Genomic DNA, 56,929 nt, shown 5'->3' with positions numbered 1-56,929 from the left:
CCTTACAAAACGCGGCGCGGCTTCTATTTGCTCGTTGGGCCAAACTGGAAGGGATCGAAGCCTGTCGGCATCACCGATATCGTTCGCTGTCCCACTGCCCTCGCCAATGCCATTCCGCGCGTCTTCCAGAACGACACACCGCAGGACAAGAAAGCCATCCAGACGGTGCTGAATCAGATCGTCTTTTATCCGCTCAAACAATTCGATGGCCGCATGAAGACGATCGACTGGATGAACGCGCCGATCATCCACCCGCCAACGGAAGGCGCAGGCAGCGATGAGAGCGGCGGTGAAACGAAGTGGGTGATCCCCGAAAAGTTCTTTGATCAGCTTCCTCAGGTGCTCGATACGGTTCCACCACTGCCGGGCGAGGAGGCGCTCTATGCGCAGTTCAGATCGTTGATGGAGGTAGCGAACCGCGACCCCGAAATCAAAAAGACGCTGGTCTCGACGGCCGTCGACACAGAGCGTCAGGTGATTGCGCCATTCTTTGAGTGGCGGTACAACGGGGTGCCAGCCGGCAACAACTGGAATCGCTCGGCCAACAATGCGCAGACGGGGTTCGACTATTTCGACCGGACGGGAACGGCCAAATCGAACATGTTCGATAACAGGCCGATTGAAACGCAGTATTTCTACACCGATCTCGATGCGTCCGGTCAGGCGCTCAATGGCGCGCACATCTATGAAATCACGTTTGCCAAAGGAGAGGAGCCGCCCGTCAACGGTTTCTGGTCACTGACGCTCTACAACGACAAGCATCTCTTTCATGCTAACGAGTTGAAGCGCTATTCTCTTGGCACCAAGAATACGAGTCTGAAGCGTAACGCTGATGGTTCGATGACGCTCTACGCCGGAGCGAAATCCCCCGGATCAGATCGCGAGTCGAACTGGCTACCTGCGCCAGATGGTGCGTTCTCGCTGTACATACGGGCCTACTGGGGAAAGCAGCCGATCCTCGATGGTTCCTGGAAGCCGCCTCAGATTCGAACAATGGCCTGACGATCGCATTGGATGGCCGTTTTGCTTCCATACCTGTCGTTGCGCTGCTCATGACTCGACTGTCGCAAACGGATCGAGACGCGACACGCGCCTTGCGGTCTGAGCAAAACTCGCGTTACGCTCCCTTGCCGTCATCCCTTTGATCGAGGTGAGAAGTGAAGCGTGACCGGATCGCTCGCAACACACGAATGTCCGCGCGTCTGAGCCGTTTCACGACACTTATCATATCGATTGGCTTCATGGCTGGATGCGCATCGACCGTCAATGAGGTCGAGCCCCTTGCCCTCGATCTCCGTGAAACCATCGTCAAGGTTCCCCTGAACGCGCACGGACCACTTGGCGACCATGTCCGCGACATCGTGGCCACCACCTACATGCCCGAGGGCACTGGCCCCTTTCCGTTGATCGTCCTGAGTCATGGTAGTCCGCCTGATTCCAGAGATCGGCCGAAGATCGGCCGCTTTCGCAAATTGCCGCAGATACGGACGTTCGTCAGTCTTGGCTTTGCTGTCATCGTGCCGATCCGACGTGGCTATGGAGCGACGGGAGGCACCGACGAGGAGGAGATCCGCTCTTGCCGGAATCCCGACTACACACATGCAGGCAAAGAGGCAGCGCGGGATGTGCTTGCAGCCGTCACGTACGCGCGGAACTTGCCCCAAGTGGATCGAAACCGGGTTGTTCTGGTGGGGCAATCAGCGGGCGGATTCGCTTCTCTGGCAGCCGCAAGCTATGCACCGCAAGGATTGGTTGCGGTGGTCAACTTCTCGGGCGGTCGAGGAGGCGACCCGCTAAAACATCCGGGCACGCCGTGCGATCCGCAACAGATGGCCGAGACCATCGCGCGTTTTGCATCGACGACCCGTGTTCCCGTTCTCTGGCATTACGTTCAGAACGACGAGTACTTTTCACCTGAAGTCGTCAGGACATGGTTTGCGGCCTTTCAGGCGGCAGGCGGCCAGGGGCAGTTGATCATCGAACCGCCCTTCGGCAGCAACGGTCACGGCATGTTTAATGTCGACCGATCAATCCCGATCTGGTCGCCACGCTTCCAGGAATTCGTCGCGCCACTGGTATCGATGAAGCAGTGAGATTTTGCTAAAGGTCCAGGTTGGCAGGTTGCTATGTCTCATAACTTCACCGCCCGAGATGCGACGACTGATCCGTTCGCGACTCGCGTGGGAGATGAAAGACGCGCGCGCTACACTGGAAATGAGGTATCGAACCGTGATGACGAACAAGCGAAAACGTTGAGAAAGATACTTGCAGTGCTAATTGTAAGTGGACTGTTTGGAATGACCGCTGAGGCGAATGCCGAAGTTTCCCTCGAAGGCGTCGTCGTGGATGGAGTCGTGGGCATTGAACGGGGGCACTGAACTGCTTTCGGTCGCTGTGACCGCGTTCGTCGCGACCAACGTCGACGACTTTGTGTTATTGGCCGCGCTCTTTGGTAGCGGTAAGCATGAAACGAAGCATGTCGTCATCGGACAGTTGCTTGGTATCGGCTTGCTGGTCTTCGTAAGCAGTGTTGCAGCGATCGCTGCGCTGTCGATTCCGCAGGGCTGGACGAATCTGCTGGGAATCTTCCCGCTGGCGATCGGCGTTCGAGGCGCTATCACATGGTTTCGATACAGCGATGACGAGGTCGGCGCCCCGACCTTCTCGAAGGCCTCTCTGAGCGCCGTGGGATTTTGAATGTCGCCAGCCTTACGATCGCCAACGGCGGCGACAATCTGGCGGTCTACATTCCGCTCTTTGCCAGCTCGGCAGCGGGGATTCCGATGTACGCGTCGGTGTTCGCCGTAATGACTTTACTTTGGTGTGTGCTTGGCAGGTTGCTCGTAAGTCATCGAATCACCGCTTCGCTAGTCGAGCGATACGGCCATGTGTTTGTGCCCGTCATTCTCTTCGGACTTGGGCTGCGTATCTTGTCGGGTGCTTTCGTTTTGTTGCGATGAGGAGGAAAGGCCGTGAGAAACCTATTCGTGGCGACCTTGCTTTCCATGATTGCGTCGAGCGGATACGCCGCCGGCATCAGGTTCTTCGTCATTCCGGCGGACGCCGGCGGCCCGGCGCTTCAGGCCGTCGTGTGGACGCCGTGCGCCGTCGCTCCGGAACCGATCAAGGTGGGCCCCTATCGTCTGCAGGCAACGAAGGACTGTCCCACTGTCGGCGACGCGCGCCCGCTTGTCGTCCTTTCCCACGGGCATGGCGGGGCACGTCTCGATCAGCATGATCTCGCTGAGACGCTCGCCGATGCAGGATTCATCGTCGCGGCGATCAGCCATCCCGGCGATACCGCTACCGATATGAGCCGGACAAACGAGGCGTCGGTGTTCGTCGAGCGTCCGAACGACATCAAGCGGCTCATCGATTACATGCTGGGCTCATCGGCCGATGTCGCAAGGATTGATGCGCGAGCCATCGGCTTCTTCGGTTTTTCGCGAGGTGGTTTTACCGGCCTGGTTCTGGCGGACGGCGTTCCAGACTTTCAGCATGCCGACATCCCATGCCCCGATGAGCTTCCCATCTGCAAGCTTGTTCGAGAGGGAAAACTGCCGCCGCAACAGTGGACGCACGACGCGCGAATCAAGGCGTTCGTGCTCGCCGATCCGCTCGATGCATTTCCGACGGCCCCTACAGTTGCGCACATCCGCGCTCCGATCCAGTTGTGGGCATCCGAGTACGGAGGCGACGGTGTGCTGCCTGAAACAACGCCCGCGCTAGCGAAGCTGTTGCCTGTGCAGCCTGAATATCATCTCGTAGAGGGGGCTGCTCATTTCGCCTTTCTGCCGCCTTGCTCGGACGAACTGGCTGCCATTGTTCCGCGCATATGCGTCGATGGTCAGGGATACGACCGCGCGGCGTTTCATAACGAATTCAACCGGGACGTGCTGGCGTTCTTCCGGGCGGAGCTTCTCCAGGCGTCGAATTCGAATGCTGCGCGGTGATTGAAAAAGTGGAGCAGCGACGGTGAAATTCGAGTGGGGGCGACGCTCACGGTAGTCGACATTCAACCGATGTTCGACCATTGCCGACGTGGCCTTTCCGCGGCTTCGCGGTCTCGGTCAGCTACTCCGAGGCGGGCGAGGAACTCAACGGCGAGCCGGAAACGCTTCCAGCGTGCCCGGCGCGTTCAAGCGCCGAACAGACGCGATTTGCCCCGCCTTATCGCCACATTGGACGGGTGCCCCAACACGCATACTCGAAGCCATCAGATCTTCCGACAAATGCACGTTTCGTCTGCACGAGGTCAACATGGCTTTGCTTCAAATCATCGGCACGATGGTCTTTCTCGCAGTTGTCGCGGTCTCGTTGATGGCGGTCGTCGATATCCTGCGGCCGCGCCGCGCGACGGTCGCATCAGCCGAACGCGCCCCTGACTACGCGCGGGCGCGCTCCTCCGAAGGCTCCTGAAATGTTTGGCGATTGCCGACATCGAACGATCGGACTGTTGTTCGCGTCCATCGCGCGCTGGCAAACAAACGCCCGGATTCGACGTCGAGCAGCGTGTATCCGCCCATAAATTCGACGCGAACCGGAAATCGGCGTCTTTCGCGCTCATTGGCACGCCCCATGCAAAAGACCGGGTGGCGACTTTCACGCCATTCACTTTATTTTTGCCAGGAGACCAGCCATGAAAACGCTGACCATTAAAGACCTGCCGCGCACCGACACCCTGCATCGTGACGCGATGTCCACCATTCGCGGCGGCATCGCCACGATCACCCTGCCGCCGAACGGCAATCCCGGTCCATTGCCGCCGTCCATTCCGGCGTCGTGGCCCGGCGTCGCCGCGATCCTGAAGGATCTGCACATTCCGGTGACGTGGCCTGGGCAACCGGTTCCTCAGTCGCAGGACCCGCGTCTGCTCTGAACGCGAAACGACGAGTCACGACGAGCCGGCAACCGCTCTCACGAACGACGTTCGTCGCGCCGCGCCCGCCGCCCTGCGCGGCGGATGCGGCGCGTTCTGCTTGATGTGATCAAGCTCGCACGCGTTGCGGCTGCTCCTTCATGCCGCTTCAGTGGACTTCGCGCTCAAACCCCGTCGTTCGAGCCAGCCTGTTCTCCTTCATTGAGTTGAGAAAGAATGGGTCCGATTGGTCGTCCTTCTTCCGTCCGAGCGTATTCGACCTTCGGTGGCATCTTGCTCGCGTCTGGGGCGCTCAGGCCGCGCGAAGATCGTGACGAGCCGTCTCGGGGCCGACCGGTTTCGCGTCGCCGGGACAGCGGAGATCAACGGTTTCAATCGCGATATCAGGGGCGATCGCATCGCGCCGCTCGTCGCGTGGACGCGTGAATTGTTCCCCGAGACATCGACGGCGCGAGTGATTCCCTGGGCGGGCCTGCGCCCGATGATGCCGAGCATGCTGCCCTGCGTCGGGCAGGGCAAGCGGGCCGGCGTCTACTACAACACCGGACATGGGCATCTCGGATGGACCTTGTCCGCGGCGACCGCGGAGTCTGTCGCGGATGCAATCTTGCTGGACTCGTCACCGTGCGCTGCGGAGTTGCGTCGCGCTGCATGAGGTGAATCGCGCGCGGTCTCGTAAATGTTTCCGCGCGCAGCCTCCGAACGCGCCGGTGTTCTGCTGCATCCAGCGCAGCGCCATCAACAGATCGAGCAGCGCGCGGACGCACGAAGAGCCGTGCGCTCGCAGGCTGCGGCGGCGTCCAGCGCAGGGAGTCAACCGGAGACTGCGCGAATGACCGAGGGTGCCGCGTTGCGGCCTGCGCCCATCCATCCCATTTGCTCCAGTTGCTGAAGCTTGGCGACAACCTGCGTGCGGTCGATGGTGTTGTTGCCGGCAGCGACGGCAACGATTGGCAGGCTGACGGAAATTAGGCGTCTAAAACCGTCGAAACGAGAGCGCTCATGACACGAAAGGCACAGCTAGCGCACGTTCGCCCGCACTTGCTGGGCGTCGATGTTGCCGTGAGGGCGCGCGCGCAGTACCGCTGCGAGAAGCAGCGCGCCCAACACAAGTCCGCCTGCCACAACGAACAGGGCAGTATCGGTGCGCCCGGTGAGGTCTTTCAGATAGCCGATCATGTAAGGTGAAACGAAGCCCGCAAGATTGCCGATGGAGTTGATCATTGCAATGCCGGCTGCCGCCGTCACGCCGGTGAGGAACGCGGTCGGCAAGCTCCAGAAGAGCGCTGGAATGGACAGCACGCCCATGTTCGCGATGCACAATGCGATCACGCCGAGGATCGGTTGATTCTGCCACAGCACACAAAGCGAAAACCCGATCGCCGCCATCGAGAACGCCACGATCAAATGCCATTTGCGTTCGTTATGACGGTCCGCGCTGAAGCCGAACACGAGCATGCTGATGATCGCGCATGCACCCGGAACCGCGGTCATCACGCCGATGGTGAACGCGTCCGTCACGCCCATTTTCTGGACGAGCGTGGGCATCCAGAAGCTGATCGCGTAGAGGCCCATGTTGTAGACGAAGTAGATCACGACGAGCGCCCAGATACGCGCATTCATCAGGAGTCCGGCGAAACCGTGCGAGAGCTTGTCGCGGTTCTCGGCGGCGAGCACGCTCGTCAGGTGTTCTTTCTCCGGCTCCGACAACCACTTGACGCGACGAATGTCCTCGCTCATACGGAAGAAGATGTAGATGCCGAGCAGCACCGTCGGAATGCCTTCGACGAGAATCAGCCATTGCCAGCCGCGCAGGCCACCCAGGCCTGTCATGAAGCGCAGAACCGACCCCGAGACGAGCCCGCCGATCACGCCCGACGACGCCAGCGCGATGTAGAACACGCCCCATGCGCGGCCGCGGCGCGCGGCAGGATACCACTGGCTCATGTAGTAGATGGCGCCCGGAATGAAGCCTGCTTCGGCGAGCCCGAGCAAGAAGCGCATGACGTAGAACTGCGTGGGCGTGCGGATGAAGATGGTCGCGCAGGAGAGAAGTCCCCACGTCACCATGATGCGTGAGATCCAGCGCCGCGCGCCCACTTTATGCAGGATCACGTTGCTCGGCACTTCGAGCAGGAAGTAACCGAGAAAGAAGATGCCCGCGCCGAATCCGTACACCGCATCGCTGAATTGCAGGTCGCTGGCCATTTGCAGCTTGGCGAAGCCCACGTTCACGCGGTTGAGATAAGAAAAGAAAAAGCCCAGCATCAGGACCGGCAGGATTCGCACGGAGATCTTCCTGAAGAGTGTGTTTTCGTCGATGGTCTGCATGCCTGTCTCCTAATGATTTTGTCCGTTCGATGCAGTGTCAATCGATACGGTAGAAGCGCCGCGCCGTGTCGGCGAAGAGCTTGCGCAGATCGGTTTCGCTCGCCTGTGGAAGGGCCGCGAGCACGTCGGCGACGATCTCCGTCATGCTCGCCGAGAGGTTGCCCACCGGCAGGTTGCTAGCAAACATCGACCGGTCGTAGCCGAACAGATCCACGGCTTCGCGAATCACGCGGCGATTGCTCGCGCTGTCCCACTTGCCGTTCGGCAGGCCGAGTTCAGACACCTTCAGGTACACGTTCGGACAGGCCGCCAGCGCTTCCATTCCGGAGCGCCAGATCGCGATGCCCTCGTCCGAGCGGTCGAGCGGCAAGCCGAGGTGATTCGTGACGATCGGCGTGTGCGGGAAGGCCCGGGCAACAGCAGCCGCTTCTTCCAGATGCCAGTAAGGCACGCGGAGGTCCCACGAGAAATCGAATTTGTCGAGCAGAGCAAGGCCGCGCAGCCAGGCGTCGTCCTGCATCGTGCCGGGACGGCCCCGCACCGATTCGCCGGGGCCCGCCGAGATTTCCGGCTTTGAGCGCACGCCTCGCGCAAGCGGGCTTTTTGCGTGGCCCGCGAGAATCGCTTCGCAGTCCGGCTGCACGAAAAATACATGTCCGACGATCGCGCTCGGCAGCCCGGTCTTCGCGTTCAGTTTTGTGAGCCATTCGGTCTCGCGCACCTGCTCCTTGCGCGAGCGTTCCGCCTCGACGTGAACGGTGCCGATCACGTCGAATCCCGCTGTCGCGCGGCGGTATTGATCCGGCAGGAAGTCACTGCACATGCGGCGATAGTCACCGAGAAAGAACGTGTCGTCGTATTCGTCGGTGAGCCAGGGGAACGTACCGTCCGACAGGTCCCAGAAGTGATGATGCGCATCGAGGATTGGCAACGTGAACCCGAGGTCGTTGTGCGCGCTGGTGGTCATCGGGATGTCCTTCCGTTGGTCGGGAGCGAGCCGTTACCGGTCGAGCGCTCCCCGAGTCCGAGCGGGCGATACACGCGCTCGGCGGTGTCATGAAAAAACGCCCGCTGCTGCGCGTGCGGCCAGGCGTGCACGAGCTGCGCGAAGCCGCTCAGCAGGCCGGCGAGTGAGACGAACATGCCGTCGACGGGAAAGTTGCTGCCGAACATAAGCCGCTCCGCGCCGAAGAGCGCATGGAGCGTATCGATGACGGGCTGGTTCGCCGCCACGCTCCACGGCTTTCCCCGCACGCATAGTCCCGATACCTTGACGACGACGTTGGGCAGCGTCGCAAGCGTGTCCATCGCGTCACGCCAGCCGCGTAAAGTGTCGGGCAAGCGGTCGCCCGGCACGCCCGCGTGGTTCACGATCAGGAGCGTTTCCGGAAAGTCTCGGGCGAGGCGGGCGGCTTCGTGCAACTGGCTCCACGGCGCCTGCAGCTCGAAGTGCAGCCCGTGTCGCGCGAGTTGCGCGTAACCGCGCCGCCAGCGTTCGTCGGACATCAGCGTGCGGCCGGCCCGGTCCGGATTGCCCGGCTTGTGGCGCACACTGCGCACACGGGCGAATCCGGCTTGCGCGGCGAGCACCTCGTCCGCATCGTCGTGATCGAGCCACGCTTGCGCGGCGATCGCATTCGGCCGCCCGCACGACGCCGCCAGTTGCGACACGTAGCGTGTCTCGCCAAGCGGGTCGGACGGGTCCCATTCCGCCTCGACATACACGCTGCCGACCACGTTGTGACCGGCAGCATCGCGCAGATAATCCGCCGGCAGATAAGTACGCTTGATCGCGGAATAGTCGCCGTAGCGGTGCGGGACCAGCGTATTGTCCGCAAGCCACGGATAGTGATTCGCTTCGAGATCCCAGAAATGCTGATGAGCGTCGATCACTGGGCCGTCGTAGAGCGGCGTCATGCGCGGTCTCCGGCGGCGGCGTGGCTGCCGAAGTCGATCAGGAGCGAGCCAACGAGATACGCGAACGCAGCCGCCGCAAAGAACATGATGACGGCGGTGAAGCCGCCGGTCGCATCGACGAGCACACCGACGACGATCGGCACGACGATGGCGCCGCCCGTGCCTGCGAAGTTCATCACGCCGCCGACGAGGCCGACCTGTTCCCGTGGCGCTAGCATCGCAGGGATCAGCCAATAGAGGCCGCCCCAAAGATGGAAGAACACGCCGAGCGACAGCAAGGCGACCGCATAGCGGATGTCCGACACGAAGGGCAAGGCAAGCAGGCAGGCGAGCGACATGCCGCCGGACACGCCGAACAGAATCTTGAAAGCCGTCTTGCGTGAGAAGCGCTTTTGCAGCCAGTCGGCGGTCACGCCCGACAGCACTTCGCCGATTGCTCCCGCCAGGAAGATCAGAAAGGTGGCGAAGCCCATGCTGCGAATGTCGAGGCCGCGCCCGACCGACAGGTAATTCGGCCCCCACGTCACGAGCCCGAAGAACACCATCGCCCAACCGATCCGGCCAACGACCATCGCCGCGATCGTACCGCGCGAGAGCGGCGCCATTTTCACGCGCGGCGCTTCGCCGGCGGCGAGTTTCTGCGCGCGGATATAGTCGGTTTCGGCTTCGTCGATGCGGGGATGCTGCTCGGGCGTTTCGCGCAGCAGCCGGTACACGATCAGGCCGAACACGATAGTAACCGCGCCGACAATCAGAAACGCCGTGCGCCACGAGCCCGAAAGTGCGATCAGCGCGCTGATCGCGAGGCCGCCGAGCGCCGATCCGAGCGGCGCGCCGCTATCGATCAGCGTCACGCCGCGCGCGCGTTCCGCGGGCGGCAGCCATGTTGCAGTGAGCTTGGTTGCGGCCGGCATGTATGGCGCTTCGAACACGCCGAGCCCGATGCGGGACAACAAGAGCGTCACACCATTGACCGCGAAGGCCGCGAGACATTGGAAGCCACCCCACAGCACCGCCGAGATGCCGATCATGCGACGCGCGCCGAATCGATCCGCGGCCCACCCGGCGGGAATCTGGAAAGTACTGTAGGTCCAGAAGAATGCCGACAGAATCAGTCCCTGCATCGTCGCGGCGAGATGGAATTCGTGGACGATCGTCGGCATCGCGATGGACAACGACATCCGGTCAACGCAGTTGATCGTGTAAAGCACGAATAGCAGCAGCACCATGCGCCAGCGCGTGGTGGAAACGAGCGAGCGGAACGAACTGGGCGATTCCACTGCGGGAATATCGGTTTGCATGTCTCCTCCTTATTGGAATGCGGCGCTTTCGGCGTCGCTCTTGGCGCGCTCAGAGCGTCGGATTGCGCTGCCATGCTCCGTACAGTGCCGAGCCATCGAGATCGAGCGCGGCGAGCGGGACCAGATCGCCTTTCGCCACATCCGCGAGCAGTCGCTTGTTTGCGGCCAGATAGAACGGCGCGGCGCGGCCGGCCTTCGCGCTATCGACGAGCAGTGGCGTCGCGCCTTCGATCGTGTGGTGATGGCCACCCATCGCAAGCGTTTCACCCGCCTTGAAATCACGGTCCGCGAGCGCGACCATCTGCGCGTGCGGCAGTTGCGCGGTGCTTCCCGTCGGTTGGCCGAGCAGCACGGCTGAGAACAGGCTCATCGGCGTTTCGAGGCCCATCAGGTGATAGGGCAGGTAGATGCACGCATAACGCCCGTTCTTGCCGACCAGATGGCCTTTATGTTTAAGCAACTGCCAGGTCTCTTCGTCCTTGCAGCGCACGACGACGAACACACCGCCGCCGAAGCTGACGTCGTCCGGACGGCGCAGGCAGTTGAACACGTCGACCACCCCGGTCCGGTCCAGGATGCCGCCGTCTTCCCTGGGCACGAAGATGTCCGCCAGTTCGTTGATGCGCGCGAGCGGGTAGTTGAGCGCGTCGGTTGCCGGCAGGAGGCCAGTGGAATTCGCGACCACGTTCAACTCGCAATAGTCCGGCGTCGCGCTTTGCGGCAGCATTGACAGCGCCTGACTGCGCGCGGCGAGCGTCGTGGCGATATCGTCGCCGAGCGTCCAGCACCCATCGAGCGAAACGGCGTGACGCTGCTCCAGATAGTCGACCGTGTGGGCCGCCGGATCGTAGATGAAGTCGTATTCACTCGACTTGCCGGCCGCCACTACTTCGAAGCCGAGCACGCGCGCCCACGTGACGAGGCCGATCAGGTTGCTCGGCTGGTCGCCGTCCGGCGTTGTATAGACCACCTTGTTCTCGATCGCGAGCCGGTTCAGATAAGGGCCGACGACCGAATCGGTTTCCTTGGTCGCCATTGCGACATGCACGCCGCGCTGCAACGCGTTCTCCGCGATCCGGACGCTTGTTTCGGGCTGGCCAGTCGCTTCGACGACGATGTCGAGTTCCACTGCGTCGAGCAATCTGTAGTCGCCGATCAGCGCGATCCGGCCCGCCCTGCGCGCCGCTTCGACGTCATCCGCGTTGTTGCAGACGGTGACGGCGCCGGTGTCGAACCCGAGCGAGGCGAGGGTTGCGAGCGTGCCGTCGACGTCGATGTCGCAGAGCGCGGCGATCTCGATGCTCGGCAGGGCTCGGCACTGCACGAGCAGCGACCGGCCGAAGCCGCCTTTTGGACCGACGAGCGCCATGCGAATCGAGCGGCTTCCGAGCGTATTGAAGAGATGTTCGTAATTCATGTGTCCGTCCTTTGGTGGGGCGAGAGATCACGGTCAGCGCGGCGATCGGCTGGAAGAAGACGAAACGGTGCGAAGCCCGACGCGATCGAAAGCATCATTTGGTATACCGTTTCGAAGCGCGTTCAGGTCGGAGAGCAGCGGCCCACGTGGTCGCGCTTGGAAGCGATCGAACATTTCCATGCCCCGCTTGGTCGGCTCGAAGCCTTCCCCTACATGCCTTGCCGCGTTTTTGTGGGTGATTTCGCAAATGTCTCAACTCAAAGTTCTTCTTCGCGGCAGCGAGCATTTTTCAGTCCGTTGGGGTGTCTCGAAATCTGGTATACCGAATGTAGTTGTGCAGCATCATCCGGTCAAGTACGGGATTACACCGTTACTGTTAAAGGGCCGAGGCGACTGTCATCGTCGTATGCACGCTGGTAAAGTGGCATACCGGATCTGCGCACGTCGCTTTCCGGCATTGGACGGATCGGAAAAATGACGGACTTCGAAGACGAAACTGACGCATTCGAAAACAACGAGGCGCCCGACGTGCTGCTGTCGATGCAGATCGCGCAGCGCTTGCGTACGCTCATCGCAACGGATGAACTCAAGCCCGGCGAGCGGCTTCGCGAGCGCACGCTCGCCGAGCGGCTCGAAGTGTCGCGCACGCCCCTACGGGAGGCGCTAAAAGAACTGGCCAGCGACGGTCTTGTCGTCGTGTTGCCCAAACGCGGCGCCGTGGTGGCGGACCTCGGTGCGGCGGAGATCGCGGAGAAGCTGGATGTGCTCGGGGTGATCGAGGCGTTCGGCGGCGAAGCGGCGTGCCGCATGGCGACCGACGCGGAAATTGCAGAGATCCGCGCGCTTCATTACGAGATGCACGCGGCGTATGAGCGGCGCGATCGAATGAATTACTTCCGACTCAATCAGGCGATCCATACAAACGTCATCGCCGCCGCAAAGAATGCGACGCTCAGGGAAGTTCACGAGCGCCTGAATCGACAGCTTTATCGCTATCGATTTCAGGGGAGCGTCACCTCGGAGACCTGGCATACCGCCATCGATGAGCATGAGGTCATCATTCAGCTGCTATCCGCACGCGACGGCGCGAAGCTCGGCGAATTTTTACGGCGTCATGTGCACAGCACGTGGGAACAATTGGCGTCCAACGACGCGGAAGCACTTTCTGCAGCAGAAGACGCTGAGTGATGACGCGGGTATTTGTCTGCTAGTCCATCGCGTCATTGAAATGGCACCGGTCGAATCCGCCGCGATGAATCGTCGTACTTCCATTTGATCGGCTTCGGATTCTTGTTGTGCTCGCGGATATAGCGCATCAGCTTGCGATTCAAATCCTTAACGGTGGTCAAGATGCCTCGCGCGATTACGTCGCGCTGGATACGCGCGAACCAGTTTTCCACTTGATTTAGCCGAGAGGATAGGTCGGTGTGTAATGCAATCGCACGTTGCGACGTTGCTGTAGAAACTTCTGCACACGTGCGGTTTTGTGCCTGCTGACGTTGTCGCAAATCACATGAATTGCTTGCTTGGGCCGCTGGCTGGCGATCACATCGGTGAGAAAGGCGACGAACTGCTCGCTGGTATGGCATGGCGTGGTTTTGCCGATGACTCCACCGCGAAATGAAGCGCGAGTCACATCGCAGCCGCTGCATGATCGCCTCGCGTGATTCGCCGTCGTCAAGCATCAGAATCAGCCGGGCGCGCCGTGCGTCAGCCGCGCGCACCGTATGGCTGCGAGTTGCTGACAGCAATTGTTCGCGCTCGAGCGCGGTCAAGTTCATCTTTTCCACGCGGTTCATTGAATATCACATCAAGTGCGTTTCAATGACGCAATGCACTAGCGGCGACGTGCAGCCGCCGGGAGGCTCGAGCGCAGAAATCGTCCGGTTCCCAAACATGTCCAATTTATCCTACGATACGCCTGGCAGCGATTGCAAACATATGGTGGACCGTCGAGCCGGCGAGGGAGGGGCGAGCGCGTGGAAGATTTTCAAATACTCGATCACATCACGGACGGCGTGATGGCGCTCGACCAAGAGTGGAAGTTTCGGAACATCAACCGGACTGCTGCCCGGCTGCTGAAGCGTCGGTCCGAGGATCTGTTAAGTCGCGAGATTTGGGCCGAATACCCGGACCTCATCGGATCGAGCTACGAAGCGGCCTACCGGCAGGCGGCTGAGACCGGTGTGCCCAGCACCGCGACGGACTTCTACGCGCCGCTCGGTGCCTGGTTTGAAGTGCGGGCGTTCCCATGCGACGACGGTGTCATCGTGTTGGTTCGTGATGTCACCGAAGCGCGCGCGATCTCCGAACGCTTGTTGCGCCAAGCCACGCACGATGAACTGACCGGCCTCATCAACCGGCGCGAACTGCTGCTGCGCCTGAACTGTCTCGTCGATGAACGCTCGGCTGATTCCGTCGATCTGCTCTTCGTCGACCTCGACCGGTTCAAGGACATCAACGATTCATTCGGCCACGCGGCGGGCGATGAAGTGCTGCGTTTCATCGGCCGGCGTCTTTCTGACCTGGTCGGCGAACGCGCCCATGTATCGCGCATCGGCGGTGACGAATTTGTGATTTTCCTCGTCGACGCCCCCGCGGGTGAGGCCGTACGCTTTGCGCACGACGTCATAGTACGCATGCGCGATCCGATTCAGACTTCGTGCGTGCGGGCCTCAGTAGGAGCGAGCATCGGCGTGGCGCGCTACCCGACGTCGGCATCGAATGCGGGCGAGCTGCTGCGTAACGCGGACACCGCGATGTATCGCGCGAAACGCGCGGGCGGTTCGCGTGTATGGTCGTTTGACAAGGAAGATGCGCAGCGCCTCTCACATCGCCTTCGCCTACGCGCGGATCTGGAGAGCGCGAGCGCCGCGCGTCAGTTCGAGTTGCATTACCAGCCACAACTGGACCTGCACACGGGCCGCATCTACGGGGCGGAGGCGCTCCTGCGATGGAACCATCCGCAGCTCGGGCTGCTCACGCCGGCCGACTTCCTCGACGTGCTGCTTGAATCGCCGGCCTACGAGGCGACGGGCGAATGGCTAATTCGCAGCGCATTCCGCCAGGCGGCGCAATGGCAGGCGACGGGATGCATGCCGTTCAAGGTCGCCGTCAATCTGTCGCCCACGACGATCCAGAACTGCGATCTCGCCGCACTGGTTTCGGCGGGAGCCTTGGCGTCCGGCGTATGCGCTTCCGTACTCGACATCGAGGTGACGGAGACTGCCGTCATGAGCGACTTCACCGCCGCGTCGCGCGCGCTTTCGGCCGTACGAAGGCTCGGCGTGACGGTCTCGCTCGACGATTTCGGCACGGGTTACTCCAGCCTCGCATACCTCATGCGGCTGCCCGTTGATCGCGTCAAGATCGACAAGTCATTCGTACAGGAACTCACTGCTAAGGAGACCTGTCGCCAGGCACGCGCGATGGTCGAAGCGATGGTGGCGCTAGCGCGCGCGTTGGGCATGCGAACGGTCGCGGAAGGCATCGAGACGGAAACGCAACTTGGTCTCGTCAAGGAGCTCGGGTGCGATGCCGCGCAAGGCTACTTCATTGGCAAGCCGGTGTCGGCAGCGCGCATTGAGCCTTACGCAGAGACGCGGTTCTGACCGGCGTCGGCTGCGGTTTCGCCATCTCAGAACGCAAGAAGCAGGTCGCGTTAGCGGTCAACGCGTAGTCGGCCGTTCGCATTGTTTCAGGCTGCGCCCCGGTGAACCGGCATTGGCTGGCCCGCGCGGGCCTACACGGGTACGAAAGGGAGCGACCGATGTTTAATGGCCACGCGCTGAGAAGCATTTCGGAATCCGGAAAGAATTCCGCGATCTCGTCACGGACGAGCAAATCCGCAGCCTTGCTTAACGGTTGCGGGAAGGAAGCGGGCAGCCCTGAAGGCCGCTCAGACGAATTTTTGGATCCTGGCGCAAAACCGGCTGACGAGTGACACCGGCGATGGACGGCAGGAGCATGCCACTCGTTGACGGATATGGCGATTCCCTTTTGCCCGTTATCGCCGCACCGAATTTCGGCGCCAGCCATTCGGGTGCCCCTACGTTAAGAAGCAGGCGGAGTGGACTGCCCGCCAGCGTACTCAGCGTAGCGGTGTCACGCCATCGGCGACGCCTGCCGGCATGCAGATGTGCTTGATTTCCGTGAAGTCGGCGAGGGCATCGTAGCCGTGCAGGCGGCCGAGACCGCTTTGCCGGTAGCCGCCCGTTTCCGCTTCGGCAAAGAGCTTGTTGTGGTCGTTGATCCACACCGTGCCATTGCGCAGCGCGCGCGCGATGCGAAAGGCGCGCGCGCCGTCGTTGGTCCACACGCTCGCGGAGAGGCCAAATACGGTGTCGTTGGCTTTGTCGATTGCCTGCGCTTCAGTGTCGAACGTCTCCAGCGTGACGAACGGTCCGAAGATTTCCTCCTGGCAGAAGAACGCTTTCGGGTCGCTGTGTTCGACGAGCGTCGGCGAGAGGAACGCGTGTCCTGAGCGCGTGCCGCGCAGCAGTACGCGATCCGCTTCGTCGCAGGCACGGGCAATGGTTCGATCGACCGCGTCGCGGGTGGCCGAGTCGATTAGCGGACCGATGTCCATTGCCTCGTTGATGCCTTCGCCCACTTTCAGCGCTTCGAGCGCACGCGTCAGATGCTCACGCATCTCCGCCGCTCGCCGGGCATGCACGAGCACCCGGCGCGCAGCAGTGCATTGCTGACCTGAGATGATCGTCGCGGCGCGTGCGATACGCGGCGCGATCGCGGCGACGTCGGCATCCTCGAAGACGACACAGCACGACTTGCCGCCGAGTTCCAGCGAGAGCTTCTTCATGCTATCGGCGGCGGCGGCCATGATCTTCTTGCCCGTCGCGGTCGATCCGGTGAAACTCACCACGTCGACGTCATGCGACTCGACCAGCCGTTCGCCCGCCGCATAGCCGATCTCGTTGACGAGGTTCACTGCGCCCTTCGGCAGCGCGGTCTGCTCGAAGCAACGCAGCATGGCTGCGATCACTAGCGGGGTCTGTGCAGCGGATTTGACGATTGCCGTGCAGCCAGCGGCGAGCGCGGGCGCGAGCGAGCGCACGAGCAGCACTGCGGGCGCGTTCCAGGGCACAAAGATGGCCGCGACGCCAGCGGCCTCACGCAGCATCGTCGAGATTGTTCCCGGTTCCGATTCCAGCACGTGCCCCGCGATGTGCCGAGCGAGTCCCGCGTAATATCGGACTTCGGAAATCGCGGCTGCGATCTCGCCGCGTGATTGCGCGATTGCCTTGCCGTTTTCGCGCGTAAGAAGGGTTGCAAGCGGCTCGCGTTGCGCATCGAGTGCGCCGGCCCATGCGAGCAGCACGTCCTGACGCAGGCGCGCGTCCTGTGCCCATGTCGTGCGGTCGAACACGTTCCGTGCCGCGGCGATGGCCGCATCGGCTTCCGCCGCCCCGCCGTCGGCGAACTGGCCGATGCTTTCGCCCGTAGCGGGGTCGATGCTGTCGACCGACGGCATGCCGACCCATGCGCCGGCTATCCAGTGTGGTGCGTTCATGTAGTTTCCTTGGAGATAAGAGGGGCGTTTGTGCCGGATGCGTTCGACACGCGATGCAATTCGTCGGCGATGATCTCGATCAGCGCCTCGGCCGCAGCGGACAATGGCCTGCGCGGATGGCTCACGCGCACGATATGCCGCACGATGCGTGGCGCGAGAATGGGATAGGCCCGCAGCGTCCCACGCTGCACGGCCCGCCCAACGGCGATGCGCGGCAGGATCGTCGCGAAGCGAGTGCTCTCTACGAGCTTCACGATCGTGCTGAGCACGTCGATTTCGAAACGCGGCGCAAGCAGCACGTCTTCGTGCTGCGCGGCGGTATCGAGCACGCCGCGCAGGCCGTGGCGCTTGGTCGGCAACACGAGTTCGAGTTCGGGTAACTGCGCAAGCTCGATCGTGTGCGGCAGATCTGGGCCGTGCTGCACGCTCGTCGCGAGAACCATTTCTTCATCGAGCAGCGTCTGCGAATCCAGCGACAGGCGCGCGCGGGGCTTGTTGATGAGGGCCGCATCGAGTTGGCCACCCGCGACCCAGTCGATGAAGGTCGCGCTGAAGCCGTCCGCCACCGTCACTTCGACATGCGGATAACGCGCATGAAAGCGCGAGAGCGAATCGGCAAGCACGCTCTCCGTCACCGATGCGATGAGCCCGATGCTCACATGCCCCGTCACCACTTCGTCGCGCTGCTGAAGCTGCTGCCGCGCGTGCGCGAGGTCGCGCATGATCGGCAGAAAGAGGCGATACATCAGGCGTCCGGCGGCGGTCGGCGCCATGCCGTGCGCGCCGCGCTCGAACAATTGCTGATGTAACTCTTCCTCCAGCTTCGCGATTTGCATGCTGAGCGCGGGCTGCACGATGTTCAGCCGTTTCGCCGCGCGCGTGACCGATCCGTCCTCGAAGAGCGCGATGAAGTACTGGATTTGTTTGAGGTCCATTTCTCGTTCGGATTGACATCAATAAGACTAATGACATTCGGTCGCGTTATCAGTCGGCGTGCGCCGCATGGCTTGCCGGCCATTTCCCGTAATGCTCTGCCGTGCGTACAGGCGTCACCAGTGTATTGATATCGATCTGAAAGTCCGGTGTCATTGGGGCTAACGCTGATATCAACATTAATGATTAAAAACATCAAAAAACACTATTAGAACTTATATCGCGATCTCGCTAACCTTCATTTCACCCCTTGCCGCGCGGCGCTCCGGCCGCAAAAACGCAGGGGACAGATGGAGACGCAGATGAATATTCGCGATGCCGCGACGCACGGCACCTCTTCCACCTTTGCTCTTCCGTGGGCTTCGAATCGTTCAGCGACGTCAGCGCTCACGCTGCGCGACTGGCTCGCGCATCTCGCGAAGACCGGCCGCCTGGCGACCATCGATCGGCCGGTTGCGCTCGAACACGAGCTCGCTGCGATCGCCAAACGGCTCGACGGTACGCAGGCCGCTTTCTTCACGCAGCCCGGCGGCAAGGACGTGCCGGTCGTCTCCGGCTTCATGTCGAAGCGCGGCTGGATCGCGGAGGCGATGGGCGTCGAGGAAGCGGGACTGCTCGCGCGCTTTTCGGCGGCGGTCGCGCAGCCGGTCGCATCGAGGGTGGTCGATCGAGCGGACGCGCCCTGTCAGGAGATCGTTCATACGAACGGCATCGACCTGCACGCATTGCTGCCGATTCCCACCCACAGCGAACACGACAACGGTCCGTACATCACGGCCGGTCTAGTCATTGCGCGCAATCCGCGCACCGGCGTGCAGAACGTGTCGATCAACCGCATTCAGGTGCACGGCCCGGACCGCATGGCGATCCTGCTGCTGCCGCGCCATCTGTACGCCTTCCAGAAAGCCGCGGAGGAAGCGGGCGATGCGCTCGACGTGGCCGTCGCGATCGGCGTCGATCCGCTGACGATGCTCGCTTCGCAGGCGATCACGCCGATCGATCACGACGAACTGGAGATCGCCGGGGCGCTGCATGGCGCGCCGCTGCCGGTCGTGAAATGCGTGACGAGCGGCGTGCATGTGCCGGCGTTCGCCGAGATCGTCATCGAAGGGCGTATTCTGCCGAACGTTCGCGAGCCGGAAGGTCCGTTCGGCGAGTTCCCGAAGTACTACAGCGCGAAGGAAGCACGCGAGGTGATCGAGGTGACGGCACTCACGCATCGCCGCGATCCGATCTTTCATACGATCGTGCCCGCCGAAATGGAACATCTGTTACTCGGCGCGATTCCCCGTGAAGCGACGTTGCTCGCGCATCTGCGACGCAGCCATCCGGGTGTCACGGATGTGCATCTGTCGGTCGGCGGCGTGTGTCGTTATCACCTCTGGGTGCAGTTCGAAAAGAAGCGGGAAGGCGAAGCGAAGAACGTGATTCTGTGCGCGTTCGGCGCGCATTACGACATCAAGCAGGTCGTCGTCGTCGATACCGATGTGGACGTGCACGATCCCGCAGAAATCGAATGGGCGATCGCGACGCGCTTTCAGGCCGATCGCGATCTCGTCGTGATCGAGGGGGCGCAGGGTTCGCCGCTCGATCCTTCCACGACGGTGGGCCAGCCGGCGGACGCGCCGCCGCATCTGCAAGGCGTGAGCGCGAAGATGGGTCTCGACGCGACGCGCCCCGTGGTCTATCCGGAACATGTGTTCACGCGCGTTCGCATTCCTGGGCAGGACACGGTCGACCTCGACGCGCTCTTGGCCGGCGACAACGCCGCTTTCGAAGCCTACCTGGGCCGCGATCATGACTGAGCGAAACAAGTCGCGCATCGTAGTCGGCATCTCGGGCGCGAGCGGCGCCGCAATCGGCGTGCGCCTGCTCGCCGCGCTGCGCCGGCTCGGCACGCACGAGACGCATCTGATCGTGTCGGCGTCGGGCGCGGTCACGGCGGCGCAGGAGCTTGGCCTCGGACGCGGCGACCTCGATGCGCTCGCCGACGTCGTCCATAATGTGCGCGACATCGGCGCGGCGGTGGCAAGCGGCTCGTTCCTGACCGACGGCATGGTGATCGCGCCGTGTTCGATGAAGACGCTCGCAGGCGTCGCCAACGGTTTCGCGGACAATCTGCTCACGCGCTCCGCCGACGTGATGCTCAAGGAGCGCCGCCGCCTCGTGCTGGTCGCGCGCGAAACGCCGCTGAACCTCGCGCATCTGCGCAACATGACGCTCGCCACCGAGATGGGCGCGATCGTTATGCCTCCGGTACCGGCGTTCTACGCGCATCCGAAGACGATCGAAGACGTGGTCGATCACACGGTCGGCCGCATTCTGGATTTGTTCGGCATCGAGCACGGCGAGATCGCGCGGCGCTGGAGCGGTCTCGCCGACGAGTTCGCGAGCTGCGACGAAGGAGCCGCGCGATGAACCAGCGCGAGACCTCTTTCGCAATCACCGACGCACGCGCCGAGCAGGAGCCACCTGCGAAGCGCCACGTCGGCCGCTCGATGCAGCGCCTCGAAGATCCCGCGATCCTGACCGGCCGCGGCCGCTACGGCGACGACATCGCGATCAAGCCCGGCACATTGCACGCGGCCGTGCTGCGCTCGCCGCACGCGCACGCGGAGCTCGTATCGATCGATGCGCAAGCGGCGTCGAAGCTGCCGGGCGTTCGCGCTGTCCTTACGCGCGACGATCTGCACGCATGGTCGCGGCCGTTTGTCGTCGGCGTGAAGTCCCCCATGGAGCAATGGTCGCTCGCGATGGATCGCGTGCGTTATGTCGGCGAGCCGGTGGCCGTGGTGATGGCCGAATCGCGGGCGCTTGCGGAAGATGCGCTCGATCTCATCAAGGTCGAATACGCGATGCTCGATCCGGTGACATCGATCGAAGAGTCGATCAGGGACGATGCGCCGGTGCTGCACGACCGTGTCGGCACGAACGTGATCAGCGACCGGCATTTTCGCTACGGCGATCCGCAAGCAGCGTTTGAAAAGGCGCCGCATCGCGTGAAGTTCGTCGCGCACTACCCGCGCAATACGTGTGCGCCGATCGAATGCGGCGTGGTGATCGCGGAGTATCTGTCGGGCGACGAAGGCTACGACGTCACCTCGAATTTCATGGGTCCGTTTTCGCTGCACGCCGTGATGGCGATGGCGCTCAATGTGCCGGCGAATCGTCTGCGTCACAAGGCGCCGCGCGATTCGGGCGGCAGCTTCGGCGTGAAGCAGGCGGTGTTTCCCTATGTCGTGCTGATGTGCCTCGCATCGCGTAAGGCGGGCGCGCCGGTGAAGTGGGTCGAGGACCGGCTGGAGCATCTGAGCGCGGCAACTTCGGCGACCGCGCGCTTTTCCACGATCGAAGCCGCCGTCGAAAGCGACGGACGCATTACTGCGCTCTCATACGATCAGCTCGAAGATGTCGGCGGCTACGTGCGCGCGCCGGAACCCGCGACGTTCTACCGGATGCACGGCTGCCTGACGGGCGCGTATGCCATCGACCATCTCGTCGTGCGCAATCGCGTCGTGCTGACCAACAAGACGCCGACCGGACTCGTGCGAGGCTTCGGCGGTCCGCAGGTCTACTTCGCGCTCGAACGGCTGGTGCAGCGTATCGCGATCGAACTGAAGCTCGACGTGCTCGACGTGTACCGCCGCAACTTCGTTCCTGCCGATGCGTTTCCATATCGCGCGGCGGCGGGCGCGCTCCTCGACTCAGGCAACTATCAGGAAGCCTTGCGCCGCTCGCTCGCGGAAGGCGGCTACGACGAACTCGTCGCGCGGCGCGAGGCGGCGCGCAACGAAGGGCGGTTGTACGGCATCGGCTTTGCGGCAATCGTCGAGCCTTCCATGTCGAACATGGGCTACATCACGACCGTGATGCCCGCCGACGCGCGCAGGAAAGCCGGTCCGAAGAGCGGCGCGATCGCAAGCGCGACGGTGAGCGTCGATCTGCTCGGCGGCGTGGTTGTGACGGTGGCGTCGACGCCGGCGGGGCAGGGACACATGACCGTGTGCGCGCAAGTCGTCGCGGATGTGCTCGGGCTCGATCCGAAAGACATCGTCGTGAACGTCGAGTTCGACACGCACAAGGACGCGTGGTCGGTTGCGTCGGGCAACTATTCGAGCCGCTTTGCGGGAGCAGTGGCGGGCACCGTACATCTCGCCGCGATACGGGTGCGCGACAAGCTTTCGCGCATCGTCGCGAAACAGTTCGGCTGCGCGCCCGAGGAAGTCTGCTTCGATGGCGCGCGCATCTATACGAAGGGCGCCGAGGATCGCGCGCTGCCGTTTGCGCGCGCCGCAAGCAACGCGCCGCACTGGGCGCCCGCGCTCCTGCCCGAAGGCGAGGAACCGGGCTTGCGCGAGACCGTCTTCTGGACGCCCCCGAACATGGAAGCGCCCGACGAGGACGATCGCATCAACACGTCGGCGGCTTATGGGTTCGCGTTCGATATGTGCGGCGTCGAAGTGGATCGCGCGACCGGCCGCGTGCGAATCGACCGCTACGTGACCGCGCACGATGCCGGCACGCTCTTGAACCCCGCACTCGCCGACGGCCAGATTCGCGGCGCGTTCGCACAAGGCCTCGGCGCGGCGTTGATGGAAGAGTTCCGCTATGGCGCGGACGGCAGTTTCCAGTCCGGCACGCTCGCCGATTACCTGATGCCGACCACCTGCGAAGTGCCCGATCCGCTGATCGTGCATCTGGAGACGCCGTCGCCGTTCACGCCGCTCGGCGCGAAGGGTCTTGGCGAGGGCAACAACATGAGCACGCCGCCGTGCATCGCGAATGCAGTCGCCGATGCGCTCGGGGTCGACGATATCCGCCTGCCGCTCACGCCGTCGAAGGTGATGGCGCTAATCGGCATCGACGATCCGGAGCCGTCGCGGCCCGAACTGCGCGACGCGCCCGCGAAGAAGCCGGCGACGCCGGGCGGCAAGGCGCTGACGGCGCAAGGCACGGTCGATTTGCCCGCGACGCCCGAAGCGGTCTTCGCCGTCTTGCTCAACCCGCAAGCGCTCGCGAAGGTCATCCCCGGCTGCCATGCGCTCGACGAAACGGCGCCGAACCAGTATCGCGCGGATGTGACCGTCGGCGTCGGCATGATCAAGGCGCGCTTTGAAGCGCGTATCGGTTTGTCGGAGATCGACGCGCCGCATCGGCTGCGGCTTTCGGGCGCGGGCATCTCGCCGCTTGGCAGCGCGCGCGGCAATGGACTCGTCGAACTCACGCCGACTGACCACGGTACGCGTCTGTCGTACGACTACGAAGCGCAGGTGTCGGGCAAGGTCGCGGCGGTCGGCGGCCGCATGCTCGAAGGCGCGGCGAAAGTGGTGCTCAAGCAGCTCTTCGAATCGCTCGGAAGACAGGCCGCCGGCCGGCCGGTGCAAGCGGGCGGTTCATGGCTATCGCGCTTCATCGCGCGTTTCAGGAGCCGCACATGAAGCCCGCCCCGTTCGATTATTTGCGCGCTATGTCGACGCACGATGCACTCGATGCGCTCGCTCAATTCGGCGAGGACGCGCGCGTGCTCGCGGGCGGACAGTCGCTGATGGCGGTGCTCAACATGCGGCTCGCGCAACCGCGCGTGCTCGTCGACATCTCGCGTACGGAAGAGCTGAACGCGGTTCATGCCGACGACAAGACGGGGCAATTGCGCGTGAGTGCGGCGGCGACGCAAGGGTGCGTCGAATGGCGCAAGAGCTTGTTCGACGAAGTGCCGATGCTCGCGATGGCGTTCCCACATATCTCGCACTTTCAGATCCGCAATCGCGGGACCGTGTGCGGTTCGATCGCGCATGCGGACCCGAGCGCCGAACTGCCGCTCGTGCTTGCCGTGCTCGGCGGCGACGTGACGTTGCGCTCGAAGAAGAAAAAGCGCGTGCTCGCGGCGCAGGACTTCTTTCAAGGAATGTTGATGACGGCGCGCGAACCGGACGAACTCGTGGAGTCCGTGCGCTTTCCGCTAAAGAAGCCGGGCGAGCGGTACGCGTTCACCGAATTTTCCGCGCGTCACGGCGACTTCGCGATGGTCGCGTGCGCGGCGGTCGTGACGGACGACGCGATCCGCATCGGGGTGGGCGGCGTCGCGGACCGGCCGACGGTCGAACGCTGGCCGCGCCTCTCAGGCGACGACCTGCGGGGGGCATTGAACGATTTGAGCTGGAAGCTGGGCGCGCAGGACGACGCCCACATCAGCGCGAAATATCGCCGGCATCTGGTCCGGCAACTGGGATGGCGCGTGATTGAGGAGGCGAAGTGAGCAAGACATCGACGAACATCCTGCGGCAAGGCGAAGCGCAGCGCATCACGCTGACGCTCAACGGCCGCGAACGCAGCGGCCATTGCGAGCCGCGCGAACTGCTGTCGGACTTCATTCGGCACGAACTCGGCGCGACCGGGACGCATGTCGGCTGCGAACACGGCGTGTGCGGCGCGTGCACGGTGCACATCGACGGCGTTGCGGCGCGTTCGTGCCTGATGCTCGCGGTGCAAGTGCAGGGAAGGCGTGTCGAAACGGTCGAGGGTCTCGCACCCGACCAGACGCTCGGCGACTTGCAGCAGGCATTCCAGCGGCATCACGCGCTGCAGTGCGGCTTCTGCACCGCGGGCATTTTGATGTCGTGTGCGGACTATCTGCAACGCGTGCCCGATCCGAGTGAAGAGCAGGTGCGCGAGATGCTCTCGGGCCATATCTGCCGGTGTACGGGCTACACGCCGATCGTCAAGGCGGTGCTCGACGTTGCGGCATGTCGCAATGGTCGCGTCCACGGCGAACAAGGCCAGGAGGTCGAGCATGCTTGATCTCGGCCGCACGTTCCTGCAAAGCGTCGAGCGCAGCCCGCATGCGCTCGCGCTCGTCGATGGCGATATGCAATTCACGTACGCGCAGTGGCACCGCGTCATCCTCGATGTCGCCGAAGGCTTGCGCAAACTCGGTCTCTCACGCGGCGACCGGCTGCTCGTCGTGCTGCAAAACCGCTGGGAGATGGCGACGCTGCACTGGGCCTGCCAGTTCGCGGGCATCGTGATCGTGCCGCTCAACTGGCGCGCCAAACCCGACGAACTCGACTACTGTGTGACTGACGCGGGCGTGAAGGCGATCGTCTACGAACCCGTGTGCGCGGATGCCGTCATGCAAAGCAGCGCGGCGCAAAACGTGCCGCGCATCGGACTTGATGATGCCCAAGGCCGCACGACCTCCTATGACGCGCTGCTCGCCGAACGCGCGCATACAGGCGAAACCACCGACGCGAATGCAGACGACGTCTCGCTGATTCTCTACACATCGGGCACGACCGGCAAGGCGAAGGGTGTGCCGCGCCGTCACCGGCACGAACGCGCGGGCGCGCTCGCGCATGTCGCGCAGAACCTGTACCGGCACGGCGAACGCACGCTCGGGGTGATGCCGCTCTATCACACGATGGGCGTGCGCTCGCTGCTCTCGATGGCGCTCGTCGATGGTCTCTTCGTCTGTGTGCGGCGCTGGAACGCGCGGCTCGCGCTCGAGTCCATCGCGAAGCACGGGCTCACGTGCCTGTATCTCGTGCCGACGCTCTATCACGACCTGCTCGCCGATGGCGCTTTCGCGAACATCGATACCTCGTCGGTGAAGAAGCTCGGCTTCGCGGGCGCGCCGATGAGCGATGGCCTGCTCAAGCGCCTCTCGGCCGCGTTCGAGCCGGAACTGTTCGTCAACCACTACGGCTCGTCCGAGGTCTACACGTTCAGCATCGACCAGGACGCGACGAAAAAGCCGGGCAGCGCGGGACGCGCGGGCATCAACACGCGACTTCGCGTCGTGAAGCTCGACGCTAAGTCGCCCGACGATCTCGCGCCGGTGAACGGGGAAGGTCAGATCATCGCGGACCTGCTCGGCGACGAAGCGTTCGAAGGCTACTGGAACCGCCCCGATGCCAACGCGAAGTCGCTGCGCGAAGGCTGGTACTTCACCGGCGACACCGGCTACTTCGACGAAGACGGCGACCTGTACGTCTCCGGACGAGTCGACGACATGATCATCAGCGGCGGCGAGAACATCTCGCCGGTCGATATCGAATCGGTACTTTCGCTGCATCCGTCGGTCGATGAAGTGGCCGTCGCGGGCGTGAAGGACGAGCGCTGGGGCCAGCGCGTGGTCGCGTTCATCAAGCGCCGCGAGTACGTCGATTCAGCCGCGCTCGACGCATGGTGCCGCGAGTCGGACCTCGTCAACTTCAAGCGTCCGCGCGACTACGTGTTCGTTGACGACATCCCGAAGTCGCCGGTCGGCAAGATCCTGCGCCGCAAGCTTTCCGCAGGCGAATATCAATGCGATGACGGTCCGTCCGCATCCGCTGCACACCACACTGAAATCACGAAGGAGTAGACCAACATGACCGATTTGATCCATCGCGGCCAGGCACTGCTGCAGGACCTCGACGGCTTCTCGATCGAGATAGACGCCGGGCGCGAGCGCGCCGACATCGTCCTGCATCGCCCGCCGTTCAACGTGATCTCGATGCACGCGCGCGACCAGTTGCGCGCCGCGTTCGAGGCGCTCGACGAAGACGATCGCGTGCGCGTAATCGTCGTGCGCGCGAAGGGCGAGCACTTTTCGAGCGGCGGCGACATCAAGGGCTTTCTCGAAGCTTCGCCCGAGCATGTCTCGAAGCTCGCCTGGAATATCGCCGCGCCCGCGCGCTGCTCGAAGCCGGTGATCGCGGCCAATCGCGGTTTCTGCTTCGGCGTGGGCTTCGAGTTGTCACTTGCGTGCGACTTCCGCATAGCGAGCGAGACCACGTTCTATGCGCTGCCCGAACAGAAGCTCGGGCAGATTCCGGGCTCGGGCGGATCGGCGCGCTTGCAGCAGATGGTCGGCATCGGCAGGACCAAGGACATCGTGATGCGCTCGCGCCGCATACCGGGCAAGCAGGCGTACGAGTGGGGCATCGCGGTCGAGTGCGTGCCGGATGCGGAACTGGAAGCCGCTACCGATGCACTCGTCAACGAGTTGCGCACGTTCTCGCCGCTCGCGCAACGCACGGCGAAGAAGCTGCTCAACGATTCCGAAGATACGCCGCTCTCGATCGCGATCGAACTCGAAGGGCATTGCTATAGCCGTCTGCGAACCTCGGACGATTTCCGTGAAGGCGTCGAAGCGTTCCATGGCAAGCGCAAGCCGGTGTTCCGCGGTTCCTGAGAAGCCCGCAAAAGACGAGGAGACAGGCAAATGGATCGTTTCGACTACGTGATCATCGGTGGCGGATCGGCGGGATGCGTGCTCGCGCATCGGCTGTCGGCGGTGCCGTCGCTGCGCGTCGCGTTGATCGAGGCGGGCGCGGATACACCGCCGGGCGCGGTGCCCGCGCATATCCTCGATAGCTATCCAATGCCCGTCTTTTGCGGCGATACCTACATCTGGCCGGATCTGAAAGCGAAGGCGACGAAGACATCGGCGCCGCGCGTGTATGAGCAGGGCCGTGTGATGGGCGGGGGGTCGAGTATCAACGTGCAGTCGGCGAATCGCGGCCTGCCGCGCGACTACGACGAGTGGGCCGCGAACGGCGCGCCGGGCTGGGCATGGGACGACGTGCTGCCCTATTTTCGCAAGCTCGAGCGCGATGTGAATTTTCCCTCTGGCGAGTTGCATGGCAGCGATGGTCCAGTGCCGATCCGCCGCATCATGCCGGAAGACTGGCCCCCATTCTGTCACGCGTTCGCCGATGGTCTGCGCGCGAACGGCTTCGCCACCTTGCAGGACCAAAATGCCGAGTTCGGCGACGGCTTGTTTCCAGGGGCGTTCTCAAATATCGACGACAAGCGCGTGTCTACCGCTGTCGCGTACCTCGACGAAGCGACGCGTAAGCGGCCCAATCTCACTGTGTATCCGAACCTGCGCGTCGAGCGGATCGTGATGAAAGGGACCGCCGCTCAGGGCGTGGTCGCGGTGGCTTCGAACGGCGAGCGGTTGCATCTGGACGCCGATGAGGTCGTGATCTGTGCGGGCGCGCTCCAGTCGCCCGCGTTGCTGATGCGCGCGGGCATCGGCTCGAAGCATGAGCTCGGCGAGCTCGGCATTGGATGCCTCGTCGACCTGCCAGGCGTCGGGCGCAATCTGCAGGATCATCCGTCGCTCACCTTCTGCCATTTTCTCGAACCGCGCTTTCGTATGCCACTTTCCCGGCGCCGCGCAAGCATGACAGCAGCTCGTTTCACGTCGGGCGTCGATGGCGGCGAATCGTCGGATTTGTATCTGTCGAGCGCGACGCGTGCCGCGTGGCATTCGCTCGGCAACCGGCTTGGTCTTTTCTTTCTCTGGTGCAACCGGCCGTATTCGCGTGGCCGCGTGCAACTCGTTTCATCCGATGCGGCGGTCGCACCGCGTGTCGAGCTCAATTTGCTCGACGATCAACGCGATCTCGATCGGCTCGCGGTTGGCGTACGGGTGCTCGCGAAGGTCGTCGCGGCATCGGGTCTCGGTCACGATCAGCGCGATTTCTTTCCCGCGGCTTTTTCGCCGCGCGTGAAGGCGCTAAGCCGTGTTGGCGAGGGCAACGCGCTGCTGACTTCGATGCTCGGCACGCTGCTCGATACACCCGCGCCGATCCGCCGCCTGCTGATCGAGCGCTTCTTCACGCGGGGGCTCAGGATTTCCGAGCTGCTCGCCGATGAACGCGCGCTCGCGGATTTCATCCGCGCGAACGTCTTCGGCGTGTGGCATGCGAGCGGAACGTGCCGCATGGGCGACGCGCACGAGCGCAGCGCCGTCACCGACACCGAGGGCCGAGTGCACGGAACGCGAGGCTTGCGAGTGGTTGATGCATCGCTGATGCCGCGACTGCCTTCGGCGAATACCAATATCCCGACCATCATGATTGCCGAGAAGATCGCCGACGCAATGGTCACGGGACGACGCGCAGGCAGCGCATCGACGACGCCGCCGCTCGCCGCCGCGCACTGACAAGTTTCTTTAACGGCAATAAGAGCACGCCACAACTACGTGCCTTCAACACGGGGTCGATCGAGAGATGGCCCGGTGACATTCAAGGAGATGGAAATGTCCGTAGCAGCGCAAAATGGCGCCGCCGCACCCGCTGTCGATCAGCGGCAGGTGATGGGCGCAGTGGTAGCTTCGTGTCTCGGCTGGGCACTGGATTTGTTCGATCTGTTCGTGCTGTTATATGTCGCGCCAGTGGTGGGGCGTCTGTTCTTCCCCTCCGAGCACGCGATGCTTTCTCTCGCCGCCGTCTATGCATCGTTCGCCGTGACACTGCTGATGCGCCCGCTCGGCTCCGCGCTCTTCGGTTCTTACGCCGATCGCCGTGGCCGTAAAGGCGCGATGATCGTGGCGGTGGTCGGCGTCGGCCTGTCGACGGCCGCGTTCGGCCTGCTGCCGACCGTCGCTCAAGTCGGCCTGCTCGCGCCGATTCTCTTCCTCTTGCTGCGCCTCATCCAGGGCGTGTTTGTCGGAGGCGTGGTTGCTTCCACGCACACCATCGGAACCGAATCCGTCGCGCCGAAGTATCGCGGCGCGGTGTCGGGACTGATCGGCGGCGGCGGGGCTGGGCTCGGCGCGCTGCTCGCGTCCGTAACGTTCCTCGCGATGTCGGCGCTTTTCCCCGGCGACGCCTTTGACGTATGGGGCTGGCGCTGCATGTTCTTCACCGGCATCATCAGCTCGGTGCTCGGTCTCTTCGTGTTCAACAGCCTTGAAGAGTCGCCGCTGTGGAAGAAGCTCGCCGCCGAAAAGGCTGCGAAGGCCGCCGCGCAGCTCAAGGGCGCGCCCGTCGAAGTCGTGCGCTCGCCGCTAAAGACGCTGTTCTCGCGCGACTATCGCAAGATTCTTTTCGTCAACCTGCTCCTGACGATTGGCGGCGGCAGCGGCTATTACCTGACATCGGGCTACCTGCCGACGTTCCTGAAGGTAGTTAGCCACGCACCCAACGGTGCGGCCGCGGCGATCCTGATGATCTGCAGCATTGCGGTAGTGATCGCGTCGATCGCGGCAGGGCACCTCAGCACGTTCATCGGCCGCAAAGGTGCGTTCGTGTGGATCGGGCTGATCCGGCTCGTCGCGTTGCCCGCGCTGTTTTTGCTGCTGCCTACCGCCGACAGCATCATGATGGTCGGCGTCTATGCAGTCCTTCTCAGCGCGCTCGGCAGCGCCGGCTATGCGCCGATCCTGATCTTCCTGAACGAACGCTTCCCGACCTCGATCCGCGCGACCGGCACGGGCCTCTCCTGGAATATCGGCTTCGCGATCGGCGGGATGATGCCGACGGCCGTTTCGCTGGTGGCGAAGGACGCGAGCCAGTTGCCGATGACGCTAGCGATCTTCATCGGCGCGATCAGCGTGATCTTCCTCGTGGGCGCATTCGTCGTCCCCGAGACGCTCGGCAAGCTCGAAAGCGGTTCCGCGCGCAATCCCACCTGAGTCATTGGGCATAACGGCGGACGCCAACGGGCGCACGCCTTCATAACAGCCGGAGACATCGATGAAATACGAAGAAGACGTTCGCGCGCGTTCCTACAAGTTTCGTGACGAGTATGTGAATGCCACGCCATGGTGGTATCGCGGCGAAATGCACCTCGGCTTCACATTGCTCTTCACCGGCGGCGTGATCGTGTATTGCCTGATGCAGCTTCATGCGCCGACGCTCGCCGAATGGTTGGCGGTCATTCCGCTCTTTCTGTTCGGCAATTGGGCGGAATGGGCGGCGCACCGCTACGTGCTGCATCGTCCGACGAAGTATTTCAGCATGATCTACAAGCGCCATTGCGCGGTTCATCACCGATTCTTCACGCATGTGACGCTTGAATACAAGGGCCACCGTCACTGGCGCGCGCTGCTGTTTCCGCCTTTCGCGCCGGTCGCGTTCGTGCTGGCGGCCGTGCCGTTCGCGCTCGTGATCGGGTTCGTATTCTCCCGCAACGCAGGCTACATCGCGCTGTTCACGATGGCGGCGTACTTTCTGATGTACGAGGGCCTGCATACGCTCTCACACTTCACCGACAGCCCGTTCCTCGACCGCGTTCCGCTCGTCAACACAGTGCGGCGCCTGCACGCTACACACCACGATCCCGAAGTGATGGCGACACAGAACTTCAACCTCACGTTCCCGATCTGCGACACGCTGTTTGGCACGCGCAGCGACGTTCCGAGTAATGCGCGCGAACCGTTGGAACGCGGCCGCTAAGGCGCTTGTTTGCCCAATACACCCGTCGTCACGCGCTTTATCTCGTCAGTGATGATTGCGATGAGCGCCTGTGCGGCGGGACCGATCGGCCGCTTTGGATGCGTAACCTGGATGATGTGCCGCACGATCGGCGGCGATGTGATCGTGTGTGCGCGCAGCACGCCTTCATCCACCTTGCGCTGCACGACCACGCGCGGCAGGATCGTCGCGATATTTCCCTGCTCGACGAACTGCACGATCGAGCTGAGCAGATCGATTTCGAACTTCGGCTTGATGACGATATCGGCGGCCATTAGCGCGGCGTCGAGCGCGCCGCGCAGGCCGTTGCGGCGCGTCGGCAGCACGAGTTCTACCCCGGACATATTCGCGAGATCGATCTCCGGCGGCAACGCGACGCCGTGTGCGGCACTCGTCACGAGCACCATTTCCTCGACCAGCAACGGCTCGACATCGAGGGCGAGGCGACCGCGCGGCTTGTTGATGATCGCGGCATCGAGCCGGCCTGCCTCGACCGCATCGATGAGCTGTGCGCTGAAGCCGTCGGCCACCGAAACCTCGACTTGCGGAAAGAGCGTGTCAAACCTCTCAAGCGACTCCGGCAAGACGCTTTCTGCTTCCGACGCCACCATTCCGAGCGAGACGCGACCCGTGATGATCACGTCGCGCCGGCTCAACTGCGCGCGCGCGTGCTCGATGTCGCGCATGATCGGCGTGTATAGGCGATACATGAGGCGCGCCGCTTCGGTCGGCGCCATGCCGTGCGGGCCGCGTTCGAAGAGCGTCTGTCGCAGTTCGGCTTCGAGCTTCGAAATCTGCATGCTGAGCGCGGGCTGCACGATATTGAGGCGCTTGGCCGCGCGCGTGGCAGAGCCATCCTCGAAGAGGGCGATGAAATACTGGATTTGCTTGAGGTCCATGATGCCCGATCGAGGTGGGAAAGCCGAAGACTGCGAGTGTAGCCACAGGTCGAAGCGTGCTATCAACGCAGCAGCGAGCCGCCGAAAATGCTCAAGACGCGCCTGCGCGACACGAAAAAGCGACGAGCGGATGCACGCATTATCGCCACTGAAGGATGGTTTAGGCGATTCGGTTCGCCACCGACGTCGAACGTACTCTTTAGACGCCCCTGGCAAAGCAGAACAGAGTGCTCGGTTAATGCAACAGGACCGGCTTCATTGTGCATGCCATTGATTGCGGCTTCGAAGGAATCGTCAATGTTTGAGCTGCTCGGCAATGTCCGAAAGGGTTCTCTGATGCGAAGCGCGTCGTACCGAGACGCGCTTCGCTTGCGACCGCACGCCTTCATTTGCTTCAATCTCCAATTCGCGCCTCGCTCTTTCGGATTCTTTTGTGTCGAAGGCCAGCTATCGCGACACGTTCGATGTGGCAAGGCAAACCGCCGCTCTTGGCATGCGCATTGCTCATTAACGAGTTCAAAGGAAGGAGACTGGTCATGAGCAACGATCGTTTGGAAGGACCGGGCAGCACCGATAAGCCGCTCGGCGATGCGGGCAGCGGAGCAAGCGGTGGTGGCTCACTGGGCAACCAGCCAGGACCGGGCGCCGCCACCGGCGGCGATCCCGCCCAAGGAGTGCGTCAACCAACTTCCGGCGAGGCGAAACAGTCTCCCGCGCAACACCCGTCGAAACAGGAAGTCCCACCTGAGTCGGGCAGCACCACCGAGTCACCCGGCAAAGACGACGCGCTCAAAAGCGAGTGACAATGATCGATCGCTTCTCTCGGGTTGGCATCGAAAAGGCGCGCGATCGGCCGCTTCCTTGATGCTGCCGGCGGCATCATCGTACAGCGCACTGATGCGTAATGCAGAGGCGCTCGCCGTTCGGCAATCACGTCAACGCGTAACAGCACCCCTCCGGCCACCGCGACACGCGCTCCGCTGCCTGACTGCTTCCAATCAGAACGCTTGAAATGAACACCCTCAATCAGCGAAAAAACATGGTGTAACGCAAGCGATGCACCGGACAAGCGTGATACGCACCAAAGGTTTCTTACCGCTCTGGACGGCGGGCGCGGTCTCAAACGCGATGATGTGGCTGGAAATGCTCGCAGCCGCGTTGTTTACCTTCAAGGCTACGAATTCGGCAGTAGCGGTCGCGGTGGTCTCCGCGTGCCGGAGTCTTCCGCTTTTGTTAAGCGGCGCGGTCATGGGCGTCGTCGCGGACGCAATGGATCGCAAGAGAATAGTGCTGCTCGGATTGTTGCTCGCGAGTGCTTCGTCGGCGACAGTGGGAGTCTTGTCTTTCCTCGGGGTTCTATCGACATGGCACCTTTGCGCTGCCGCGCTCGTGAGCGGTGTCGTCTATGCCACCGAGATGCCTGCGCGTAGGCGCATGATTGCGGAGACAGCGGGCACGGCGATGGCCGCTCGCGCGGTCGCTATCGACAGCATGACCAACTTCGCGACGCGATGTCTCGGGCCTCTGCTTGGAGGCTTGATCTACGGAGCACTCGGCGTCTCGACATCCTATTTCCTCTCCGCGACGGCGTCGCTTTGCGCCGCGGTGTGCATCTTTCGACTTTCGACCGTGCAGGCGCCGTCCGGACGCCTCTCCCTGACGCGGATCCGCGAGGACCTCCAGGAAGCGTGGCAATACGCGCTCGACAGTAAAACGATCATGGCGCTCTTGATCGTGACGACAATCACGAACTTATGCGGCTATAGCTATAACGTTCTACTGACACCTCTCGGAAGCGAGACGTTCGACTTGTCGGCCACGATGATCGGCGTGCTTTCGTCGGCGGAGCCTGCGGGATCTTTTGTTGCCGGCGCGATCATCGGAGGCGCTCGCCTACGAGGGCGGTCCTTTGTCTGGTTGATAGCCGGATCGAGTGTGTTTTTCCTGGCTATTGCGATCGCTGGGTTCGCGAGTTCTTTCCGATGCTCGCTGGCTTCGTTGCTCGTCATTCTCTTCATGGGCGGCTTTGGTAGCGCCGCCTACAACATACACCAGACGACTATCGTGATCGAGTCCGTGCCCGGCGTCATGCGCAGTCGTGTGTTCGGTCTGGTCACTGTCGGTATCGGATGTTGGCCGCTCGGAACGCTGTTAGCGGGCCTGCTTGCAACAGTACTCGGGCCGACGGGAGCCTTGATCGCGTTGGGCGTCGCAGGCATCGCGGGCAACAGTGTCCTGACACTTCGCGCGGTGAAGGAGAGGTCGCATCGGTAGAAAGGCCGACGGGTCGCGAGTGCCGCCGTCAGCCGTCGGCGTGCCAGAGAGCGGAACATGCATTCGATCGTTTCCGATCCTTCAATGGCAAGTGAACAAGCAGTGGTGAGTGACTGGTCGTGGGCGGAGCGGCGGCGATGCCGTCGTTCCGCCGTTCGTCGTGGCTTCGTCGTGACGCTCAGGCGAGTGGCATGCGCGTGTGGTCCAGCGGGCGTAGCTTGCCGGGATGCACGGCGCGGCATAGCGCCTCGACGAAGTAGAAGTCGCCGAACATGGTCGCGCCGTCCACGCCGATATTGTGCGGCTTCGAGTAGCACGAGTTATGCAACAGCCCGTGCTGGCCGTCCCGGGTGAATTCGTCGCGGCATAGCGCTTCGAGCATCGCGAGGCCGTGGCCTCGCCATTTCGCGGCGGCGTGCGCCTCGGGATGCACGCGTGCCATCTCCAGCAAGGCCGACGCCACCACGGCGGCAGCAGCCGTGTCCTTGATCTCGGCGTCGCGGCCGGTCGCATCGAAGTCCCACGGAGGCACCTGACGCCCGTCGAGGCGGCGCAGGTAGTAATCGGCGAGACGCTCGGCCAGATCCAGATACGCGCGCTTGCCGGTTTCCCGCGCGGAGTTGACGTAGCCGTAAATCGCCCAAGCCTGGCCGCGGCTCCACGCGGATTCGTCGAACGCGCCTTGAAACGTGTAGCCGCGTTTCCGGGCGCCGCTGTGCACGTCGTATTCGACGGCGTGATAGGTCGAGTCGTCGGCGCGGACGAAGGCGCGCGCGGTCATCTCGGCGTGCGCGTCCGCGGCTTGCCGGTAGCTGCCGTCGTCGGCGTAACCGGCGGCCCAGTAGAGCAGCGACAGATTGGCCATCGTGTCGATCGCCGAGGCGCTGCGGCCGCGCGGATCGGAGATCGGTCCCCAGGACGCGAGATACGCGCCGTTGCGCGTCGTCACGAGCCGCGCGCGCAGCTTGTCGGCGGCTTCGAGCGCAATGTCGGCGAACCACGCGTCGCCGGTGATGTGATGTCCCGGCACCGCGCTGCTATCGAAGATGAAGCCGATGTCATGCGTGTTCGGATCCTGCGCGCGCTGGCGGACGAGCAGCATTCGGGCGCGCGCCCATTCCAGAAAGCGCGCCTCGCCGGTGTGCACATACGAGCTCAGCAGCAAGCCGACCCAGAAGCCGCAGAACCAGTTGCCGTGGCTCCATGCGTCGCCGTCGTAGCCCGCCGAAAGCGAGGCGGGCAGACGCACCCATTGACCATCGGGGCCGGTGACTTGCGGGAATTCGACGCCGAAGGTCAGCTCGTCGGAAGCGACCTTTTGCGCGGTTTTATCGAGGGTTTCGCGAAACAGCTCTGCCCGGGTCTCGCTGACTGACAGCGAGTTCATTGCGTTCGACACGGCGTCTCCTTGAGTTCGTCATTCGCAGGACGATTCTAAGAAGCGCCTGCGCGACCGCGTTAGGATGAAACGCATGAACTGTTGGACATTTCCGCATCGAAGCGCCGCATGAAGACGCTCAGATGTGCAGCTTGTCGAGGCTGCGCCGATAGTCGATCGGCGAGCGGCCCGTATGCTTGCGAAAGCAGCGGCTGAAGTAGGCGGGATCGTCGAACGAGAGCATCGCGGCGATCTCCGCGACATTCACTTCGGAGTGCAGCAGCAGACGCTTGGCCTCCAGCATCACGCGCTCGCGGATCAGCTTGGGTGCCGTGCTGCCGAGCGCCTGACGCGTCGCTTCGTTGAGCGCACGTTCGGTGACGTTGAGCAGGCGCGCGTAATCGGCCGCTTCGTTGACGGAGCGAAAATGCTTCTCCAGCAGGCTCTTGAAGCGGCGCGACAGCAGCACGCTGCGCGTCGCGGCGGCATCGCGTATGGCGGCGGCATCGCACATGCGCGCGACCTTGATCAGAAACACGTGCAGATAGGCCCAGATCGCGTCGGTGTAGCCGACCTGCTCCTCCTGATACTCATGGCGGATGCCGTCCATCACGCGCGCCAGTTCGCGCACCTGCGCGTCGCTCAAGTTGACGCACGGGGCGAGCTGCTCGAAGTTATAGACGGGTACGTCCGTCTCCGTATGGCGGTTCTGTACGCGGAACGCGAAAAAATCCGACGAGAAACTGAGCGAATAACCGAGCGTATCGGCGGACAGATCGAGATCGTGAATCTGTCCCGGCGCCATGATGTAGAGCGTATTGGGGCGCACGTCGTAGCGCACCGAGTCGATCACATGCGAGCCGCTGCCCGCGAGCACCCACATCATGTGATAGAAGTCGTGCCGGTGCGGATAGACCAGCGTCGATTTGAGCGCCTCGATCGGCGCGAGATGGAAGTCCGGCGTCTTGACGTGCGCGCCGTATTCGTAGTCCTCGATCCGGATCACCGGAACGTGACAGCAACATGCGGTATCCAACTGTCTCCTCCGTCGGCGGCGGAGCGTCTTTGCACCCGCCTGCATGCCCGCGCTGCGCGGGCGACTGCACGAGTGTAGCCGTGCCCGCGCCCGCCGGTTAGTTGGCATTTACACCATGCGGCCTGCGCGACGGTGTCACGCCGCCGCGCTGCGCGCCATCAGCGCATGATCGAAGCGGAGTTCCTTCAGCGCGGAAAGCCCGCTCAGCACCACGCGTCCTTGCTGATTGCGCACGGTCGTATCCATCACGAGGATGTGCTTTGCGGGCTTCTTTTCGACGACACAAACGTTGATCGTCACCGTATCGCCGATATACACCGGCCCCAGAAAGCGCAGCTCCTGCCCGACATACGCGAAGCCCGGACCGGTCAATTCGGTGTGCGCCGCCGAGACCAGCGCGGCCGTCAACAGGCCATGCACGACGCGCCGTCCGAAAGGGGAGCATTCGGCGAAGGCATCTTCCATATGCAGCGGATTCAGGTCGCCGGACAGATGTCCGAACGCGTTCACTTCGGCCTCTGTGACCGTGTGAACGTTGACCTGCGTGCGGCCGATCTCGACGTCGTCGAAGCGCAAGAGCGCCGGCCAGTTGTTCGGTTGCGCGCTCATGCTTCTCTCCTCGAAGTCAATGCGATGCCGCGTTCGACATAGCCGTCGATCTCCTGCGGCGTATAACCCAGTTCCGCGAGCACTTCGCGGGTATGTTGTCCCTGTTTCGGCGGATGCCGCCGCAGCGCAGGCGTCGCGCCGTCGTAGCGCACCGGATGCGCGAGCACGCGCACCGGTCCCGCTTCCTCGTGATCGAACGACATGATCATTTCGTTGTGCGCGACCTGCGGATCCTGCTCGACCTGCTCATAATCGTTGACGGGCGCGAACCAGATATCGTGTTCCTCGAAGGTGTGCATCCACTCTTCGGTCGTGCGCGTTTTCAGCGTGTCATAGACAAGACGGTTGATCTCGTCGCGCCTCAGCACGTTGTCCTTCGGATGGGTGAACGCGGCGAGCGCGGGACACGACAGCGCGTTTGCAAGCTTCTGCGTCGGCGTGAGCGACATCGCGATATAGCCGTCACGCGTTCGGTACACGCCATACGGCGCGGGATGAAAGCGGCTGCCGGTCGGCGGATGCGTGCGTGCCCACAACGGCCCCTTGTTCATGTAGTACGTGAACGGCTCGATTTGCAGGTCGAGCGCGGCGTTGAGGAGGTTGCTCTCGATGCGCGTGCCCACGCCCGTGCGCTCGCGCGCCTGCAACGCGGCGACCACGCCGAATGCGGCGAGCACGGCGGCATGCTGATCGACGATGGCGGAACCGACCGGCGTGGGCGGCGACTCCGCGTCGCCGGAAAGCATGGTCAGTCCGCTCATCGCCTGCAGCAGCAGATCCTGGCCTGGACGCTTCAGATAAGGCCCGGACGAACCGTAGCCGGTGCACGAGCAATACACGAGACGCGGATTGACTTCATGCACCTGCGCATAGCCGAAGCCCATCTTGTCGAGCACCCCGGGACGATAGTTCTCGACGAGCACGTCGGCTTCGCGGATCATACGCCACACGATCTCGCGCGCGGCTTCGTCGCGCAGATCGAGCGAGATGCTGCGCTGATTGCGGTTGCCGAGCAGAAAGAACACGCTCACGCCTTCGAGGAACGCATCCGCGCCGGTCCAGCTACGTTCGAACGCGCCGCCCGGCGGTTCGATCTTGATCACATCCGCGCCGACATCGGCGAGCATCTGCACGGCGGCGGGGCCTTGCAGAAAATGCGTGAAACTCAGCACCTTGATGCCTTCCAGCATAAACATTCTCCTCTCGGTTTCGGCGCGCGATCACGCGAGCAGCGTGCGCGCGATGATCATGCGTTGTATTTCCGAGGTGCCTTCGACGATCTCCAGCACCTTTGCATCGCCGAATGCGCGCGCGACGGCAAACTCGGCCATCACGCCGTAACCGCCGTGAATCTGCAGCGCCTGATGCGCGGCTTTCATCGCGTGCTCGGTCGCGAACAGTTTGGCTTGCGACGCTTGCGCATCGAAGGCCGCGCCGGCGTCCTTCGATGCGGCGGCGTCGTAGAGCATCAGACGTGCGGCGTGCGCATCGGTCGCCATGTCGGCGATCTTGAACTGCAGCGCCTGAAACTCGGCGATCGCGCGTCCGAACGCGCGACGCTCCTTCATGTATGCGACCGAGCGATCCAGCGAGCCCTGCAGGATGCCGAGCGCGAGCGCGCCGATGAGAATGCGCCCCGTGCTGATCTGCGCGAGCGTCTGGCGCAGGCCCGCGCCGCGTTCGCCCAGCAGTTGATCGGCGGGAACCGCGCATTGCTCGAAGAACAGTTCGTGCGTGATCGATGCGCGCCAGCCGATCTTGCGCAGCTTTCTGCCCTTGCCATAGCCTGGCGTTCCTTGCGGCACGATGAAGTTCGAGATCTCCTTGCGGCCATCGGGCCGAGTGCCGGTGACTGCCGCGATCACGGTCGGCCCGCCGATCTCCGTGCCCGAATTGCTGATGAAGGTCTTCGCACCGTCGATGACCCAGTGTTCGCCGTCGAAGACCGCGCGCGTGCCAATGTTGGCCGCATCGGAACCGGCGTCAGGCTCGGACAGTCCGATCGCGCCGATCTGCGTGCCGTCGAGAATGGGGCGCAGGAAACGCGCTTTCTGTTGCGCCGTGCCGTAGTTGTTCAGCAGGCTCGCGACGGTCGAGTTCGCCATCAGCGCATTGGCGACGGCGCAGTCCACGCGTGCGAGTTCTTCGAGCACGATCACGAACGACAGCCAGTCGCCGCCACCGCCGCCAAATTCCTCGGGATACGGCAAGCCCGTGAAGCCGAGTTCGCCTGCCTGCCGCCAGATCGCGTAGGGAAACGCTTCGTGCTCCCAGAGCGCCTCCGATTGCGGCGCGATTTCCTTCTCGGCGAAGCGGCGCACTGCTTCGCGCATCATCGTGTGCTCTTCGCCGAGCCAGTGAGGTTGATTGAAGTTTGTCGTCATGGCGTGACCGGTGCGGTGTCGGCTTGCGCGGCGCGGCGCGCACGTTTGCGTTCCACGAAGTGCCGCAGGCCCGCGCGCGCGCCTTCGCTCGAAAAATTCACGGCGTATTGCGCGGCCTCGAAGTCGAGTCCGGCGGACAAGGGCAATTCGCCCGCGCGATTCAGCGCGCGCTTGGCCATCTCGGCCGCGAACGGATCGTAGGAGGCGAGGGTGTCGGCGAACGCGCGCACGGTATCGAACAGCTTCTCGGGCGCGGCGATTTCGTGGATGAAGCCGAACGCCTCGCACTCGCGCGCGGAAAAGCGCCTGCCGCTCAGCACGAAGCGTTTCGCGCACGCGAGCCCCATCTTGGCGACGGCCAGTTGCGTGCCGCCCCAGCCGGGCATGGTGTTCAAGGTGATCTCGGGAAACGCGAAGCTCGCATCGCTCGATGCCACGATGAAGTCGCACGCGAGCGCCAGTTCGAAGCCGCCGCCGAGCGCGTAGCCGTTGACCATCGCGATGGTCGGCTTCGCGCTTTCATGCAGACGCAGCAGCGCGCGCTGGCCGGCCACCATGTCGCGATAAGCCGAGACGCCGTCGAGCGACACGAGGCGCTCGATGTCGTTGCCCGCGGCGAAAGCCTTCGCGCCGCTGCCGGTGAGCGCGATCACGCGCGTCGCGTCGTCGGCGAGCGCATCGGCGATTTCGGCTTCGAGCGCCGCGAGCATGTCGGGCGTGAACGCATTGAGCTTGTCGGCGCGATTGAGCGTCAGCAGGCGCAGCGCGCCGTGCTGCGAGGCGAGAATGGGAAGCGTGTTGTTCGTCATGGCGTTACAGCACTTTCAGATAGGTCTTGCCCGATGCCACGACCACGCCGTCCTGGCGCGTCACGTCGGCGGCAAAGACGCACACGTTGCGCTCTTCGTCCTTTTCTTCGAGCGTGAGACGCGCGCTCACCGTGTCGCCGATGAACACCGGCGCGTTGAAGGTGATGTCGTAGCGGTACGACACGGCGCCGGGGCTCGGCGCTTTCCCGGCCATGTAGCCCATCACCGTGGAGAGAAATCCGACCGACAGGCAGCCCTGCGCGATGCGTTTCTCGAAGCGCGTGCCCTTCGCATATTCCTCGTTGAGATGCACGGCGTAGAAATCGCCGACGATGCCGGCAAAGCCATAGATATCGTATTCGGAGACGGTCTTGGCGAAATCGGCGGTGTCGCCGATCGCATAGCAATCCATATGAGGGCGTTTGGCCATGTCGATGTTTCTTCGTGATGAGTTGGGGTTATCGCTAAACGATGCGTGCTGACATCGCATCGTCGGCGTGGAAGTCACTTTAAAGAGGGGCCTCATTCAACCGGTAGGACGGTTCGCGCGATCTTTTGGACTTTTTTGCATCGGACCCGGCGATGCGAAAGGGCGGCGTAAAAAAGTCCAAGAAATTCGACGACTGGTCCTAACGCACCATCGCCGCGATCACAAATACTTGCGTCAACCCGCCGGCTCCGCATTCGCACCGGGCACTCGCACCGAACGATGCGGCGCACTCGCCGGGCGGTATCCCTATCGAGCAAGGAGACAACATGAGTTCGCTTTTCAGAGCGCAGAGCATGCTGCGCGTAGCGATGAGCGCGGCGCTCGCCGCGATGTGCGTGGCGGTATCGTCTGGCGCGAGCGCGCAGGACAAGGTCGTGATGAAGCTCGGACACACGCTGGCGCCCGACAATCACTATCAGTTGACCGCGCAGGTGTTCGCGAAGGAAGTCGCCGCGCGCACGCACGGCCACGTCGAGATTCAACTGTTCCCGCAATCGCAGCTTGGCGGCGAAGTGCAGATGACGCAGGCGTTGCGCACCGGCACGCAGGAGCTGATGATTTCCGCGCAGGCGCCGATCGACAACACGATCAAGCAATGGCAGATCTTCGATATGCCGTATCTCTTCTCCAGCATGGACGAGGCGAACGGCGTGCTGCAAGGCCCGGTCGGCCGCAAGTATCTCGACATGATGAAGCCGGTGAACATGATCGGCCTCACGTGGCTCGCGGTCGGTGAACGCAACCTGTTCACGACCAAACGTCCGGTCACGTCGCTCGCGGACATGAAGGATCTCAAGGTGCGCGTGATGCAGAGTCCGGGCTATATCGCGGGCTACAAGGCGCTCGGCGCGAATCCGACGCCGCTCGCCTACAACCAGTTGTTTCTTGCGCTGTCGCAAGGTCTCGTCGATGGCGCCGATACCTCGCCCGAGCAGTTCGTGCAGGACAAGTTCTCCGACGTCGCCAAGCACTTCTACGTGACGCGCGTGAACTATCTTCCGGTCGTGCTGGCGATGAGCAAGAGCTCGTGGGACAAGCTCTCGCCCGCCGATCAGAAAGCGTTCCAGGACTCGGCGAAGATCGCCGCGGACTTCGATCTCAAGGAATACAAGCGCGAATACGACGCTGCGATCGCTTCGATGAAAGCGAAGGGCATCCAGGTCACGATGGTCGATACCGCGCCGTGGGCGCAAGCCACCAAGTCCGCGCGCGACGAACTCATCGGCAAGATTCCGGATGGCCCGGCGCTGTATCAGGAGATCAACACGGCCAAGCAGGCGCCGGCGGTCGCATCGAAATGACGGATGCGAACGACGGCCACCGCACAACCCAGGCACCACGGGAGGCGACACGCATGGAAAAGCTCGCGCGCGGCTTGATGTTCGTTGACGGCATCGTGCTGAAGATCAATCTGTTCGTCTGTAGCTGCCTCTTGCTCGGGGCGGTGATCGTCGCGGGGCTCGGGGTGATCTTCCGCTTCGTGCTGCACGATTCGCTATCGTGGTCCGACGAGGTGTCGGCGTATCTGTTCGTGTGGCTCACGTGCCTCGGCGCCGCGGCCGGCGTGAAGCTGCGCGCGCATCCGGAAGTGCGCGTGCTGGCCGATCGCGCGCCGGCCGCGTTCGCGCCGCTGCTCAAGGACTTCACGGATTGCGCGATCCTTGCGCTCGGCGCAGTGTTCGTCCTGTACGGCACCGACATGCTCGCGCTGATGGGCACCGAAACCGCCGCGTCGATTCCGATCTCGATGGTCTATCCGTATCTCTCGATTCCGGTGTGTGGCGCGCTGCTCGCGTTTCATTCGCTGGTGCGGATCGCCGTCTCGCATCTCGCGCCGCAGACGCAGACCGACGCCACGCTCGTCGAGGGCGTGTCCGAACATCTCTAGGAAGAAAATCATGTGGGCAATCGCTTTTGGAGCGGGGCTGCTCGGGCTCGGCGTGCCGGTGGCCATCTGCATCGGCATTGCGGCGACGCTCGCGCTGTCGATCAACGGCACGTCGCTGCTCGTGATTCCGCAGCAACTGTTTTCGAACCTCAACAACGTCGGCCTGCTCGCCATTCCGTTCTTCATGCTGACGGGCGCGATCATGGATTCGGGCGGCGTGTCGAAGCGCATCATCGAATTTTCGCAGGCGCTGGTGGGATTCATGCGCGGTGGCATCGGTCAGGTAACGATCGTCGCGAGCATGTTCTTCGCGGACCTTTCCGGCTCGGCGACGGCCGACACTGCCGCGATCGGCTCGGTGATGATTCCCGGCATGGTGAAGAAGGGCTATAACCGCGCGTTCGCGGTGGCGCTGCAATCGGCGGCGGGTTCGCTCGGGCTGCTCTCTCCCGTGTCGATGAGCATGCTCGTCTATGCGTATACGGCGAACGTATCGGTCGGCACGATGTTCATCGCCGGCATTGTTCCGATGCTGCTGGTGGTCGTGTCGTTCATGATCGTTAATTACGTGACCGCGGTGAAGAAGGGCTACAGCGCAGTCGAGCCGTTCGATGGGCGCAAGCTGTGGACGACTTTCCGCGAGGCGTTCTGGGCGCTGCTCACGCCGGTCATCATTCTGGGCGGCATCCTCGGCGGCATCTTCACGCCGGTCGAGGCGGGCGTGGTCGCGGCGGTCTATGTGACGCTGGTGAGCGCATTCGTCTTCCGCACGCTCAAGCTCTCGCATTTCAAGGACATTCTGGTGAGAACTTCGGTGAACACCACGCGTGTCTCGTTCCTGCTCGGGCTTGCGTTCGTGCTCGGGCGCTACCTGATCGAAGCGCAGATTCCGCTGCATGTAGCGAACAGTTTTCTCGCGATCACCACGAGCGCGATCGTGCTGCTGATCCTGATCAACCTGTTCCTCATCGCGGCGCATACCGTGCTCGAAACGATCTCAAGCATCGCGGTGGTGATTCCGGTGTTCCTGCCGCTCGTCGTGCAGATGCACATCGATCCGGTCGTGTTCGGCGTGATCGTGCTGATCAACTCGGCTATCGGTATCAATCTGCCGCCGATAGGCTTTTGTCTCTTCACGGCGGCGTCGATCGGCGGAGTGTCGGTGGAGAAGGCGACACGCGCGATTCTTCCGTTCATCTTCGCGCTGGTGATCGATCTGCTGCTGATCATCTTCTTCCCGCATATCCCGCAGTTTCTGCCGCATTTGCTGGGCGCGAAGTAAGCGGTTGTTTGCTTTACTTCGGACAAGAAGGGCGCGAAAGCGCCCTTCGTCACATCATGCGTGCGCGCGTTGCAGCCATTGCTCCAAACCGATGCTGCCGCGACGCGCTTCGCCCGACGGCACGAGCGCGACATCCGCGACGACGGCCGCGACAAGACTGAACGAAACTTGCATCGGTGCGCAATGTAGTCAGCGCAGCGGGCGCGGCGCAGAAACGCAAATCTGCTAGCTCGGATCGTTGCATCGCTCGACGGTAGTGCATGCCGCCCATCCGTGCAGCCGATTCCATCGGGATCGCAAGCGTGCGCTTTACATTGATGCAGGACCTGCGAATGCGACAGACTGGACGACAGCAACGGCCGAGGGCTCGCATGCGCGTCAGCACGCCCGACTTTCGCGCTGGCGACGCTTCGAAGAACAGGAAAGGAACTTGGAGCAGCCGCATGAAGGTCGATACCCGAACGGCGGCAAAGGCCGAGGCGACAGCATTTGCTACGAGGCAGGGCTCGGCCAGCAGACGTCGTTTGAAAAGTGCGTTTGCGCATCTATCGTCTGCCGAAGAAGCGCCGAATGCTACAGCATGGCAAGCGCGTCGATCGCAGCTCCGCACAGATCGAACGTTGCGGCCCTACGTCTCATTTCGAGGATCAAGCGCGTCTCTCAGGCCGTCGCCGACGAAGTTGAAGCTCGTCACGGCCAGCGTGATCGCGAGGCCGGGAACGATGGCGAGCCACGGCGCGCTCGTCAGATACGTCTGCGCGTTGTCCAGCATGTTTCCCCAGCTCGGCGTGGGCGGCTGGATGCCGAAGCCGAGAAACGAGATGTAGCTTTCCGCGAGCATCGCGTAGGCAACGTTCAGCGTCGCGGCGACGACGATCGGCGCGGCCGCGTTCGGCAACAGCTCGCGGAACATGATGCGCGAGTGCGACGAGCCCATCGACAGCGCGGCGAGCGCGAAGTCACGCGTTTTCAGCGAGCGGATCTGCGCTTCGACGACGCGTGCGACTTCCATCCACGTCGTGATCGCGATGAGAAAGACGATCGACGGAACGGACGGGGAGATGATCGCGGAGATCGCCAGCAGCAGGAAGATCGACGGAAAGCACAGCACGCCGTCGACCAGACGCATCAGCGCATTGCCGACGAAGCCGCCGAAGTATCCGGCGATCAGCCCCACGCCCACGCCTATCACCATGCTGATCGACATCGCGAAGAAGCCGATCGATAGCGAAATGCGGCCGGCCATCAGCAGACGCGCGAGCACGTCGCGGCCGAGCGGATCAGTGCCGAGAATGTGTGCGCCCGAGAGCGGCGGCATCAGCCGATGCCGGATGTCGATGTAGGTGTCGGTATAGGCGAGCAGCGACGGGCCGGCCACGCACGCGAGCACCATCAGCACGATGGAGAGCGCGCCGAAAATCGCCAGTTTGTGACGGCAGAAGCGGCGCAGCGCCGGGCTCATGCCCACGCCTTTACTCGGGTTTGCGACGGACGGTTCGGTGGCCACGGTGGATGTCTCTCTCATCGTCGGTCGCCGGCAATGCGGGGATCCGCGAAACCGTACAGCAGATCGGCGATCAGGTTGCCAAGCAGCACGAGCACGGCGCTGAACATCAGGATGCCCATCACGGTCGGATAGTCGCGGTAGCTAATGGAATCGAAGAAGAGGCGGCCGATGCCCGGCCATGTGAACACCGTCTCGGTCACGAGCGCGCCGGACAAGAGCGTCGGCACGTGCAGCCCGGTGATGGTGATCATCGGCAACAGCGCGTTGCGCAGCGCGTGACGCAGCACGATCTGTGATTCGGGCACGCCCTTGGCGCGCGCGGTACGGATGTAATCCTGGTTGATCACTTCGAGCATCGAAGAGCGCATGTAGCGGCTCCAGACCGCGGTCGTCACCAGCGCGAGCACCACGCACGGCCCGATCAGATGATGCACGTAATCGAAGAACGAGCCATCTCCTTCGGTCATGCGGTTGCCGGCGGGAAGCCAGTTCAGATGCACGGCGAACACATAGATGACGACGATTCCGAACCAGAACGTTGGAATGGACAGCGCGATCATCGTGCCGACCGTGGCGATCGAATCGAACAGCGAATAACGCCGCACCGCGCCGAGAATGCCGATGCAGGCGCCGATCAACATCGCCAGCAAGGTGGAGCAGAACATCAGTTCGAGGGTCGCGCCGATATGCGACGCGATGATCGACGTGACCGCTTGCTGATCGCGATAGGACACGCCCCAGTCGCCCTTGACCATGCGCAATAGCCACTCGACATACTGGATCGGCAGCGGCCGGTCCAGGCCGAGCTGTGCCGACAGACGGTCGAGATCGGCCTGACTCATGTCGCCGGAGGCCGCGAACTGCGAAAGCGGGCCGCCCGGCGCGAGATGCAGGATGACGAACCCGATGACCGAAACGATCAGCAGCAGCACCACCGAGTGGATCGCGCGGCGTGCAAGGAAGGGCAGCATAAGTGCGGTTCTCTGTGGTCTTTCAGGAATCGATGTTCAGACTTTCTTTTTCCATGACCACTCGTTCATGTTCCAGCAGTTCTGCCGCTGGTTCACATTCGGGCGATAACCGAGCAGGTTGTCTTTCATGCCTTCGATGACCGAGTACTGGAAGAGCGGCAGGATCGGCAACTCCTCGCGCACGATGATCTGCAACTGGCGGTAGATCTCCTTGCGCCTGGCTTGATCGAAGGTTGCCTCGCCTTCGGCCATCAGCTTGTCGGCGGCGGGGTTGGACCATTGCATGTAGTTGCCGCCGCTGCCGCCTTTCAGTGGGATCGCGCCGGAACTGAAGCGGTTGGCAGGATCGGGATCGGCGCCGGTGCGGAACGACGTGCCGACCAGCAGCGACTGGAACTGCGAGCGCGAGTAGAACTCGCCCCAGATGATCGCGGCCGGCATGTTCTTGATCTTCATCGACACGCCGATCTCCTGCCAGTCCTGCATGATCAGTTGCTGGCACTGCTCGCGCAGCACGTTGCCCGTAGTCGTCGACATGTTGAATTCGAGCGGCACGCCGTTCTTGCTGCGCATGCCGTTCGAGCCTTTCATCCAGCCGGCCGCATCGAGCATCTTGTTGGCTGCCGCGACGTTTTTGGTCTGCTTCGGAAGGCCGGGGAAGTAGGACCACGATTCCATCGGCATGAACGACTCGGTCGGCTTCATGACGCCGTAGTAGATCGCGTCGATAATCGCCTGCTTGTCGAGCGCCGTGTACAGCGCCTGACGCACAGCCCTGTCGGCGAACGCCTTGTTGTCGAGATTGGGCATCACGACTTCGAGATTGCCGTTGGTCGACAGCGCGATCTTGCGGCCCGGCAGCTTCGACGCTTCCTGATAGTAGTTCGCCGGAATGCCAGGCACGGGCACGAAGTCCACCTGGCCGGTGCGGAACTGCGTATAGAGCGCGGTCAGATCCGGGATGTACTTCAGCACAACCTTCTCTAGGAACGGCCCCTTGCCGTAATAGCGCTCGTTGGCGATCAGCGTGATGTTGTCGCCGGGCGTGCGCGTGCCCCATTTGAACGGACCTGTGCCGACCGGCGCGTTGTTGAAGGGCGCAGTGTTCGGATCGGCGGCTTTGCCGAGGATGTGCTTCGGCACCATTTGTGTGTTGGCGAGGAGCGCGAAATACGGCGAATAGGCGCGTTCCATGTGCCATGTAATCTCGAACGGGCCCTTGACGACGATTTCTTTGACGAGGCTGTGACCGATGCGCGCGCGCGATCGGAAGCCTGGCGCGCTGATCAGTTCGATCGAGTATTTGACGTCGTCGGCGGTGAATTTGGTGCCGTCGTGCCAGAGCACGTCGCTGCGCAGCTTGACGGTCCATGTCTTGCCGCCGTCGGCGATACCACCGTTTGCTTCGGTCGGGATCTCGATAGCGAGATCGGGCCGCAGCGAGCCGTCCGGCTCGGCCGTCCAGAGCGTGCTGAACACGTTCGTCCAGATTACCTCATCGCACTCGACGCCCGGCATCAGCGGATTGAACGCAGTCGGTTCCTGCGACATGCCGACCACCACGACGCCCGAGCGCTTGCCCTGCGCCGCTGCCGGAGCGTTCGCGTCGGTGGCGAACGCCGGCAGCGAAAGGGCGGACAGCCCGGCCAGCGCGCCCACGCTTTGGCCGAGAAATTTACGTCGATCAAGCGAGATCGCATCCGTTTCGATCGTTGCTGAAGTGTTCGGCACTCTTTCCATCAAGTCTCTCCAGTTTGACGCGGCGATCGACGCTCGGCCCCCGCGCTGATCGGGTTCAGGCGACGAAGGTCAGTTTCAATAAATTAAAAATTAGTGTCAAGAGACGTTGCGATATGGAAAACCCTGAATGGCGGACGTTTCTTGCTGAGGTACGATCAGTAAAGGCTCGTAGCACTCCAGGCGATGCGTAAGGATTATCCGGCAGGCGATTTTGTGCGGCTCCCGGATTCAATAAAATGAAACTTTAACTCGAAAATGACGACAGCAAGACTCGGCGACTCTGACACCGAAGATCAGGACGAGCGCGCGCAATCGATCGAGATTGGCCGGCGGCTCAAGCATCTGCGATCGGTGCGCGGTCTCACGATTACAGAACTGGCGGGTCGCTCCGGCGTGTCCGCTGGCCGGATCAGCCAGATCGAGCGCGGACAGTCCAATCCGTCCATCAACACTCTGCAGAAGCTGCGCACGGTGCTGGGCGTAACGCTGTGGGCATTTCTTGAAGACAATGGCGCGGCGGCTACAGGCGAATCGCCGCACGTGCGCCGGCGCGAGAACCGGCCGCGCATCGTGTCCGGCACAAACCAGTTCACCAAGGAGCTGCTGTCGCCGACCGACAACGACGAGCTGCGATTCATGATCCTCACGCTACCGTCCGGCGCGCAAAGCGACGACGTACTAACCGGTCCCGGCGACAAGGGCGGCTACGTGCTGTCGGGCAAGGTGACGCTGACGATCGGCAACGAAACGCTCGAAGTGCGCGACGGCGACAGCTTTCAGTTCAAGAGCACGATCGCGCATCAGATCAGCAATCCGTGGCAGGAAGAAGCGAAGGTACTCTGGATCATCAACATCCGCGATTCACACGTCTAAGCCCGCGGCGCACGACTCGACCCGATTCGGCACGCGCCGCGGATCTCCACGACTCAACCAAACATGAAAGGCTCTCCGATGATCAAGCGTCACGAAGTGACTGGACGTCTCAGCAAGGTACTGGTCGCGAACGGTTTTGCGTTTTTGTCGGGTCTCACCGCCCAGAATCGCGACGGTGACGTCAAGGCGCAGACCGCCGACATCCTCGCGCAGATCGACGAGTATCTGCGTGAAGTCGGCACCGACAAGACGCGCATCGCGGTCGCCAACATCTGGCTGAAAGACATCGCGCAATTCGCCGAAATGAACGAGGCGTGGGAAGCGTGGGTCGATCGCGATCAGCCGCCGGCTCGCGCCACCGTCGAATCGCGGCTCGCGCACGACAAGATCCTCGTGGAAATCCAGGTGCAGGCGGTGGTCTGAGCCGCGTCGCTTTCCGTTCCTCTCGCTCAACGTCTCCTGGCGGACAACATGCTTTCATCGAGTGCTACGCCCCGCGATCCTTCCTGGTGGTTCGACGAAGCGCTGCGCAACGAGCGCGGCCAGCCCGAGGCGCCGCCGCTTTCCGGACCGCTCACGGTCGATGTCGCGATCGTCGGCGGCGGGTTCACGGGCCTGTGGACCGCACTCGCGCTGCGTGAGCGCGCGCCGCATCTGTCGGTCGCGCTGATCGAGGCTTCGCTGTGCGGCTCGGGCGCGAGCGGCAAGAACGGCGGCAAGGTTCACGGTTACTGGGCGTCGCTCGCCGGCATGGCCGCCAACATCGGACCGGACGGCGCGTTGGCCGTCGCCCGCGCAGGCACGCGCGCGCAGGACGGCATCAGAGCATTCGCCACCGCGCCCGGGCGCGACGTGTGGTGGCGTGAGAGCGGCAATGTGCGCGTGTCCGCCGCCGCGGCGCAGGACGCGAAGCTCAGAATGTACGTCGAGACGGCGCGCCATCTCGGCGTGCCGGAAAGCGTGCAGCCGCTGACTCCCGAGGAGGTCGCCGAGCATTGCCGCTCGCCGGTGTTTCGCGGTGGCCTCTTCTTTCCCGAAGGCGCGAACGTTCAGCCCGCGCGGCTCGCGCGTGAACTGCGCCGCGCGGCGATTGCGGCGGGCGTGAAGGTGTTCGAGAAGACGCCGATGACGCGGATCGACGCGGGCACGCCGAACCGCGTAGTGTGTCCGAACGGTGAGATCGTCGCGAAGGAAGTGGTGCTCGCGACCAACATCGAACTGGTCAAGCGCAAGGAGATCGCGCCGTTGATGACGGTGTTCTCGTCGTATGCGCTGATGACGCAGCCCGCGCCCGACAAGCTTGCTGCGATGAACTGGAATCGCGACGAAGGCATCGCAGATCTGCGGATGTTCGTGCATTACTTCCGCAAGACGATCGACGGCCGCGTTCTGATGGGCTCCGGTTCCGGGCCGATCAGCTTCGGCGGCAACACGGCAAATCCGCAGTTGACCACCGACGGCGCGTCGGCCGCACGCGCCGAGCGCGGCTTGCGGCGCCTGCTGCCCGCGTTTGCCGATGTCGCGATCGATCGCGTGTGGGGCGGCGGAATCGACGTGTCGTTCGATCGTCTGCCTTTCTTCCGCACGGTGCCGGGTACGCGGGTTCACTACGGCTGTGGCTATTCGGGACACGGCGTCAATCCGACGTACATCGGCGGCCAGTGTCTGGCGTCGCTCGTGCTCGGTACGAAAGACGAGTGGAGCAGCCTGCCGCTTTGCACGCGCGAGCTGAAGTCGCTGCCGCCCGAGCCGTTTCGCTATGTCGGCGGCCGCTTCGTGCGCTGGGGCATTCTGGGTTGCGAGGAAGCCGAGGAGTTCGGCAAAAGCGCGGGCTTTTTTCCGCGCGTCGCCGCGGCGATCCCAAAGACGTTCGGGCTGCGAATCGGCACACGTTGACGTTGGCGCGGCGATGCTCATGCAACACGAAAAGCAGCGTCTGATCGCTGCACACAGGAACGAACGCTCATGACTATACCGGTTTTGTCGGTCTCGGATCTGTCAACTTCATTTCGCGTGGGCGGCGTCTGGCGCTCCGTCGTGCGAGGCATTTCGTTCGACATCGCGCCGGGCGAAACGCTCGCGATCGTCGGCGAATCCGGCTCTGGCAAGAGCGTCACGGCGCTCTCGATCATGCAGCTGACGAGCCGCACATCCAGCCGCATCCAGGGCAGCGTCAGGCTTAACGAACGCGAACTGCTCGGGTTCGAAACGATGCGCGAGATCCGGGGAAACCAGATCGGCATGATCTTCCAGGAGCCGATGACGTCGCTCAATCCGGTGCTGCCGGTCGGGTTCCAGATCGCCGAATCTCTGATGCTGCATTGCGGTCTGTCGAAGAGCGCCGCCAATGCAGAGGCCGTCCGCCTGCTCGACAAGGTGCGTATTCCGGCCGCCGCCTCGCGCGTGCGCGATTATCCGCACGCATTCTCGGGTGGCATGCGTCAGCGCGTGATGATCGCGCTGGCGCTCGCATGCACGCCGAAACTGCTGATCGCCGATGAACCGACGACCGCGCTCGACGTGACGATACAGGCGCAGGTGCTCGATCTGATCAAGAGCCTCCAGGTGGAAGACGGCATGTCGGTGCTGTTTATCACGCACGACATGGGCGTGGTTGCGGAGATCGCCGATCGGGTCGTGGTGATGTACGACGGCAGCCAGGTCGAATCGAACACGACCGAGATGATTTTTCGCGAGCCGTCCAAGCCGTACACGCGCGCGCTGCTATCCGCCGTGCCGCGGCTCGGCTCGATGGCGGGACGCAAGGCTCCGCTGCGCTTTCCGGTAGTCAATCGCGAGACGGGCTGCTCGGACGTGCCGGCCGAATCGCCCGATACGGTGCACGCGGGCACGCAGCCGGTGCTCAAGGTGAGCGGTCTGACGACGCGTTTCGATATCCGCTCCGGACTGCTCGGCAAGGTCAAGGGGCGCGTGCACGCGGTGGAGAACGTTTCGTTCGCCGTGCAGCCGGGCGAGACGCTCGCGCTGGTGGGCGAATCCGGATGCGGCAAATCCACGACGGGCCGCTCGCTGATGTGTCTGAACGAGCCGCTCGCAGGTTCCGTCGAGCTCGACGGCATCGATCTGCTCAAGCTGAAGGGCGAGCGCCGGCGCGAGAAGCGGCGCGGAGTCCAGATGATCTTTCAGGATCCGTTCGCGTCGCTCAATCCGCGCGCCACGGTCGGCGCGATCGTCGCCGAACCGTTGCGGGCGAACGGACTGGCGAACCGGCAGGACGCGCTCGCGCTCGCCCTGCAGCTGCTACGTCAGGTCGGTTTGTCGCCCGATATGGCCGACCGCTATCCGCACGAGTTTTCTGGCGGCCAGCGGCAACGCATCTGCATCGCGCGCGCACTCGCACTGGAGCCGAAGTTGATCATCGCGGACGAAGCGGTGTCGGCGCTGGACGTGTCCGTGAAGGCGCAGGTGGTCAATCTGATGCTCGATCTTCAGGCGCGCATGGGGCTCGCGTATCTGTTCATTTCGCACGACATGGCGGTGGTCGAACGCATCAGTCATCGCGTCGCCGTGATGTATCTCGGCGAGATCGTCGAGATCGGGCCTCGTGAGGCCGTGTTCGGCGATCCGCAGCATCCTTACACCAAGCGTCTGCTCGCCGCGGTGCCGGTCGCCGATCCGGGGCAGCGCAACCGGCGAAGCCAGCTGGCGGCCGACGAAATCAGAAGCCCGATACGTGCCGCCGATTATTCGCCGGCGGCGAGACAGTATCGGCAGGTCTCGACGGATCACATAGTGATGGAGGTGTGAAGTCCGTCGCAGGCCGGCGCGCAGCGTCTCCCGAAGGACAGCAAATGAGCCTGGAGCCGCCGCATAAAGGCGATAGTCGAACGTCGGCAAAGGCCGAACTGCGGCGCGTCCAGTCAGGCAGAGGTCCAGCAAGCGAATAAGTCAACAATGATAGTCGACCCGCGAAGGATAAAAGACCCACTTATACGCCGCGAGCTCGACGAGTTCAGATCCGCTTCGCGCCCGCAATACGAGCAATCAGGAATTGGTCCAGTTGCGCGAACGTCTCGGGCATCGCCTCGTCCATTCCCTCAATCGCGACGTCGAGCGCTTCCTTCGACGGGTAGAGCTCGCGCATCACCAGCAACGTCTTACCATCCTTCTCCTCGAAGGTCACTGTCGTGACGGCACCGTCATCGCTCTCCTCGTTGGTCCAGACGAGGCGAGCATTGGGTATCACTTCGAGATACCTGCCGAAGAACGCCATGGGCGCTGTGGCCTTTGGGTGAGCGAACTCCAGGCGGTAGCTGCCGCCGACACGGACATCCTGTTCGCAGGAAAGCAGGGTCGCGCCGCTCGACTTCGGCACCCACCACTGCTTGAACAGCTCGGGCGTGGTCCACGCTTCGAACACGAGTCGTGACGGGGCATCGAAGGTTCGCGTGATGACCATCTCGCGCTCGGACGTCCGTTCTGACGTCGTCCGGTTGCTCGTGGAGGCGGGCTCATTCTCTCTTTTTTCGACCATCACGTTTCTCCTTGCGTTTGAGGTCCTCGATGACCGTGTCCAGCGCGTCGAAGCGCGCTGCCCACATTCGGCGGTAGTTCTCGATCCAGGCCGACTCTTCCTCAAGACGGCGCGAGCCAAGCTTGCACGTGCGCACACGTCCCACCTTCTCCGTGGTGACGAACTCCGCTTGCTCCAGGATGCCGATGTGCTTCCTCATGCCGGTCAAGGTCATGTGGAACCGCTCGGCAAGGTCCGTAATGGACGCGTCAGCGCGCAACAACTGCTCCAGCACGCCGCGTCGGGTCGGGTCCGAAAGCGCGGCGAACGAGGCGTCGAATCGGGCATTTTTTGAATACTGAGCCATGTGGTTCAGTATTACACGGGTGTAGACGGCCGACAAGGGGAAACAGCGTTGGCTTGCACTGCTCGATCAGGGCATTGAAGGTGTTACGGGCGGGATTGCGTAGTAAGACTGAGGCGCTTTATCCACGGCCCGAGGCGCACCATGAAGGCTGGCGCGCGCAATCGGTACGCTGACAGTAACCGGGACATCGAAAGGCCTCGCGATGCCGGTCCGCCGTCCGGAGTGTCCATGTTTTCGCCCGCTGCCTCGTACCCGCTCGTGGTAGGCATGGGCTCGTTGATTATGGTTCCGGCCGCATGCCGAAAGTTCAGCAACACATAACAAAGGCGGCGCTATCAAGCGCCGCCGAGTCATAAGAGCGCCGAACGCCGGCGGAAATGTTATCGCACCTTGCCCGCTTTCCAAGCCGACAGCAGTTGCTCATACTTTACTGTTTCGCCCTTCGGTTTTTCGTTGGCGAGCCGCTTCCACGGCGCGTGCTGGTCGGACAGCCACTTGGACGGATCGCTTTGCACATTGAGTTCCGGCGCGCAAACCTTCATCCCGGCCCGCTGCAAACGGGACAACACCTGGTCCATTTCTTTTGCGAGATTGTCCATTGCAGCCTGCGGAGTTTTTTCACCTGCGACAGCGGTGCCGACGTTCTTCCACCAGAGTTGCGCCATCTTTGGATAGTCGGGCACGTTGTTGCCGGTCGGCGTCCACGCGACGCGCGCCGGGCTGCGATAAAACTCGATCAAGCCGCCGTACTTGTCCGCGTTTTTCGTGAAGTAGTCGCTATGAATGTCGGAGTCGCGAATGAACGTGAGACCGACAATCGACTTCTTGAGCGACACGCTCTTCGACGTCACGAATTGCGCATACAGCCACGCGGCGGCACGCTGATTCGGCGGTGTCGACTTGAAGAACGTCCACGAGCCGACGTCCTGATATCCGTTTTGCATGCCGTCCTTCCAGTAGGCGCCGTGCGGGGAAGGCGCCATGCGCCACTTCGGCGTGCCGTCCGCATTCGTGACGTTGCCCGGCTTGAGCATCGACGCCGTGAACGCGGTGTACCAGAACACCTGTTGCGCGATCCGGCCTTGCGCGGGCACGGGGCCAGCCTCGCTGAAGGTCATGCCCGACGCTTCTGGCGGCGCGTATTTCTTGAGCCAGTCGATGTATTTGGTCGTTGCGTAGACTGCTGCCGGGCTGTTGGTGCCGCCGCCGCGCGACACCGACGCGCCTACCGGATGACAGCCGTCAGCCGACACGCGAATGCCCCATTCGTCAACGGGCATGCCGTTCGGAATCCCTTTGTCGGCTTCGCCCGCCATGGAAAGCCACGCGTCCGTGAAGCGCCAGCCGAGCGATGGGTCTTTCTTGCCGTAATCCATATGACCGTAGACTTTCTCTCCGTCGATGTTTTTCACATCGTTCGTAAAGAATTCGGCGATGTCTTCATACGCGGACCAGTTGACCGGCACGCCGAGATCGTAGCCGTATTTCGCCTTGAACTTGTCCTGGAAATCCTTGCGTGCGAACCAGTCCGCGCGGAACCAGTAAAGGTTCGCGAACTGCTGATCGGGAAGCTGATAGAGCTTTTTGTCAGGCGCGGTCGTAAAACTCGTGCCGATAAAGTCTTTCAGGTCAAGACCGGGGTTGGTATATTCCTTACCTTCTCCCGCCATGTAATCGGATAGCGGAACGATCACGCCATAGCGGTAGTGCGTGCCGATCAGGTCCGAGTCCGAGATCCAGCCGTCGTAAATGCTTTGCCCGGATTGCATCGAGGTCTGCAATTTCTCGACGACGTCGCCTTCCTGAATGATGTCGTGCTTCACCTGAATGCCGGTGATTTCACTAAACGCGGCGGCAAGCGTTTTGGATTCGTAGGTATGCGTGTCGATAGTTTCCGACACGACATGAACCTCCTTGACGCCTTGCGATTTGAGTTTCGCCGCGGTGTCGATGAACCATTTCATCTCGTCCATCTGCTGCTGTTTCGAAAGCGTGCTTGGCTGAAACTCGCTGTCCACCCATTTCTGCGCCTCAGGCGTGCCTGCCACAGCCTGATTCGCGAAGGCACCTGACACGATGCCGGCCAATGCCAGCGCGACGATCCGTCTCCTCTGATGCATGGTCTTCTCCTGTGTCTTCCGCGCCCCTTCGATCTTGTCGGCGGCCGCTGGGGGCATCAGCGGAACCGGCAGTTGTCAGTCTTCATTGCATGCGTTTGCTTATCTAGCCCTTCCACATGATCGCGAGCACGATCAGCACCGAGGCTGCGAAGCCCGGCCAGGAACTCGAGCCCTCGGCGCTGATTGCGAGCCATGCGAGATTGACATACGCGGCAGTCAACAGGCCGATGAACAGGCGATCACCGCGAGTCGTCGCGAGTTCGCATTCATTCTGCCCATATCGGGCAAGAAGTTGAAGTCCATTATCGTTGGCATGCGCTATATGGTCGC

General features: G+C 62.8%; 52 protein-coding genes and 1 pseudogene (1 of these 53 cut by a window edge). 29 read left to right on the top strand and 24 right to left on the bottom strand.

What is annotated here, in order from left to right; all coding sequences use genetic code 11:
• The 7 genes from AWB82_RS06760 to AWB82_RS06735 all read left to right on the top strand — a co-directional run.
• Positions 1 to 1,002, top strand: the 3' portion of a protein-coding gene (locus AWB82_RS06760) for a DUF1254 domain-containing protein (RefSeq protein WP_327344237.1). Its footprint begins 543 nt before the window's first position; the window shows 1,002 of its 1,545 coding nt (coding positions 544-1,545); the start codon falls outside the window, past its left edge; the stop codon is at positions 1,000 to 1,002.
• A gap of 188 nt (positions 1,003 to 1,190) precedes the next feature.
• Entirely contained in the window at positions 1,191 to 2,093 is a 903-nt protein-coding gene (locus AWB82_RS06755) for an alpha/beta hydrolase family protein (RefSeq protein WP_086966385.1), read from the top strand.
• A 220-nt stretch (positions 2,094 to 2,313) separates the two neighbouring features.
• Positions 2,314 to 2,697, top strand: a complete 384-nt coding sequence (locus AWB82_RS06750) for a cadmium resistance transporter (protein WP_086966384.1) — start codon at positions 2,314 to 2,316, stop codon at positions 2,695 to 2,697.
• Positions 2,694 to 2,960 carry a cadmium resistance transporter gene (locus AWB82_RS39125; RefSeq protein WP_159462563.1) on the top strand — a complete coding sequence of 89 codons (267 nt, stop codon included), beginning with the start codon at positions 2,694 to 2,696 and terminating at the stop codon, positions 2,958 to 2,960. The genes AWB82_RS06750 and AWB82_RS39125 overlap by 4 nt, the downstream gene beginning before the upstream one ends.
• A gap of 12 nt (positions 2,961 to 2,972) precedes the next feature.
• Positions 2,973 to 3,953, top strand: a complete 981-nt coding sequence (locus tag AWB82_RS06740; RefSeq protein ID WP_086966382.1) for an alpha/beta hydrolase family protein — start codon at positions 2,973 to 2,975, stop codon at positions 3,951 to 3,953.
• 307 nt (positions 3,954 to 4,260) lie between these two features.
• The gene (locus tag AWB82_RS37590) at positions 4,261 to 4,419 is read left to right on the top strand and encodes a hypothetical protein (protein ID WP_159462562.1); all 159 of its coding nucleotides are present in this window, start codon (positions 4,261 to 4,263) and stop codon (positions 4,417 to 4,419) included.
• Between the two features lie 220 nt (positions 4,420 to 4,639).
• Entirely contained in the window at positions 4,640 to 4,879 is a 240-nt protein-coding gene (locus tag AWB82_RS06735) for a hypothetical protein (protein WP_086966381.1), read from the top strand.
• 164 nt (positions 4,880 to 5,043) lie between these two features.
• Here AWB82_RS06735 and AWB82_RS39120 read toward each other — a convergent pair whose 3' ends face one another.
• Positions 5,044 to 5,151, bottom strand: a complete 108-nt coding sequence (locus AWB82_RS39120) for a winged helix-turn-helix transcriptional regulator (RefSeq protein WP_143756682.1) — start codon at positions 5,149 to 5,151, stop codon at positions 5,044 to 5,046.
• Between the two features lie 26 nt (positions 5,152 to 5,177).
• On the opposite strand from AWB82_RS39120, the pseudogene AWB82_RS06730 reads away from it, so the two are divergent.
• Positions 5,178 to 5,534 (top strand): annotated as a pseudogene (locus AWB82_RS06730) (FAD-dependent oxidoreductase); the annotation flags it as partial.
• A gap of 365 nt (positions 5,535 to 5,899) precedes the next feature.
• On the opposite strand, the gene AWB82_RS06725 reads toward AWB82_RS06730, so the two are convergent.
• The 5 genes from AWB82_RS06725 to AWB82_RS06705 are packed head-to-tail and all read right to left on the bottom strand — an operon-like array spanning position 5,900 to position 11,845.
• Positions 5,900 to 7,210: an MFS transporter gene (locus AWB82_RS06725; RefSeq protein WP_086966380.1), complete on the bottom strand. Its 1,311-nt coding sequence runs from the start codon at positions 7,208 to 7,210 to the stop codon at positions 5,900 to 5,902.
• 37 nt (positions 7,211 to 7,247) lie between these two features.
• Positions 7,248 to 8,177: an amidohydrolase family protein gene (locus tag AWB82_RS06720; protein ID WP_086966379.1), complete on the bottom strand. Its 930-nt coding sequence runs from the start codon at positions 8,175 to 8,177 to the stop codon at positions 7,248 to 7,250.
• Positions 8,174 to 9,127, bottom strand: coding sequence for an amidohydrolase family protein (locus AWB82_RS06715; protein ID WP_086966378.1), 954 nt, complete (start codon positions 9,125 to 9,127; stop codon positions 8,174 to 8,176). The genes AWB82_RS06720 and AWB82_RS06715 overlap by 4 nt, the downstream gene beginning before the upstream one ends.
• Positions 9,124 to 10,428, bottom strand: coding sequence for an MFS transporter (locus tag AWB82_RS06710; RefSeq protein ID WP_086966377.1), 1,305 nt, complete (start codon positions 10,426 to 10,428; stop codon positions 9,124 to 9,126). The genes AWB82_RS06715 and AWB82_RS06710 overlap by 4 nt, the downstream gene beginning before the upstream one ends.
• Before the next feature lie 49 nt (positions 10,429 to 10,477).
• A complete protein-coding gene (locus tag AWB82_RS06705) occupies positions 10,478 to 11,845 on the bottom strand; it encodes an NAD(P)H-dependent oxidoreductase (protein WP_086966376.1) in 1,368 nt (455 codons plus the stop codon).
• A 474-nt stretch (positions 11,846 to 12,319) separates the two neighbouring features.
• On the opposite strand from AWB82_RS06705, the gene AWB82_RS06700 reads away from it, so the two are divergent.
• Entirely contained in the window at positions 12,320 to 13,033 is a 714-nt protein-coding gene (locus AWB82_RS06700; RefSeq protein ID WP_086966375.1) for a GntR family transcriptional regulator, read from the top strand.
• 32 nt (positions 13,034 to 13,065) lie between these two features.
• Here AWB82_RS06700 and AWB82_RS39335 read toward each other — a convergent pair whose 3' ends face one another.
• A complete protein-coding gene (locus AWB82_RS39335) occupies positions 13,066 to 13,626 on the bottom strand; it encodes a helix-turn-helix domain-containing protein (protein WP_456061681.1) in 561 nt (186 codons plus the stop codon).
• Positions 13,627 to 13,824: 198 nt separating this feature from the next.
• Here AWB82_RS39335 and AWB82_RS06690 point away from each other — a divergent pair, with 198 nt between their 5' ends.
• Positions 13,825 to 15,456, top strand: a complete 1,632-nt coding sequence (locus AWB82_RS06690; protein WP_086966374.1) for a putative bifunctional diguanylate cyclase/phosphodiesterase — start codon at positions 13,825 to 13,827, stop codon at positions 15,454 to 15,456.
• A 479-nt stretch (positions 15,457 to 15,935) separates the two neighbouring features.
• Here AWB82_RS06690 and AWB82_RS06685 read toward each other — a convergent pair whose 3' ends face one another.
• Both AWB82_RS06685 and AWB82_RS06680 read right to left on the bottom strand, forming a co-directional pair.
• Complete coding sequence (locus AWB82_RS06685) at positions 15,936 to 17,375, bottom strand: aldehyde dehydrogenase family protein (RefSeq protein ID WP_086966373.1); 1,440 nt, start codon at positions 17,373 to 17,375, stop codon at positions 15,936 to 15,938.
• A complete protein-coding gene (locus AWB82_RS06680; protein WP_086966372.1) occupies positions 17,372 to 18,310 on the bottom strand; it encodes a LysR family transcriptional regulator in 939 nt (312 codons plus the stop codon). The genes AWB82_RS06685 and AWB82_RS06680 overlap by 4 nt, the downstream gene beginning before the upstream one ends.
• 300 nt (positions 18,311 to 18,610) lie before the next feature.
• Between AWB82_RS06680 and AWB82_RS06675 the strand changes: the two genes are divergently transcribed.
• The 10 genes from AWB82_RS06675 to AWB82_RS06630 all read left to right on the top strand — a co-directional run bounded on the left by AWB82_RS06675 (position 18,611) and on the right by AWB82_RS06630 (position 31,480).
• Entirely contained in the window at positions 18,611 to 20,113 is a 1,503-nt protein-coding gene (locus AWB82_RS06675; RefSeq protein WP_086966371.1) for a UbiD family decarboxylase, read from the top strand.
• Complete coding sequence (locus tag AWB82_RS06670; RefSeq protein ID WP_086966370.1) at positions 20,106 to 20,726, top strand: UbiX family flavin prenyltransferase; 621 nt, start codon at positions 20,106 to 20,108, stop codon at positions 20,724 to 20,726. The genes AWB82_RS06675 and AWB82_RS06670 overlap by 8 nt, the downstream gene beginning before the upstream one ends.
• A complete protein-coding gene (locus AWB82_RS06665) occupies positions 20,723 to 23,746 on the top strand; it encodes a xanthine dehydrogenase family protein molybdopterin-binding subunit (RefSeq protein WP_086966369.1) in 3,024 nt (1,007 codons plus the stop codon). The genes AWB82_RS06670 and AWB82_RS06665 overlap by 4 nt, the downstream gene beginning before the upstream one ends.
• Complete coding sequence (locus AWB82_RS06660; protein ID WP_086966368.1) at positions 23,743 to 24,564, top strand: FAD binding domain-containing protein; 822 nt, start codon at positions 23,743 to 23,745, stop codon at positions 24,562 to 24,564. Before AWB82_RS06665 ends, AWB82_RS06660 begins: the two co-directional genes overlap by 4 nt.
• Complete coding sequence (locus AWB82_RS06655; RefSeq protein ID WP_086966367.1) at positions 24,561 to 25,106, top strand: (2Fe-2S)-binding protein; 546 nt, start codon at positions 24,561 to 24,563, stop codon at positions 25,104 to 25,106. Before AWB82_RS06660 ends, AWB82_RS06655 begins: the two co-directional genes overlap by 4 nt.
• Positions 25,099 to 26,670, top strand: a complete 1,572-nt coding sequence (locus tag AWB82_RS06650; RefSeq protein ID WP_086966366.1) for an AMP-binding protein — start codon at positions 25,099 to 25,101, stop codon at positions 26,668 to 26,670. Before AWB82_RS06655 ends, AWB82_RS06650 begins: the two co-directional genes overlap by 8 nt.
• A gap of 6 nt (positions 26,671 to 26,676) precedes the next feature.
• The gene (locus AWB82_RS06645) at positions 26,677 to 27,483 is read left to right on the top strand and encodes an enoyl-CoA hydratase/isomerase family protein (RefSeq protein ID WP_086966365.1); all 807 of its coding nucleotides are present in this window, start codon (positions 26,677 to 26,679) and stop codon (positions 27,481 to 27,483) included.
• Between the two features lie 30 nt (positions 27,484 to 27,513).
• Complete coding sequence (locus AWB82_RS06640) at positions 27,514 to 29,244, top strand: GMC family oxidoreductase (RefSeq protein ID WP_086966364.1); 1,731 nt, start codon at positions 27,514 to 27,516, stop codon at positions 29,242 to 29,244.
• Between the two features lie 96 nt (positions 29,245 to 29,340).
• Positions 29,341 to 30,717, top strand: a complete 1,377-nt coding sequence (locus tag AWB82_RS06635; protein ID WP_086966491.1) for an MFS transporter — start codon at positions 29,341 to 29,343, stop codon at positions 30,715 to 30,717.
• Positions 30,718 to 30,778: 61 nt separating this feature from the next.
• A complete protein-coding gene (locus AWB82_RS06630) occupies positions 30,779 to 31,480 on the top strand; it encodes a sterol desaturase family protein (protein ID WP_086966363.1) in 702 nt (233 codons plus the stop codon).
• On the opposite strand, the gene AWB82_RS06625 is transcribed toward AWB82_RS06630, so the two are convergent.
• Entirely contained in the window at positions 31,477 to 32,397 is a 921-nt protein-coding gene (locus AWB82_RS06625; RefSeq protein ID WP_086966362.1) for a LysR family transcriptional regulator, read from the bottom strand. The genes AWB82_RS06630 and AWB82_RS06625 overlap by 4 nt on opposite strands.
• A gap of 536 nt (positions 32,398 to 32,933) precedes the next feature.
• Here AWB82_RS06625 and AWB82_RS06620 point away from each other — a divergent pair.
• Together AWB82_RS06620 and AWB82_RS06615 are read left to right on the top strand one after the other, a co-directional pair.
• Positions 32,934 to 33,200, top strand: coding sequence for a hypothetical protein (locus AWB82_RS06620; protein WP_143756681.1), 267 nt, complete (start codon positions 32,934 to 32,936; stop codon positions 33,198 to 33,200).
• Positions 33,201 to 33,468: 268 nt separating this feature from the next.
• Positions 33,469 to 34,671, top strand: coding sequence for an MFS transporter (locus AWB82_RS06615; RefSeq protein ID WP_159462561.1), 1,203 nt, complete (start codon positions 33,469 to 33,471; stop codon positions 34,669 to 34,671).
• A 178-nt stretch (positions 34,672 to 34,849) separates the two neighbouring features.
• Here AWB82_RS06615 and AWB82_RS06610 read toward each other — a convergent pair whose 3' ends face one another.
• The 7 genes from AWB82_RS06610 to AWB82_RS06580 form a co-directional block, all read right to left on the bottom strand.
• Positions 34,850 to 36,070, bottom strand: a complete 1,221-nt coding sequence (locus tag AWB82_RS06610) for a glycoside hydrolase family 88 protein (RefSeq protein WP_235023200.1) — start codon at positions 36,068 to 36,070, stop codon at positions 34,850 to 34,852.
• 118 nt (positions 36,071 to 36,188) lie between these two features.
• Entirely contained in the window at positions 36,189 to 37,085 is an 897-nt protein-coding gene (locus AWB82_RS06605; protein WP_086966358.1) for a helix-turn-helix domain-containing protein, read from the bottom strand.
• Between the two features lie 135 nt (positions 37,086 to 37,220).
• Positions 37,221 to 37,694, bottom strand: a complete 474-nt coding sequence (locus tag AWB82_RS06600; protein ID WP_086966357.1) for a MaoC family dehydratase — start codon at positions 37,692 to 37,694, stop codon at positions 37,221 to 37,223.
• Entirely contained in the window at positions 37,691 to 38,890 is a 1,200-nt protein-coding gene (locus AWB82_RS06595) for a CaiB/BaiF CoA transferase family protein (protein ID WP_235023199.1), read from the bottom strand. The genes AWB82_RS06600 and AWB82_RS06595 overlap by 4 nt, the downstream gene beginning before the upstream one ends.
• A 24-nt stretch (positions 38,891 to 38,914) precedes the next feature.
• Positions 38,915 to 40,078 carry an acyl-CoA dehydrogenase family protein gene (locus AWB82_RS06590; RefSeq protein WP_086966355.1) on the bottom strand — a complete coding sequence of 388 codons (1,164 nt, stop codon included), beginning with the start codon at positions 40,076 to 40,078 and terminating at the stop codon, positions 38,915 to 38,917.
• Positions 40,075 to 40,887, bottom strand: a complete 813-nt coding sequence (locus AWB82_RS06585) for an enoyl-CoA hydratase/isomerase family protein (protein WP_086966354.1) — start codon at positions 40,885 to 40,887, stop codon at positions 40,075 to 40,077. The genes AWB82_RS06590 and AWB82_RS06585 overlap by 4 nt, the downstream gene beginning before the upstream one ends.
• Positions 40,888 to 40,891: 4 nt before the next feature.
• Positions 40,892 to 41,317, bottom strand: a complete 426-nt coding sequence (locus tag AWB82_RS06580) for a MaoC family dehydratase (protein ID WP_235021264.1) — start codon at positions 41,315 to 41,317, stop codon at positions 40,892 to 40,894.
• Between the two features lie 326 nt (positions 41,318 to 41,643).
• Here AWB82_RS06580 and AWB82_RS06575 point away from each other — a divergent pair, with 326 nt between their 5' ends.
• From AWB82_RS06575 to AWB82_RS06565, 3 genes are read left to right on the top strand one after another with little or no spacing between them, the layout of a single operon-like run.
• A complete protein-coding gene (locus tag AWB82_RS06575) occupies positions 41,644 to 42,678 on the top strand; it encodes a TRAP transporter substrate-binding protein (protein ID WP_086966353.1) in 1,035 nt (344 codons plus the stop codon).
• A 53-nt stretch (positions 42,679 to 42,731) separates the two neighbouring features.
• Positions 42,732 to 43,265: a TRAP transporter small permease gene (locus AWB82_RS06570; RefSeq protein WP_086966352.1), complete on the top strand. Its 534-nt coding sequence runs from the start codon at positions 42,732 to 42,734 to the stop codon at positions 43,263 to 43,265.
• Positions 43,266 to 43,275: 10 nt separating this feature from the next.
• Positions 43,276 to 44,547: a TRAP transporter large permease gene (locus tag AWB82_RS06565; RefSeq protein ID WP_062607723.1), complete on the top strand. Its 1,272-nt coding sequence runs from the start codon at positions 43,276 to 43,278 to the stop codon at positions 44,545 to 44,547.
• 628 nt (positions 44,548 to 45,175) lie between these two features.
• On the opposite strand, the gene AWB82_RS06560 is transcribed toward AWB82_RS06565, so the two are convergent.
• From AWB82_RS06560 to AWB82_RS06550, 3 genes are read right to left on the bottom strand one after another with little or no spacing between them, the layout of a single operon-like run.
• Positions 45,176 to 46,072, bottom strand: a complete 897-nt coding sequence (locus tag AWB82_RS06560) for an ABC transporter permease (protein WP_086966351.1) — start codon at positions 46,070 to 46,072, stop codon at positions 45,176 to 45,178.
• Positions 46,069 to 47,025: an ABC transporter permease gene (locus tag AWB82_RS06555; RefSeq protein ID WP_086966350.1), complete on the bottom strand. Its 957-nt coding sequence runs from the start codon at positions 47,023 to 47,025 to the stop codon at positions 46,069 to 46,071. The genes AWB82_RS06560 and AWB82_RS06555 overlap by 4 nt, the downstream gene beginning before the upstream one ends.
• A gap of 36 nt (positions 47,026 to 47,061) precedes the next feature.
• Entirely contained in the window at positions 47,062 to 48,765 is a 1,704-nt protein-coding gene (locus AWB82_RS06550; protein WP_086966349.1) for a peptide ABC transporter substrate-binding protein, read from the bottom strand.
• A 255-nt stretch (positions 48,766 to 49,020) separates the two neighbouring features.
• Here AWB82_RS06550 and AWB82_RS06545 point away from each other — a divergent pair, with 255 nt between their 5' ends.
• The 4 genes from AWB82_RS06545 (at position 49,021) to AWB82_RS06530 (ending at position 53,406) form a co-directional block, all read left to right on the top strand.
• Positions 49,021 to 49,638: a helix-turn-helix domain-containing protein gene (locus AWB82_RS06545; RefSeq protein ID WP_086966348.1), complete on the top strand. Its 618-nt coding sequence runs from the start codon at positions 49,021 to 49,023 to the stop codon at positions 49,636 to 49,638.
• 63 nt (positions 49,639 to 49,701) lie between these two features.
• Positions 49,702 to 50,061, top strand: a complete 360-nt coding sequence (locus AWB82_RS06540; RefSeq protein ID WP_235023198.1) for a RidA family protein — start codon at positions 49,702 to 49,704, stop codon at positions 50,059 to 50,061.
• A gap of 48 nt (positions 50,062 to 50,109) precedes the next feature.
• Positions 50,110 to 51,534, top strand: a complete 1,425-nt coding sequence (locus AWB82_RS06535) for an NAD(P)/FAD-dependent oxidoreductase (protein WP_086966346.1) — start codon at positions 50,110 to 50,112, stop codon at positions 51,532 to 51,534.
• 69 nt (positions 51,535 to 51,603) lie between these two features.
• On the top strand, positions 51,604 to 53,406 hold the full coding sequence (locus AWB82_RS06530) for an ABC transporter ATP-binding protein (RefSeq protein ID WP_086966345.1): 1,803 nt from the start codon (positions 51,604 to 51,606) through the stop codon (positions 53,404 to 53,406).
• Positions 53,407 to 53,611: 205 nt separating this feature from the next.
• Here AWB82_RS06530 and AWB82_RS06525 read toward each other — a convergent pair whose 3' ends face one another.
• The 4 genes from AWB82_RS06525 to AWB82_RS06510 form a co-directional block, all read right to left on the bottom strand.
• Positions 53,612 to 54,133 (bottom strand): SRPBCC family protein, encoded by a 522-nt coding sequence (locus AWB82_RS06525; protein WP_086966344.1) that lies wholly within the window; start codon positions 54,131 to 54,133, stop codon positions 53,612 to 53,614.
• Positions 54,111 to 54,479, bottom strand: coding sequence for an ArsR/SmtB family transcription factor (locus AWB82_RS06520; RefSeq protein WP_086966490.1), 369 nt, complete (start codon positions 54,477 to 54,479; stop codon positions 54,111 to 54,113). Before AWB82_RS06520 ends, AWB82_RS06525 begins: the two co-directional genes overlap by 23 nt.
• 380 nt (positions 54,480 to 54,859) lie before the next feature.
• Positions 54,860 to 56,599, bottom strand: a complete 1,740-nt coding sequence (locus AWB82_RS06515; protein ID WP_086966343.1) for an ABC transporter substrate-binding protein — start codon at positions 56,597 to 56,599, stop codon at positions 54,860 to 54,862.
• A gap of 103 nt (positions 56,600 to 56,702) precedes the next feature.
• On the bottom strand, positions 56,703 to 56,929 hold a 227-nt coding region (locus AWB82_RS06510; RefSeq protein WP_235023197.1), incomplete at its 5' end, for a DUF2160 family membrane protein.

Source organism: Caballeronia glebae, from assembly GCF_001545035.1.
In the GTDB taxonomy this organism is placed as follows: Bacteria; Pseudomonadota; Gammaproteobacteria; order Burkholderiales; family Burkholderiaceae; genus Caballeronia; species Caballeronia glebae.
Note: the sequence above shows the minus strand (reverse complement) of the source record. Positions and strands in the feature narration are given on the sequence as shown.

Excerpts from the sequence above, each read along its gene's own strand:
- AWB82_RS06755 (WP_086966385.1), top strand. The coding sequence starts at position 1,191 with ATGTCCGCGCGTCTGAGCCGTTTCACGACACTTATCATATCGATTGGC.
- AWB82_RS06750 (WP_086966384.1), top strand. The coding sequence starts at position 2,314 with ATGCCGAAGTTTCCCTCGAAGGCGTCGTCGTGGATGGAGTCGTGGGCA.
- AWB82_RS37590 (WP_159462562.1), top strand. The coding sequence starts at position 4,261 with ATGGCTTTGCTTCAAATCATCGGCACGATGGTCTTTCTCGCAGTTGTC.
- AWB82_RS06735 (WP_086966381.1), top strand. The coding sequence starts at position 4,640 with ATGAAAACGCTGACCATTAAAGACCTGCCGCGCACCGACACCCTGCAT.
- AWB82_RS39120 (WP_143756682.1), bottom strand. The coding sequence starts at position 5,151 with ATGCCACCGAAGGTCGAATACGCTCGGACGGAAGAAGGACGACCAATC.
- AWB82_RS06725 (WP_086966380.1), bottom strand. The coding sequence starts at position 7,210 with ATGCAGACCATCGACGAAAACACACTCTTCAGGAAGATCTCCGTGCGA.
- AWB82_RS06720 (WP_086966379.1), bottom strand. The coding sequence starts at position 8,177 with ATGACCACCAGCGCGCACAACGACCTCGGGTTCACGTTGCCAATCCTC.
- AWB82_RS06715 (WP_086966378.1), bottom strand. The coding sequence starts at position 9,127 with ATGACGCCGCTCTACGACGGCCCAGTGATCGACGCTCATCAGCATTTC.
- AWB82_RS06710 (WP_086966377.1), bottom strand. The coding sequence starts at position 10,428 with ATGCAAACCGATATTCCCGCAGTGGAATCGCCCAGTTCGTTCCGCTCG.
- AWB82_RS06705 (WP_086966376.1), bottom strand. The coding sequence starts at position 11,845 with ATGAATTACGAACATCTCTTCAATACGCTCGGAAGCCGCTCGATTCGC.
- AWB82_RS06700 (WP_086966375.1), top strand. The coding sequence starts at position 12,320 with ATGACGGACTTCGAAGACGAAACTGACGCATTCGAAAACAACGAGGCG.
- AWB82_RS39335 (WP_456061681.1), bottom strand. The coding sequence starts at position 13,626 with ATGAACTTGACCGCGCTCGAGCGCGAACAATTGCTGTCAGCAACTCGC.
- AWB82_RS06685 (WP_086966373.1), bottom strand. The coding sequence starts at position 17,375 with ATGAACGCACCACACTGGATAGCCGGCGCATGGGTCGGCATGCCGTCG.
- AWB82_RS06680 (WP_086966372.1), bottom strand. The coding sequence starts at position 18,310 with ATGGACCTCAAACAAATCCAGTACTTCATCGCGCTCTTCGAGGACGGA.
- AWB82_RS06675 (WP_086966371.1), top strand. The coding sequence starts at position 18,611 with ATGAATATTCGCGATGCCGCGACGCACGGCACCTCTTCCACCTTTGCT.
- AWB82_RS06670 (WP_086966370.1), top strand. The coding sequence starts at position 20,106 with ATGACTGAGCGAAACAAGTCGCGCATCGTAGTCGGCATCTCGGGCGCG.
- AWB82_RS06665 (WP_086966369.1), top strand. The coding sequence starts at position 20,723 with ATGAACCAGCGCGAGACCTCTTTCGCAATCACCGACGCACGCGCCGAG.
- AWB82_RS06660 (WP_086966368.1), top strand. The coding sequence starts at position 23,743 with ATGAAGCCCGCCCCGTTCGATTATTTGCGCGCTATGTCGACGCACGAT.
- AWB82_RS06650 (WP_086966366.1), top strand. The coding sequence starts at position 25,099 with ATGCTTGATCTCGGCCGCACGTTCCTGCAAAGCGTCGAGCGCAGCCCG.
- AWB82_RS06645 (WP_086966365.1), top strand. The coding sequence starts at position 26,677 with ATGACCGATTTGATCCATCGCGGCCAGGCACTGCTGCAGGACCTCGAC.
- AWB82_RS06640 (WP_086966364.1), top strand. The coding sequence starts at position 27,514 with ATGGATCGTTTCGACTACGTGATCATCGGTGGCGGATCGGCGGGATGC.
- AWB82_RS06635 (WP_086966491.1), top strand. The coding sequence starts at position 29,341 with ATGTCCGTAGCAGCGCAAAATGGCGCCGCCGCACCCGCTGTCGATCAG.
- AWB82_RS06630 (WP_086966363.1), top strand. The coding sequence starts at position 30,779 with ATGAAATACGAAGAAGACGTTCGCGCGCGTTCCTACAAGTTTCGTGAC.
- AWB82_RS06625 (WP_086966362.1), bottom strand. The coding sequence starts at position 32,397 with ATGGACCTCAAGCAAATCCAGTATTTCATCGCCCTCTTCGAGGATGGC.
- AWB82_RS06620 (WP_143756681.1), top strand. The coding sequence starts at position 32,934 with ATGAGCAACGATCGTTTGGAAGGACCGGGCAGCACCGATAAGCCGCTC.
- AWB82_RS06600 (WP_086966357.1), bottom strand. The coding sequence starts at position 37,694 with ATGAGCGCGCAACCGAACAACTGGCCGGCGCTCTTGCGCTTCGACGAC.
- AWB82_RS06595 (WP_235023199.1), bottom strand. The coding sequence starts at position 38,890 with ATGTTTATGCTGGAAGGCATCAAGGTGCTGAGTTTCACGCATTTTCTG.
- AWB82_RS06590 (WP_086966355.1), bottom strand. The coding sequence starts at position 40,078 with ATGACGACAAACTTCAATCAACCTCACTGGCTCGGCGAAGAGCACACG.
- AWB82_RS06585 (WP_086966354.1), bottom strand. The coding sequence starts at position 40,887 with ATGACGAACAACACGCTTCCCATTCTCGCCTCGCAGCACGGCGCGCTG.
- AWB82_RS06580 (WP_235021264.1), bottom strand. The coding sequence starts at position 41,317 with ATGGCCAAACGCCCTCATATGGATTGCTATGCGATCGGCGACACCGCC.
- AWB82_RS06575 (WP_086966353.1), top strand. The coding sequence starts at position 41,644 with ATGAGTTCGCTTTTCAGAGCGCAGAGCATGCTGCGCGTAGCGATGAGC.
- AWB82_RS06570 (WP_086966352.1), top strand. The coding sequence starts at position 42,732 with ATGGAAAAGCTCGCGCGCGGCTTGATGTTCGTTGACGGCATCGTGCTG.
- AWB82_RS06565 (WP_062607723.1), top strand. The coding sequence starts at position 43,276 with ATGTGGGCAATCGCTTTTGGAGCGGGGCTGCTCGGGCTCGGCGTGCCG.
- AWB82_RS06560 (WP_086966351.1), bottom strand. The coding sequence starts at position 46,072 with ATGAGAGAGACATCCACCGTGGCCACCGAACCGTCCGTCGCAAACCCG.
- AWB82_RS06555 (WP_086966350.1), bottom strand. The coding sequence starts at position 47,025 with ATGCTGCCCTTCCTTGCACGCCGCGCGATCCACTCGGTGGTGCTGCTG.
- AWB82_RS06550 (WP_086966349.1), bottom strand. The coding sequence starts at position 48,765 with ATGGAAAGAGTGCCGAACACTTCAGCAACGATCGAAACGGATGCGATC.
- AWB82_RS06545 (WP_086966348.1), top strand. The coding sequence starts at position 49,021 with ATGACGACAGCAAGACTCGGCGACTCTGACACCGAAGATCAGGACGAG.
- AWB82_RS06540 (WP_235023198.1), top strand. The coding sequence starts at position 49,702 with ATGAAAGGCTCTCCGATGATCAAGCGTCACGAAGTGACTGGACGTCTC.
- AWB82_RS06535 (WP_086966346.1), top strand. The coding sequence starts at position 50,110 with ATGCTTTCATCGAGTGCTACGCCCCGCGATCCTTCCTGGTGGTTCGAC.
- AWB82_RS06530 (WP_086966345.1), top strand. The coding sequence starts at position 51,604 with ATGACTATACCGGTTTTGTCGGTCTCGGATCTGTCAACTTCATTTCGC.
- AWB82_RS06525 (WP_086966344.1), bottom strand. The coding sequence starts at position 54,133 with ATGGTCGAAAAAAGAGAGAATGAGCCCGCCTCCACGAGCAACCGGACG.
- AWB82_RS06520 (WP_086966490.1), bottom strand. The coding sequence starts at position 54,479 with ATGGCTCAGTATTCAAAAAATGCCCGATTCGACGCCTCGTTCGCCGCG.
- AWB82_RS06515 (WP_086966343.1), bottom strand. The coding sequence starts at position 56,599 with ATGCATCAGAGGAGACGGATCGTCGCGCTGGCATTGGCCGGCATCGTG.